The organism is Shewanella sp. MBTL60-112-B2 (assembly GCF_019655055.1).
Classification (GTDB): Bacteria; Pseudomonadota; Gammaproteobacteria; order Enterobacterales; family Shewanellaceae; genus Shewanella.
The window spans coordinates 56,887-114,557 of the sequence record NZ_BPFA01000009.1; the positions used below are offsets into that span (position 1 = coordinate 56,887).

Below are 57,671 nucleotides of genomic sequence, written 5' to 3' on the forward strand. Positions count from 1 at the left end.
CAACGCCTGCTAGTGCAGCGATGCTCTGCGCCATGTACTCGATGCCCACATAGTTAGGCACGCCATTTAAAAGACTGTCGAAATAGGGACTAGAGGCAGATATATCGGTTTGAGTTAGCAAGCTATCATGGCTGTGCTCAAGCAGTTTAGTGATTAAAATCATTGGCTCGCGATGAGGGATAAACTCAGCAACGTCGCACTCTGAAAGCTTTGTTGGGTCAAACATCTTGGGTTATCTCTTGTGGGCCATTACCTAATCGATGGCTTGTAGTGCTGAGCTTACGGCTTAAGATCAGGCAGGCATTACTGCCACCAAAGGCAAAAGAGTTACTCATCACATGGCATAAATTGGCTTGCATGCCCTTGCTCACTAGCGCGAGTGTCGGGTCGTTGGGATCTTGTTGCTTATCCCAAACCTGTGGCGGTAAATATTGCTGCTTATTGTAATCACTGAGTAGCAGATAGCAAAATGCCGCTTCAATTGCGCCAGCAGCGCCTAAAGTGTGCCCTGTTAGCGGCTTGGTTGAGCTGCATGGAGGTAAGCTACTGCTAAACACCGTATGCACCGCACGGCTTTCCATAGCGTCATTTTTTGGGGTCGCAGTCCCATGTAAGTTGAGGTAATCAATTTGCTCTGGCTGTAAGTCTGCCATCATTAGCGCAGCTTGCATGGCTGCTATCGCGCCACGACCTTCAGGGTGAGGCGCTGAAATATGATGAGCATCGCTAGACTCGCCAATACCACTTAACACAATTGCAGTGCTCTCTGTCGCTGGGGTTTCTACAGCCACTTTCTCTAACGTAAACAGTGCGCCGCCTTCACCTATGTTGATCCCATCGCGGTTTTGGCTGAAAGGTTGGCAGTGTCCGCTAGAGATAGACTCGAGTGAGTGGAAGCCGTTAAGAGTCAATTGGCACAGGGTATCGATGCCGCCGACAATGACCATATCGCAAACGTCTGCATCGATAAGCCGCTTTGCGCTGCCAAAGACCTTGGCGCTGGAAGAGCAAGCGGTAGAGACGGTGTAACATGGACCGTTTAACTTAAAGTAGCTCTGTAGAAACTCGCTGGTGTTGCCTAATTCCTGTTTAGCATAGTCGTAATCTTGGGGGAATTCCCCTGAATGTCGCTGCTCGGCAAGCGCCACCTCACCGGTAGCAATGCCTGATGTGCTGGTACCGATAACCAGGCCGATCCGCTGGTTGCCGTATTGGGTTTTGGCTCGCTCAACGGCAGCTTCGATTTGCTGTGCGATAAGCAGAGTCAGCTGATTGTTTCGAGTATCAAACTGCTTTAAGGCGGCAGGGATGGTAGGCAATGTGGCATCGACCTGACCTACCAGTACGGCACGCTCAAACAATAGATCTTCTCGCCACTGCATGCCGTGAATACTGCCTGCAATCAAATTGTCGAGCACAGCTTGAGGCGTTAGCCCTAAGGGGGTGCATAAACCTAAATGTGTTATCGCAATTGGGGTCGTTGAACTCACTTAAATATCCACTCAGTCAGGTTTATAACGGGCTAATACTCAACTTGAAGTTAGCCGCCGGAATGTTGAGATTAACATCAGCCTGCCACTTGTCTAAATTGCTTTTGTTTAAGCTGCTTTCGCTTAAGTTGCTATCATCTAAACGGTTATAGCGTATTGTTATTATCGGCTGCTCGTCAGCTGCAGAGTCAATAGTGCCATTTTTAGCATTATTGTTAGCAAAGAATAGCCCGCGACACAAAGTGGCATCGCATGGGTAGCTTTGCACTTTCGCCCCTTGTAAGTGGCGGTTTACGCTTGTGTCGGGCCAGTATATCAATTGCATAATAGCTAACAGGTATTCAGCTTTAAATTGATCCCCTAGAAGCTGGCTCTGTTCGCTGATTAAAGTGTTACCGTCATAGGTAAGGGTGAATAGAGCTTGCCCAAGTGGGGCGAGGCCTACCAAGGTCAACTGTTGGCCTGTAATTTCCAACTGACTTAACAGTTCATGCTGGTTATCTGTGGTCTCAATACTGACTTTTTGTGTCGCGCTAATAGCTTGCTTGTTGTCAGTTAAGTCTTGCTGGGAGACAGGTGCTAAGCAATAGTTAACATCAGCTGCTAGCTCGACACAGGTTTGACGCTGCAGTGTCTGGCTGCAGGCTGTGATTAATAGACATAGGCCTGCGAAGGCGAGTATTTTGCTTAACTGCGACATAGCTCTACTACCATATTTAGGCGGCGTTTAGACTCACTAACAAACGGGTTTTTCTCGTCCCAAGCATAACCCGCAAGAATAGAGCAGATCATCTGTTTGATCTTGGGATCGGGATCTTCGAAAAAGATCGCATCTTGAAAACGGCAATCGTACCAAGCTTCGACATAGGTTCTAAAGGTATCGACACCTTTCATCAAAGGGGCGGCGTAATCTTGCTGCCAATCGACACTCTCGCCATCGAGTTGCTTTATCAGGGTCTTAGTTGCCATCGACGCCGACTGCATGGCGATGGTAACTCCAGATGAAAACACCGGATCGAGAAACTCCCCCGCATTTCCCAGTAGCGCAAACTTATCGCTGGCTAAAGTTGTGACGTTGGCGGAGTAGCCTTTCAATAGGCCAGAGGCATTAATTAGCTCGGCGTTTGCCAGCAGTTTTTTAAGCCCTGGCTCTTGGTTGAGCATTGTCTTGAGTATGCTGTCTAGATCGCCGTCAATATCGCAGTCACCGCCATCATGCAAAACATCTAGTTGATGAGGTTCGCCGACAACACCTACCGAGCAGCGACCATCTCTAAAGGGAATTAGCCAGTACCAGATATCTTGGTTATCAGGGTGTACGCTAATAAGGATCTTATTACGATCAAAACTCGGATCGGTAATATTGTCTCGCACGTGGTTAAACACCGCGCTGCGGGTGGGCAGGCTAGAGGGTTTTTCTAAATCGAGCAGCCTAGGCAGCACACGGCCAAAGCCGCTGGCATCGAGCACGAACTTGGCTTTTATGCTTTGCGACTCGCCTTTATCGTTAATGACTTTAAGCCTTGGCTCGGCACTTAAATCGATCGACTCCACACTATGGCCATAGCGAATATCAACCCCTTGTTTTACCGCTTCGTCGGCTAACAGCTTATCGAACTTAGCGCGTTCAACTTGAAAAGTGGTGCCTGGTCCAGCGGTAAACTTATCGGTAAAGTCGAAGGTGGTATAGCTATCTTGATACTTAAAGGCGGCGCCATTTTTAAATTGAAATCCCGCTCGGTTTACCGCTTCTAGCATATTGGCTTCGTTAATTACCGTCATGCAGCAGGGGAGTAAACTCTCGCCGATAGAGAAACGCGGAAAGTACTGTTTCTCAAGCACTAGCACCTTCTTTCCCTGAGCGTGTAACAAGCTGGCGGCGATACTGCCTGAAGGCCCAGCTCCAATAATGGCGACATCGACACTTTCGGATGCATCCGTTTCAAACGTATTCTGAACAGCTTTATCAGTCGGCATTAACGGACTTCCTTGTAAAAATTTGAATAAAGGGCGAGAGCAAAAAGGTAAAGCTAATCCCCAGTAACAGGGTTAGGCCAAAGGCATTAATCGCTGGAGTCTGGCTAAAGGCAAGTAAGCCAAATGCTAGTAAGGTCGAAACTGCCGACATAAATACGGCCATCATCACCCCGCGAGTCTGTTGTTTCGACTCGGCAAAAAACAGGCTGTAATCGACTCCAATACCAAACACCAAGATAAGTGATAATGCATGAAATAGAGTCAGGGGATTATGCATTATGCCCAGGCAGGCTAAGGTCAGCAGGGCCGATAATGCAGGCACAGCCACGACGATAGCTGCTAGTTTGGCGCCAAACCTAAAGGTGAAAATGATCCCTGCAACCAGCAAGGCTAATGCGAGTAAGGCAAGCGTGAGCTGTCGGTAATGACCCATTACGGTAGAGATATCGCCAACCTTATCGACAAGTTGAACCTGACTATTACCTGTAAATAGCTGGGCAAGGGCGTCCAGCTGGGTAATGCCCCCCAGTAATACAATAGCCCCATAACCTTGGTCTGCACCCGATTGCGGCGATAGTTGTGGTGATAGCCACAGCGGCTTAAAGTTGGCGCCAGCTTGATGGCTTAAGAAGCTATCGGCAGTGATAAACTTGCTGTTAGCTGCGCGATACTCAGCGATGAGAGACGCCTTGATATTGGGCTCTAAACCTAGAGTGGCAATAATCTCATCTAAGTGCTCAAGATAGATCTGCCCTTGTAACTGATAGTTCCGCTCTTGAGCCTGCTGGCTGGGCAAGAAGCGGCTTAGGCTTAAATGATTGCCCAAGATCTTATCTTGCTCGGCAAGCTCTAAAATCGGTTCAACGGCCTCTAGCTGCTGTTTGAGCTGTTCTTGTGTTGCCGCGGTGACTAACAGAAACTGATTATCGGTTCCGCCACTCAATAAGGTGCGAAGCTGGTCTTCCTCAGCTTGAATATCACTTGGGGTATGTTGTAACTGGCGGATATCATCATTTGCCGTGAGTTGGCTGATGCCGATACCGATAAACCCAATACTGCAGATTACTAGTAATAATCGAGCAACAGGCTTTTTGGGTAGGGCTCGGTTTAGCATAAAGGCTTGATATTGGCTGGCTAAGTTCAGTGCCGTGTTGGCCTCTTTGAGTGGGCGCGCTGCCAACGTAGGGTAAGCCAGTAATAAAGTTAAGTAGGCGCCCACTAAACCCGATGCACAGAATACGGCGACCTGCTGCATACCCGGAAAAGGGGCGAGCCCTATTGCGCTATAGGCGATAACACTGGTGACTAGTGCCAGAGTTATCGCGGCAAAAATCTTTTTAATGACAGTTTCGCTGCTATCGCTAGGGTGGTTTAAGCGCTCACAGTAGTAGTGAAAACAGTAGTCGATCGATATGCCGATTAAGCTGGTACCAAATACGAGGGTCAGCAGGTGTAGCTCGCCAAAGAGCAGGGCGGTCGTGACAACAGCAAGCAGTAAGCTAGTGCTGACGGTGATGACGGCAATGGTCAATGGCATGAAGGAGCGAAATGCTAACCAGACTAAGCTAATAACGCCGATAAGGGATAATAGCCCTATGCTGGAGACTTCTTGCTTGGCGTTTTCCGTCGCAGCCGCGGCATGAAAAAGTGCGCCAGCTTTAATGATTTCAATGCCCGCATCTTGCTGGTTAACCGAGTGGAAAGCCGTTTGCAACGCTGTAAGTTGGCGTTGCTGTGCATTGGGATTAAACGCGCTATCACTGCCTTTTGCCATCACGATGGCGGCAAAACGTGGCTGTGGCATACTCGCCGAGGGTGCGATAGTGGCAAGCAATACCCCCTGTTTTACTGATAGCTGTTGTGACGGTGCAAGCGCTATCAAGGAGTCAGGATAAAGCAGTAGGGGATCATGGCTCAGTAGGCTGCTGTTGGCATAGCTAAAGGCGTTATACAGTTTTTCTAATGCTGTTTGAGTCAGTTGTTGCCACTGGCCTTGTTGCAGCAAGTCTTGCTGCGCTTCGGTGAGTAGCTGAAATCTATGTTTAAAGTAATAGCTATTTAATGCCTCGGCTTGCGCCATATCGGCACTACTAATATCGACAAAAGCGACGGGGGCTGAGTCTTGTCTCAGTGATTTCATTGTTAGCTTGGCGGCATCGATTGCAGCCTGCTGGTTGTCACTAACAAAGCCTAAATAGACACGGTTTGCCAACTGTTGCTCAACCTGCGCCATAGCCCTTTGAGTCATAGGACTTTCGCTGATTTTGGGAAGCATGGCGAGAATATCGCTTTGCACTTTTGCGCCGCCTTGCCACAAGCTAAAGCCCGTCATTAGCGTGATGCTAATGAGGGCGAGCCAGAGGCTAAATCGAAATTTATTACTGGCTTGGCTTAAAAAACGACTCAAAAGGGAGTTCATTGTGGCTGCTTACTCTCAGTGAGCTGAGCGTCAGCCTTTGGAGTCATGGTCGCGTCTGGTTTAAGTTGTTTTGTAGGGTTAAAACGAGCCTTATCGCTTGGGGTAAGAGGGCGTTCATCAATGGCTGAAAATGCAATTTCACTACGATCGCCGTTGGCACTGAACAGGACTAAGCTTTGTATCTTCGCATCGCCGACTAGCACTAATTTAGGTAGGGCCTTGGCGAGCATAGGATCGATTGGTTGTAATCCTAATTGCCAGTGATTAACGCCTGCCCCAGTTTGAGCTTGCACTAGGCTGAGGTTGAAATGCTGCTCTAACTGCTCAATATCACCGCTTAACAGGGCGTTTAACAGTTTTGGCATCACCTCACTCATTTGGCTGGCACCGCCTGCTTGCTCGGCATCATTGACGCTAATATTGCCTTGACTATCTATCTGTATCAGTTGCTTATCTTTTAGGATCAGCGTGCTGGCGAAGGGGCTATTTTGTTGCCAAATCACCCCAAGATCTTTAGCAAAGATAAATTCGCCCTGACTGACTAAGGGCTTTTTCAGCACTTTAAGATAACGATGCTGAGTAAACTCCCCTTTTGCCTGCAGGCTAGGAGAGAGTTGTCCACTCAAGCTGAGTAAATCGGCTTCTGTGGCTTGCTGCTCAAATAGCGCAGTGTAGCTAGAGAGAGTGTCACTAGGTTCTGCATGAGTATTGCTACTCAGTAGTAGCGGAAACAGTAATAACACTAGGCTCAATAAGTGTCTCATTAGCTTAACTCAGTTTGGCTGCTATCAGCGGCAATTAGTGCAGCAATCTTTTGCTGAAAAACGTCGGGGGTGACAAAGCACAGCTCTTGAGTCTGCATATCGACGGCAGCTTGAATGGTGTAGCCCTTAGTGATGCGCTTACCCGTTAGCGCATCGAGCACTTGATAGTTGATCTTGATGCGGTTTTCCCACTCAACTAAAGCGGCCTTAACGATAACAGTCTGCTCGAAGGTACTCGATTGCACGTACTTTATCTGCACATCAACAATCGGCCAGCTAAATCCAGAGTCTTGCATGGCGCGGTAACCGTAGCCGATTTTATCCAGCAACTTACAGCGCACCAACTCAAAATAGCGCAGGTAGTTGCCATGCCAAGTGATCCCCATCGAATCGACATCATGAAATGGAATTTCAACTTCTATCTCTGCGTGCAAAATGCCTTTCATTAGCCGCACACTTCCCAGTAACCGCTTTGGATCTTATCCACGGTGGCACGCAAGGTGTGCTCAAGCGGTCTGTCTTCGGTCAGTAGTTTAAAATCAGCTGCAACTTGTGTAAGGGTATTGGCTAGAGACGGTGTAATAGAGCTTTCAACCAGCTCCTCTTGGGCAATGCGTAGACGAATACCTTGAGACATGGCCAGTAGCGCCGCCGCAGCCACTTGCTCGGTAAGTTGTAATACACGCATACAGTCACGAGCCGAGATAGTGCCCATGCTGACTTTATCTTGGTTATGACACTCGGTAGAGCGCGAGAAAACGCTGGCTGGCATGGTATTTTTTAACGCTTCAGCCGTCCACGCCGATACACCAATCTGCACCGCTTTAAAGCCGTGGTTAATCGCCTTACGTGTGCCTTGAGCACCCGAGAGGTTAGCAGGTAAACCGTTATTGAATTTTTGATCCATCACTAGCGCCATTTGGCGGTCGATTAGATCGGCAATATTGGCTACGGCATTTTTCATCGCATCCATCGCGAACGCAATATGCCCGCCGTAGAAGTGACCGCCATGCAAAATATGCTCGCCTTCACCATCCACGATTGGGTTGTCGTTGGCGCTGTTTAGTTCAGTTTCAATAAACTGGCGCATAAACGGCAGTGCGTCTTGCAGTACGCCAATCACGTGTGGCGCACAGCGGATAGAGTATCTGTCTTGCAGTCTGTCTGAGTTACGCGGGTGGATATGATGATTTAAGTCTTCACGGATCCAAGCTGCGATCTGATTTTGCCCCGGGTGCGGTTTCGCGGCAAACAAGATGTCATCGAAGTGATTCGAGTTACCTTTTAGGGTCAGTGACGCCATGGCGGTAATACGGCTAGCAAGGCGAGCCATGTACTGGGCGCGGTCATAGGCAAGACAGGCTAGCGCTGTCATTACCGCAGTTCCGTTCATTAACGCTAGGCCTTCTTTCGGGCGTAGTTTTAGTGGCACGATATTTAGCTCTTGGTACACGTCGCTGGTTGGGCGTCGCTCACCTTGGTAAATCACATCGCGCTCACCCACAAGCACAGCCGCAAGGTAAGAAAGCGGCGTTAAGTCACCACTGGCACCTACAGATCCCTCTTCTGGGATCACAGGGGTAATATTCAGGTTAAGCAGGGTTTCTATACGCTCGAGTAGCTCAATGGTGACCCCTGATTTGCCGACAGCTAACGAGCTAAGTCGGCATGCCATCACGGCGCGAGCTTGCATCGGCGACAGGATTTCACCCATACCACAGCCATGAAAACGCGTCAGATGCAGCGGAAGCTCATGGACCAAGTCTAAGCCAACAGTCACGGTGCAAGAGTCGCCATAACCTGTCGTGACGCCGTAAACTACACCTTCTTCTTTAAGCAGGCTATCGATAAATAGCGCGCCTTTTTGAATGTAGGTACGGTATTCAGTCGTTTGATTCAGCTTGGCTGTCGCGCCTTTGGCGATAGCCACTACATCTTCAAGCGATAGGCTGTTATAGCCAAAATTAACGGTTTGCTGGCTAAGGATATCGGTATTGTCTTGGGTCATTTACTTGCTTGTCCTTTGGTATTGCTACTACAGCGTTCACTGCTGTGCGCATCTGTACGTTGGAACTCTTCGTCCTTGCGCCAGAAATCATAAAAATTAAACCATTGCAGCGGCTCGCTCAGAGCAAAGTGCTCCAAGCGACGGCTAAATTCGGATACTGCTTGCTCGAGCCTTTCTGCGCGTCCAGCTCTAGGGCCTTTGAGAGTATCGGCAAAATGCTCTAGGTGCACATGGTAGCGTCCATTTTGGCGCAGGCAGAACATGGTATAAACCGGGCAGTCCAGTAATCCAGCCAGAATAAATGGCCCCTGCGGAAATGCGGCTTGCTCGCCCAGAAAGTCTTGGTAAATAACTCGTCCAGCAGTTTGCGAAGAGGTTCTGTCTCCTGCTATTACGACCAGTTCACCCGCTTCTATCTTTTGCTGCAATAGCATAGATGTACTCGGACCAAGCTCAGTGACTTGAATAAGATTTAATGCGCTATCGGGGTTGAGCTGCTTGAGTACATTGTTAAAGTTCTCGGCGTTTTGCGTTAGCACCATGACGTTAACTTTGACTTGGCGCTGGTGGATAGATATGGCTCGACATAGCTCTAGATTTCCTAGATGCGAGACCAATAACACGGCGCCATTACCAGCGAGTAATTGGTTAGCTAGCATCTCACGATTAGGAAAATCGACCTGTTCGAGCTTGATGCGATCGCACCAAGCATCGATTCTATCTAACGCGGCATTTCCGAACGCGAAAAAGTGCTTGAGGCTGTCACGCCAGCTCAGTGGCTCACCTAGCTGTGGATGATCAGGTTGCTTGGCTTTTACATGGCTTAGAAACTGCTTTGATGCACAGCGTGCGGTAGTACCGGTTAGGAAGAAATACACAATCACCGGGTACATAATGGCACGGCACAACCAATGACCGCCAAGGCGGTAGCTTTCGGCTATCAGTTTAATGCCCCAATAACTGCCGCGCTCGGTCATGCTTGACCAATGTTTATTTTGGTTAGAGCCAGTGAGCGACTGCTTTAGCTTTTGCAACAGCTTTTTAGGTTGGCGCAGCAACATGCCAAAGAACAGTTTGCTGTGCATCAAAGAGATGCGCACATTATCTTTGAGGCCTTGAAAATGGCTCACCCCGTCTTCGGGGTAGATCACCCGAGTCGGCAGGTGGATAACCTTGACGCCTTGCCAGTACAGGCGCACTAAAACTTCAATATCAAAGTCCATGCGCTCGCCCAAAGCGTGGCTTAGAAATAGTTTCTCTGTTGCGGCTAATGGGTAGACGCGAAAGCCACACATGGAGTCTTGGATATCGAAACTTAAGGTTTCTATCCACACCCAGAAGTGGGTGATGTAGCGGCCGTAGAGGCGGCCTTTTGGCACTGAATCGTCGTACTGCGGAAGGCCTGAAATTAACGCTTCTGGCGCTAATTCTGCACGCTCTATCATTGCCGGAATATCGTCTAAGTCATGTTGACCATCGGCATCGACCTGCAGTGCATGAGTAAAGCCATCGGCATAAGCGGTGCGTAGCCCGGTCATCACTGCCGCGCCTTTACCACGGTTGAAAGGGTGGTGTAGCAAGGTCACCCAATCGTACTTTTCAGCCAGCTCTATCAGTAGAAAACGGGTTTCATCGTCGCTGCCGTCGTTAATTAGGTAGCAGGGGAGATTGAAGGCGGCTAGGTGCTCAAGTGTCTGCTCAATGGCACCAGTATGGTTATAGTTGGGGATAACGAGAGCAAGACGCATTAGTGACTATCCGTGCTATTGATAACTTGAGTTGTTTCGCTATTGAGTGCGATGCGCCCCGATGCGAAGCGCTTGTCGCCTTCACTATAGGCAAACACGAGCTTAGCTTTAGCAGCGTTGTGGCTAATGCTTAAATCAACTTGGGTATTGGGTAGCATTAATTGCTGAAACTTGAGTACTTCAAGGGTGGCAACATTAACCGGATAGCCGAAATGCTCACAACCTAGCTTTATCGCCCAGTCGAGTTGAGTGACACCGGGCAGTACTGGCTGCTCAGGAAAGTGCCCCGAGAAAAACTCAAGGTCGGCGGCTATTTCTAGTGTCCAAGTTACTGAATCTTGGTCAGCTTTACAGCTGATGATAGGGGGCAATTTAGATCTAATCATTTGCTCTTAAACTTATCGATATCGAACAGGGCTAACATGTCAGCCTGCACTCGTTTACCTTGTGGGTTTACTGGTAACTGTTCGGTGTAGCGCCAGCGCCTAGGTAGGGTCACACGCTCAAACTGCGACAACAGGTGACTCTTTAATTGATTATTGAGTGCCAGCTTGCCGTTTGCTTCGAGTTGCTGCAATCCTGTCGCTGAAAGCTCAATGGCAGCGCCAAGTTGTACTCTAGGCTGCTCTAGCATCACTAAAGCGGCTTTTGCCACATATGGATGGCTCTCTAGGAGTGACTCCATCTGTACCAATGACAGACGCTTCTCTTCAACTTTAATAATTCGGTCTAAGCGGCCCTGTAGGGTAAATGTGCCATCGTCTTGCAAGGCAATTTTATCATCACACTTAAGCCAGTCGCTGTCTGACAGGTAAGGGGATTTTAGCAACAGTGCGCCGTCTGCCTCATCTTGCTGTATCTCAATCGGTGCAAAGCTTTGCCAGCTTGAATTGAGAGTCTGTTGGCGGCGATAAGCGATACCGCCGGTTTCGGTGCTACCAAATACTTCAATCGGCGCTTGGCCGTAACAACCGGCAACGGCTTTAGATGCCTCATAACTTAGCGGGCCACCAGAGCTAAACACTAAGCTTGGTGCGCGCAGCTGGCGCTCATGATCGAGTGCATCTGGCAGTCTTGAGAGTTGAGCAGGGCTGCTGACCAAGCATAAATTAGGGAACAAGTTGGCGTAGTAGCTAAGGGTTTCAGGGTATTCAACCAGATCGCTTAAAAAGGGACGACTTGCGGCTAAAGGCCAAAGGATTTTAAACAGTAGTCCATAAATATGCTGGTGGGATACGGTCGATATTACGCTGCAATGGGGCAGGTGCTGAGCAAAGGTATGCTCAAGTACACTCACCTCGGCGTCGAGTTGTTCAATGGTCTTAACCACTCGCTTAGGCTTACCGCTGCTACCCGAAGTAAAGAGGACTAGCTCTCCCCACTCTAGTGATTGTGGCCAATTACTGCTTGGTGGATTGTGTTCTTTATCTAAGCGCAGGAAGGCTTTGCCTTCGCAAATAGGCATATTGGAGAGCACGCCGTCAAACTCATGGGTGAGTTCGCTTAAGGTGCCAGCCTGAGCGTTAGCAGGTAAAATAATCTGCTTACCCGCGAGCAAGCCTGCACATAGGCCGACGGCAAACAGATCACTGCTGTCGCAATTTAGTAGCCAGCGCTTTGCATCCGACTCGATGAGCTGTTGCCTTAGCTGGGAAACCTGGGCGGTAAAGACAGAACCCGTCACAATATCGTGGTGATTGAAGCTAATTAGTTGCTGAGCTGTAGGTCCTAGGCGTAGCCAAGATTTCAGTAGATTCGTCATGATTTTTTCAACCAGAATGTTCTGTATAACCATTCGCCACCCAGTAGCGACCCGATAAGCAAGTAGGCAATTAGCCCGTTATAAAGTGTCCATGTTTCGATACTGGTGTAAAGCGCGGTATAAAGCGCCATAGCACCATTAAAGATGAATAACCCACACCAGATTAAGGTGACGCGATTGAGGTAACCGATAGCTACATCGGGTAGTTCGGGCTCTTTTAGTCTTGCAAGCCTTTCAATCATGCTGGGGCCACGTTTTAGTGAGTAGCCAAAAAGGCCCAGCATGGTGAGGTTAATCACCACAGGGTAGAAGAGTAACCAATTATTCTCTTTTGCGATAAAGCTTCCGGCGGTGAGAGCTATTCCTACGAGAATAGGCAGCATTAACGCCTTCACTTTTTGTTGCTGCAGCAATAGCCGTATGACTAAAATGGCGCACAAGGCGAGCGCGATACTGCCAGCAGGCAAATAGTGCAGACCAAAATACACTGCCAGTGGATAGCCTATCATCACTAGAGTCGTCACTATTTGCAGAAAGAGTCGCATTACTCTTTAACTAAGCCTTCGATAGCCGACACTACGTCATCTACTGTTCTAACGGCTTTAAACTCTTCAGGCTTAATTTTCTTGCCTGTCATCTGCTGTAACTTGATCACCAAGTCAACGGCGTCGATGCTGTCTAAATCGAGCTCTTCGTATAAAGAGGCCTCTAGGGTGATGTCTTCGGCATCAACCTCGAACTCATCGACTAAGATTTGAGTCAACATCTCTAGGATCTGTTCACGACTTTGCATAATGCCCCCTAGGCTCGTTGTGACTCAATAAAGCTGACTAGGCTAGCAACGCTATAGAAGTGTTGTTTTGTGGAGTCAGAATTCGCTTCAATCTTCACATCAAATTGCTTTTTAATCGCTAAGCCAAGTTCCAACGCATCAATTGAGTCAAGGCCTAGACCCTCACCGAATAGTGCGGCTTCTGAGTCGATATCATCAATACTGACGTCTTCTAAATCCAGACAGTCGATGATTAGTTGTTTAATTTCGTTATCTAAGCTCATAAGTATCTATCTAATTGTTGTTTATAATAGTTTTCGAGGTCGCGAGTCATCTTGCGTGCCATTTTTGCATCACCACCCGCGCCAGCATCATAGCGTAAATAAGGCAATGTTTCGCCAATTTCGATATCGATGCCAATGGTTCGCCTAGGTAGCTGATACCACTTTTGTTGCTTGCTGAAACCAACGGTATTCGTTTTTAGAAAAACAGGCAATAGGTCGCTACGAGTCCGCAGGGTGATATTGGCTGCGCCGCGGGCAAATGGATTAATTTTCTCGCCAATAACGGTGCGGGTCCCCTCAGGAAAGATGATTAAGTTGGTGCCACGTTCGAGCACAGTTTTGCAGTCTTCTAACAAAAGTTCGGCGCCGCGGTTGGGGATGTAGCCTGCACAGGAGACCACGCCACGTAAAAACGGGTTACGCCAAAGACTCTGCTTTACGATGCAGCCTGCATTGGGTATTAAGCTGATTAATACGACCACATCAATTAAGGTAGGGTGATTCGCCGTGACTATCATGCCTTTGGCATTGCTAAGACGGCTTAAATCCTCGTGGGTGACTTTGATAAGCCCTACCCAAGTCATCATCCGTACAAAACCTTTAAACATGATGTGCACTGCGCGCTGCACACGTTCGATACGTTGCTGAGGCGTGCCAGGCCAAAACCTGAGTATGGGTAATATCGTCAATGAGCTGAGTAGGCCGCCGAGTCCAAATACCATATAGCAGGTTGTGCCGCCTAACCAACGTGGGACATAAGCCAAGCCTGATAGCCTCGGTGCGATAGCTTGTTTGTGTACTGCTGGACTAGTCACAGTTGAGCTCCCAATGCCAGCCGGATAATACCCCGCTTATATTCTGCTTAGCCGCCAAACTCGATAACAGTAAGCCAATGCTGAGCTCATTGCCGACTTGTTTATTGCTTGGAGTTAAAGTCAGTGTTGCTAACGCAACTTGTGAGTCGTCAGCGGGAGCAAGCATAAATGCGGTGGCGATAGCCCACTCAGGGCTTGATGAGAACTGTTGATAAACCTGAGGCACTTGCTCATCGGCATAGACTAATAATAACGGCTCAGGATCCGCGTGTAGCTGACCAAAGGCCTCAATAAACCCTTGGCTCAATGTGTTTTTACCCGCAGCGATAGAAGTCGATGCTGCGCGGTTACCGCTTAAAATACTGTAGATACCACTAGCGGTATTGTGCACCGATTGACTAAAGCCTGTAGGTGATAATGCTGACTTATCGACAATATCGTTTAGTAAGCCGATAGTGCGATTAATCTCACCATGTTGTGAGGCAAAAATGCTACGACATTGCTTCTCTGGCGCACATTGGTGAATCGCTTCGAGGATGATTTTGGTGAGCTTACTGAGTCTTCTGCGCTGCATAGCTGGCACATGAGCCAATTTAGGCACGGCAATTTGCTGAGTAGAATAATCAATCGTGGCATTAGGCCAAGTTAACCATTCATTGGCTTGTTGGTAATGTGGCGACCATGCGCCCCATGAAAGAATGCTGAACTTCAAATGCATTGCCCCAGATACGAATATCCTTTCGTATTGCCCTGACTAGTAGAAAGAAATGTTTGACCCTATTAAGCCCATTGTGGCCAATAGAGCAAATACAACGTCGTATTAGCTGGTCATTCTACAACATAAATGAGGAGTACAATACGCCTTTTGCGATACAAGTGTCGCTAAAAAGTGAGCCTGGAGTAAGAAATGTTGAATCAAAATGCGAGCCCTGTTAATTCAGGGCTCTTTGATGGGCAGGGCGTTAGTTAAGCTGTTTTTGCAGACGGCGTAGTGCTGACTTCACCTTACGTGAGTTTTCAGGCCCCATACGGATCATTAACTTCTGCGCATTAGGTAGCGCTTCTAGCTTAGGGTCGACAAACTGATAGTTAACGCTGACACCATCAAGCTCAATTGGCTGCTCGATAATTGGTGCATCCAGCATGACTTCGATAGCTTGATGCATGCGGTCGTTGAATGAAGTATTGCTGTAGCCTAACTCTGAAAATGCTTCACCGAGTAACGGGGTCATTTCCTTGTATGTCTTGGCGAGCTCTTCATCATTTAAGCTTGCTAGAAAGTCGGCGTATAAGTCATATCTGTGGTAACTGTCAGGATTGATATAAGTCTTATTAGCAATTTCAGATACGGTGAAACTATTGTTTGGCGCCTTTAACGGAGTCATTTTGCGTGCCAACTCGCCCTGGGCTAAGTTATCAACAAACACTACAAATTGACGGATTACATTGTCTTCAATCAATAGTGGTTCAATCGCCATACCATCAGCAACCGCAGTCACTTTTTGATGCACATAAGGGTCACTATCGGCTAGGGCGGGTAGTGGCTCTACTTCAGGAACAGGATCCACTTCTGGTAGCTGCGCAGGTTCAGCTTCTACGATAACTTCTGGCTCCGGAACCGCTTCAGTTTCAAGTGGCTGTTCTGGAATAGGATCGGGGATCACCACTGGCGCGATGATTTGTGGTTCTTCGATTTTTTCGTTACCACTGAGGTAATAGTAGCCGCCAGCAGATAGCGCTACAAGGGCAACAATAGCCAAAATTGCCAGACCATTTGTGCCAGAACTTTTTTCCTGTGGGGAAATTCTATCTTCTTGACTGAGTTGCATTTTAACTCCTCTGCGACAGCGCAGTGATACGACTAATAATAAAAGTATAGCTTCAATCCATTTTGCAAAATTTAAGCAGATTGTCTATAGGCTGAAGCTCTATGAAGGATATTTAATTTTTAAAATGGACTAAATCAGCACTTTACGCTTGTACAAACTGCTCTCTATCGCCTAACCAGCGCTCAATAATGGCATCAACACTATTTGGAGCTTGCAGCATAACGTGGGCAGCGAGTTTCTGTACATGGGGAATAAGCGCCTGATCGCGCATCAAATCGGCAATTTTCATATCGGCAATACCGGTTTGTTTGGTACCAAGTACTTCACCTGGGCCACGGATCTCCAAATCTTGCTGGGCAATTACGAATCCGTCGTTACTTTGCCTCAGTACCCCAAGTCGTTTAGTGGCGGTTGCCGATAGCGGCGCCTTGTATAACAACACGCAGTGGCTGGCTATTGCACCACGCCCCACACGTCCACGCAGCTGATGCAGCTGGGCGAGGCCTAAACGCTCAGGGTTTTCAATAATCATCAAGCTGGCATTAGGCACGTCTACCCCAACCTCAATCACGGTCGTGGCAACCAGTAAGTTAAGCTCTCCAGCTTTAAAATCAGCCATTATCTGCTGTTTCTCTGCGGGTTTCATTCGCCCGTGCACTAAGCCTACTTTTAACTCGGGCAGGGCACGTTTTAGCTCCTCTGCGGTATCTTCGGCTGCTTGGCATTCGAGGACTTCTGATTCCTCAATTAAGGTACAAACCCAATACGCTTGGCGCTTGTCATTGATAGCAGCCTGACGAACACGCTCGAGAACCTCTTCGCGGCGTTGTTCGGAAATAGCGACTGTGGTGACCGGTGTTCTCCCCGGCGGTAGCTCATCGATAATCGAGGTGTCGAGGTCGGCATAGGCTGTCATTGCTAAAGTTCGCGGAATGGGCGTTGCCGTCATAATCAATTGATGTGGGTGAAAGCCTTGGCTAATGCCTTTTTCACGCAGACCTAAACGTTGATGTACGCCAAATCTATGTTGCTCATCGATGATAATCAGCGCTAATTTATTAAACTTAACCTGCTCTTGGAAAATAGCATGGGTGCCAATCACAATATGGGCATCGCCAGATTCGATATCGGCTAATGACTGGGCTCTGGCTTTGCCTTTTAGTTTTCCGGCAAGCCAGCCGACCTTTAATCCTAAAGGTTCAAACCAGGTCTTAAAATTAATGGCGTGTTGCTCTGCTAACAATTCGGTTGGCGCCATCATGGCCACTTGATAGCCACTCTCAATGGCTTGCAGTGCCGCTAGGGCGGCGACTAAGGTTTTACCCGAGCCTACATCGCCTTGTACCAGACGCATCATTGGCTCGTGTTTAGCCAAGTCTTGGGTAATATCGGCAACCACTCGTTGCTGCGCACCTGTAGGCTTGAAAGGCAGTGAAGCTAGAAACGGGTTCAGTAGCTGACCGGTGGCATTCATGCTTACTGCACTATCACGGTTACTGCGCTGACGCAGACGTAACATGCTTAGGTTGTGAGCCAGCAACTCTTCTTGAATAAGACGTTGCTGCGCCGGATGCGTACCTTGCTCCAATTCAAACTGCGAAACCTGATTATTGGGTCTATGTAACAGCTGTAACGCCTGCTTTAAATCTAAATTATTGGGCTGCAAGTTAGCAGGGAGCAGCTCTTGTAGACCGCCATTTTCTAACATAGTGAGTGCTTGCTCGGTGAGCTTAATCCAGCTCGCCTGCTTAAGCCCTTCTGTTGTTGGATAAACAGGCGTAAGTGTGTCGCTTAGCTGCAGATCTTCACCCGGTGCAATCAATTTGTATTCAGGATGAATAATTTCAACACCGTGGTTACTGCGACGAATTTCACCGTAGGCACGAATAGTCATGCCTATCTCTAAGCCGTTACGCTGGGCAACTGAGAAGTTAAAAAACCTGAGAGTTAAGCTGCCGCTATCATCGCGCACGGTGCAGGTGAGCATGCGCTTGCGCCCCTGAATAATTTGGCTCGACAGAATAACGGCTTCGATAGTGCCGTAGCTGCCGGGATAAAGCGAGGCAATGGGATAAACTTGAGTGCGATCTTCATAGCGCAGCGGCAAATGAAACAACAGATCTTGCACTGTTGTTATGCTCAACTTAGCTAGTCTCTCGGCCATCTTCTTAGCGACGCCTTTGAGATCTGTGATAGGAACAAGATCGAGTCTTTGCAAACTGTTAGCACTCAAACACTGTAAATTTATACATATATTATCAGAGTTATCGGTTTACGCAAATTTGACGCTTATCGGTTGGGGAGTCAAGCTGCAGTTTATAGCAATAGCTATTGTTGTCGGTGGGAGGTAATGGCGTTAACTCAAGCATATTAGAAACAAAAAAGACCTAAACTGCGACTGCAATTTAGGCCTTTTTATTGACTGAACTTAGCGCTTAAACTTGAGCCACTAGGTAGCCAATGTAGACTAGATAGCTTAATACCAGTATTGCGGCTTCACGACGACCAATACGTAGACCTGTGTAAGCAAACGGCAGTAAGATAACCGCAAAGGCAATCATCGCACTCCAGTCTAGAGTGGTAATTTCGCTGCCAACAATTGGGTGGATAAGTGCAGTCACACCTAAAATACCCAAAATATTGAATAGGTTTGAGCCAACAACGTTACCAATCGCGATATCGCTCTGGCCTTTAAGTGCTGCCACGATTGAAGTTACAAGCTCTGGCATACTGGTACCGATAGCAACAATTGTTAGGCCGATAATCACTTCGCTAATACCAAATGACTGCGCTAGAGCGACTGCGCCATCAACAAACAAGATACCGCCGCCAACTAGCATACTGATGCCGATAACGATAAATAGCACAGATAGCATAGGGTTTTGCTTAGTATCTTCAACATCATCGTCAGTTTGCTTTTCTGCAGTGAAATAGCTGAAAGTTAAGTAAGCCACTAGCAATGCGAATAAAATTGCGCCATCCCAGAAGCTTAAACCACCATCAAGCAGTAGGCTCCAGAACAGTAGCGATGCACCAATCATGATTGGAATATCACGGCGTACCATTTGTGATTCGATCTTAATTGGGCGAATAAGTGCGGTGATACCTAAAATTAGGCCGATGTTGGCAATGTTAGAACCAATCACGTTACCTAAAGCAATGCCGCTATTGCCTGCAATCGCAGATTTTACGCTAACTGCAAGTTCAGGTGCACTGGTACCAAAGGCAACGATAGTTAAGCCGATGATAAGAGGCGTAAGCCCCAGTCTAAGTGCTATTTGGCTTGCTCCTCTTACTAAGGCTTCTGCGCCTACAGTAAGAATTAAAAAGCCGCCGAGTATCGACAATAAAATAAACATGGTTAACTCTATAATTTGGATGTTTCTGAAAGGATGGCAAGAATAGTTTCTTTCAAAAATTGCGCAATCAAAAACTGTCCATTCATCATTAAATTTAGTTAATTGGCTAAATTTGCATCTAATACAAAGCGGCACACCTTGAAGTGTGCCGCTATAATGCTCGGTAGTGCTAATTAATGCTTAGATTTCGTCTTCCCAACAGATTTTTCCACCACGTATGCCATCAACCTTTTCACTAAACTTCTTCTCAAGCACATGACGCTTAATCTTCAGCGTTGGAGTGAGTACGTCATTGTCAACGTCCCAAGCTTCATTCACGATAACGATAGCATCGACGGTTTCATGAGATTCTAAGTGTGGGTTAACAGAATCTATGGTGCTCTTTAAAGAGGTTCGCACTTCTTCCCTTGGTTGCAACGCCGCACCTTCTGATAGTTGTACTAAGGCAATTGGGTGTGGTAAGCCAGAGCCAATAACACAAAGCATTTCTATATGAGGGTCTTGTGCCAGCTTACGCTCAATTGGCACGGGGGCAACGTACTTACCTTTAGAGGTTTTAAAGTTGTCCTTAACTCGACCTGTGATGCTAACGTTGCCTTCATCGTCGATAGAGCAGAGGTCACCAGTATGGAAGAAGCCATCGTCATCGAAGCACTTAGCTGTCTCTTCTTCTTGCTTGTAATAACCTTGCATTAGTCCAGGGCTCTTAACTAAGAGCTCACCGACATCAGATTGCTTGGCTTCACATCCTTCGACCGCACGGCCGACTGAACCAATTTTACGGGGATCAAATGGATGGTTAATAATTGAGTAAGCACAGTTTTCAGTCATGCCCCAGGCTTCAGAAATATCGAGACCAATCTTGTGATACCACTCAACCAGTGATGGCGGGATCGGTGCCGAGCCTGAACCCAGCAGGTGACAATGCTCTAAACCTAATCCTTGATGGATTTTTCGTTTAACTATACCGCTAATGAACGGTACTTTAAGTAAGAAGTTAAGTTTGCTGTAACCAATTTTGTCGATGATATTTTTCTGGAATAAGCTCCATAGGCGTGGCACAGAGAAGAATACTGTGGGTCTTGCACGCTGCACATCGGTAACGAAGCTGTCTAGGCTTTCAACAAATGCAACACTGCTGCCAGAGTAGAAAGAAGAGCCCTGAATCGCGACACGCTCGGTGATATGCGCCAGTGGCAAGTAGGACAACAGTCTGTCTTCAACGTCTGTTTTAAGATCGCGCACTACCGCGGTACAGGTCCAGGCGTAGCTGGCAAAGTTCTGAATCGCCCCTTTTGGCTTACCTGTTGAGCCTGAGGTATAGATGATGGTCATCACCTGCTCAGGTGTTGGTAGCGGGGCATCGATTAATGGCTGCCCCATATTGAGCATTTTATCCCAGTGATACTGAGATGGCATGGTGTCGTAAGGCATGGCAATACGCAGAATATCACCGCCTACGCCTGCTTCTTGATCGGCCCAGTAATCGAGTTTACCGATAAAAATGGCTTTGGCTTCACTGTGTTCTAGGGTGTAGCGAATGGTATCGGCATTGGCTGTTGGGTAGATGGGAACACTGATATAACCGCCGTGCATTAGGGCTAAGTCAGTAATAAACCATTCGGCACAGTTTTTAGAAAGAACGGCAACCTTATCACCGGGATTGAGGCCTAAATGTCTCAATGCGCCTGCAACCTGTTGCATCTTGGTTTGTACTTCACGCCAAGTAAAGGTCTTGTATTGGCCGTCAATAGGCTGCTTTAGGTAAACTTGATCACCTTGTTTTTCAACCCAATACTCGAGCATTTCAATCGGGGTTTTCATAGAAGATTCCATCGCATTTCCATATTGATTATTGTTGGTTCCAATTCAGCCTATATCTGTTTTATTGTTTTAATCGTTCGTTTAATAAGCTGATGCTGCTATCTTGAGTATGGCGAAAAATGTGATCTAAGACAAACTTTTTCAAACGAGTGTTACAATTTTGTTGAATTGATTTTCAGCGGAATACTTAGAATGGGTAGCAGCAGGGACGAATATAAAAATACCAGCATGATGCTGGTATTGATGATTATTTTGAACCGACTTAAAAGATTGCTTCTGAGCAATCACTCAGAAGGCGCACGCATCTTCTGCCACCAATCTTCATCCGCTACTATCTGACCATCTTCATCTATAGCAGGATAAGGCAGCTTCTTGCGGCGACAAGCTTTGGCATAAATAGGGTGACCTTCTTCAAATAGCTTAATTTGGCAATAAGCGTCATCCAGTTTACGAGTGCCATACATACCTGCTTCGGTGCGTTGACGCTGAGCTTCATACATAATTAGCGCCGCTGCAACCGATACGTTCAGTGATTGCACCATGCCTATCATTGGTATGATGATATGTTGGTCCGCCGCAGCTATGCCTTCAGGGCTGACGCCGTCGCGCTCGTTACCCATAATAATCACAGTTGGCTTGGTGTAATCAATCTCACGAAAATCGACGGCAGTATCTGAAAAGGTCGTTGCTAGAATTTGCATTTCTTGCTCGCGAAACGCTTCAACAGCTTGCGCCATACTCTGGTGCACACGAGTTTTAACCCATTGTTGACTGCCTGACGCCGTGTTGCCCGACACGCGCATTTCTAGCTCAGACCAAACCGCATGGACTTCATGTATGCCGGCAGCATCAGCAGTGCGCAGTACTGCAGCAATGTTATTACCTTTGTGCACAGTATCTAAGCATACGGTTAGATCGGGTTGGCGGTTATCAAGCATTTGGTTGATGCGAGCGAAACGTTCAGGACTCATGATTGGCTTCTATTTTGTACTTTGGATTAGGTGTTGTTGCTCTGGGAGCGTAACGTGGTAAACGTTAAATAGCTAACGTTAAACAAAAAAATGGGCGCCGTAGCGCCCATATGGTTGGCTGGTGAAGATTAAATCTCCATCACTCCATCCATCTCAACAAGTGAATCTTTCGGTAGTTGTTTAACACCGATAGCGGCACGCGCTGGATAAGGCTGTTCAAAGTAACGACCCATTACTTCATTGACTGTGGCGAAGTTACTTAGGTCAGTCATAAAGATATTCAGCTTTACGATATCGCTTAATGAGCCACCTGCTGCTTCACAAACGGCAGTTAGGTTGTCAAATACTTGCACAACTTGGGCTTCAAACTCATTGCTAACCATTTCCATGGTTTCTGGAACAAGTGGGATCTGGCCTGATAAATAAACTGTGCTACCCACTTTAACCGCTTGAGAATAAGTGCCAATTGCTTGTGGCGCTTTAGCGGTCGCGATGATTATTTTCTCTGCCATGATCTTTCCTTGTCTTGGTTAAATACAGTATTGAGTCTGTTATCGATTCCGAGATGTACGTAATACTTCAGGTAATACTCTTATCCGACGCATCACGTTAGCTAAATGGATTCGATCTCGCACTGAAATACGTAGGTTGATGAGGAAAACTCGCCCATCACGTTCTTCAGTGGTTAAGTTATGAATATTGGAGCCTGCAGACGCTACAATCGAAGTGATTTTGGCTAACGCACCCTGGTGGTTAACAATCTCAACTCTAAGGTTAGCTTGGTATTCGACACCTTCAGCACTGTCCCATTGAACTGGAATGTACTTGTCTGGCTCACCTTGGTAGCCACGAATATTGGCACAGCTTTCCATGTGTACCACTAGGCCTTTGCCTGGGCTTACATGAGCAATTACCGCGTCCCCTGGAATTGGACGACAGCAATTAGCGAAGGTCACTAACATGCCTTCAGCACCACGAATAGACATGGTAGGCACATCATTCTGCTCTTCAGTATGAACCTGATCGCCAAGCAGTCGCTGCGCGATAACAATGCTCATGGCATTGCCTAGGCCAATATCTGCAAGCAGAGAATTAAGTGAGTCATGCTTGGTATCACGAACGACTTTATCGATCTGCTCTGGTGATAAAGTGTCTAGCTTGGTTTCACCAAGTGCATGATTAAGCAGACGCTTACCCAGTAATACGGCATCATCTTCTTTTAAGCTTTTCAGTAGCTGACGGATTTTAGCGCGTGCCTTGCCTGTCACTACAAAGTTGAGCCAAGCCGCATTTGGACGTGCGCCATTTGCGGTAATTATCTCTACGGTTTGACCGGAGATCAGTGGCTGACTGAGCGGATAAGCTTGGCGGTTAACCTTAGCGCCAACGCAGGTGTTACCCACATCGGTGTGCACTTCATAGGCAAAGTCGACCGGAGTGGCACCCACAGGTAGCTCTAAAATACGGCCTTCAGGCGTGAACACATAGATCTCTTCAGGGAAAAGTTCTGTCTTAAAGTTTTCAACAAATTCGAAAGAGGTGCTAGCGCTTTGCTGAAGTTCCAGCAAGCTTTGCATCCATTTACGGGCACGAACTTGAGTTGTCGTGCCTTGCTCTGCTGAGCTGCCTTTCTTGTACAGCCAGTGAGCCGCGACCCCTTTATCTGCCATCTGATCCATATCTTCGGTACGAATTTGGATCTCAACTGGCACACCGTGAGGACCAAAAAGTGAAGTATGCAGTGACTGATAGCCGTTAGCTTTAGGGATAGCGATATAATCTTTGAAGCGGCCAGGATGCGGCTTATAAAGGCCATGCATGGCACCCATGACGCGATAGCAAGTATCGATAGAGTCAACGATGACTCTAAAGGCATAGATATCCATCACTTCCTGGAACTGCAGTTCTTTATTGCGCATCTTGTTATAGATGGAATAAAGGTTCTTCTCGCGTCCCTTTACTGTGCCCTCTAGGCCAGTATCTTCAAGGCGAGTATTGATCGCGCCTTCAATGCTTTGGATAAGCTCTTTACGATTACCTCGAGCGGCTTTGACCACCTCTCTAAGTACGCGATATCGCATTGGGTAATAGGCTTGGAAACCTAATTCCTCTAACTCACTCTTAATATTATGAATACCAAGACGGTTGGCGATCGGAGCGTAAATTTCGAGGGTTTCTCGGGCGATGCGACGGCGCTTATCGGGCCGAAGAGCGCCTAAGGTGCGCATATTGTGGGTTCTATCGGCAAGCTTGATTAAGATGACTCGAATATCTTGGGTCATCGCCATCATCATTTTGCGGAAGTTTTCAGCTTGTGCTTCTTTCTTATCGCGAAATTTGAGTTTATCGAGCTTGGAGACGCCTTCAACCAATTCAGCAATTGACTCGCTGAAAATTTCAGCCAGCTCTTCTTTGGTTACTGGGGTGTCTTCGATAGTGTCGTGCAAGAGAGCGGCCATAAGCGTCTCATGATCGAGACGCATATCGGCCAGGATGCGGGCAACCGCAACCGGGTGGGTAATATAAGGTTCGCCACTCGTGCGCATCTGACCTTCATGGGCATCACGCGCCACCTGATAGGCCTGCTTGAGTAATTCTACCTGCTCAGGTTCTAAATAACCTGAAGCAGACTCCTTGAGACCTTCAAACAGATACAAGTGACTCTACTCCTTATATGACGTTGTTGCGGCCTTCAGCGATGGCAGCAACAGCAGCAATTTCAGCTGCTTCACGTTCACGAACTGTTTGGCGCTCATCGGCATCCAAAGTATCAGCTGTGACTAAACCTAGCTCGATTTCGCGCAGGGCGATAACCGTTGGCTTGTCGTTCTCTTCTTCAACCATAGGGTCTTTACCCTGAACAGCGATTTGGCGAGCACGACGCGCTGCAACCAGAATCATATCAAAACGGTTGCCGATTTGGTTTACGGCATCTTCTACAGTTACGCGAGCCATGTTTGGAAACTCCAGTGTTTTATCGATTGAAAAAATGACGCAAAATTGTACATGAAGACAGTTAGCCTGCCAACAGATCTTTAATCATACCATTTTGCGTATGAATTTGGCTAGCAGAGGTTAATCTTTGACTGCGAATGATCGCTAAAAGATCGGCCAATGCCTTGTCGAAATCATCGTTCACTAAAACGAAGTCATATTCATTGTAGTGTGACATCTCTGAAACAGCTTGTGCCATGCGGCCTGCAATCACTTCTTCGCTGTCTTGTCCGCGGCCTGTTAGGCGGCGCTCTAGTTCAGTTTTAGACGGCGGTAGAATAAAAATACCAATCGATTCAGGCATCAGCTCTTTAACTTGCTGAGCACCTTGCCAGTCGATATCTAAAAATACGTCAATACCTTGCGCGAGTGTTTGCTCAATCGTGACACGAGAGGTGCCATAATAGTTACCAAATACTTCCGCCCATTCAAAAAAAGCGCCATCGGCGATTAAGCTCTTGAACTCTTCTTGATTAACGAAGTGATAGTGCTGACCATTCTCTTCACCTGGGCGCGGCTGCCTTGTGGTGTGCGAAACTGAAACTTGCTTATCAACAGGTTGATCCCTTAATAGGGCTGAAATAAGCGATGATTTACCTGCGCCACTTGGCGCCGAGACGATAAATAGGTTTCCGCGAGCGGTCATTAGCTGCATATCCGATGTTTGTACCAATAAGAGCTAGCTACCAGCTCAAAATCGGGCGATAAAAGGTTAAGCGAGCCATTATACAGCCTAGGGTGATATTTGCGCTAGTCGCAGTTAGGGGAAATCATCGTCTTGAGTCAGATTTTTTATTGAGTCTCTTCAGTTCTGTATCATTTATCTTTAATGATAAAATTGCCCGAAAACACTGACATTGAGAGGCAAATTCGGTAGGCTACATCTTTGCTTTTTATGCTTTCGCCTGGGCATAAAATTTGGGTGTGCTGTGACTGCTGATACAGGGTACATAGCCGAGTCGTGGGTCATGGTTAAGGTCGTAATTATATGCAGTTAAAGTCATTAGTATGTGTTAATGGTATCGATAATGGGCAGCGTTTTGCTGTTATTAGTGGGTTGATTTATTTCATCTTATTGTTATCTGTAGTGCTGTTCAGTCCTTCGGCGCCCCTGTATCTTGTCGCCATTTTACTCACGCCTATATTGGCTTTGAGCAGCCTACGTCGTCTGCGTGATAGTGCAAAATCGCCTAAGTTAATCTTGTTAACCATACTGCCATTTTGGTTGGTATTGATAACCCTAGTGCATATTCACAGCATGATGCTGTTGTTGACACTTTTGCTGCTTGCAGGCCTAGCGATTGGTTATTTAGCTTTGTTACCCGGGGCAACCGGTACCAATTATGTGCAGGGCTATGCTGGTCCTGTCGATATGAGTTCAAGCAAAGTCACCACAGATAAAGCTAGTCAACGGGTTCGAGTGGAGCCGACTTTAGGCGGTGATGAGAATGCGGCGACCAGTTTTGCGGCAGACAGCAGCGCCGAATTTGTGCAAGCTGATGAGCTAGCTCAGCAAGACCATAACCATGACTCTGGCAGGGATGAACAGCCTTTACACAGAAGAAGAGCTCAGCCTGCTGGGTTTAATATGGCTCAACTGCAGCAGGCGCTGCAGGTTAATAAGAAGTGGTTATTCGGCATAACGGGGGCGTTAGTTGCTGTCATGCTGATTGGCAGTGTCTGGTCGCTAATTCCTGACTCTGAAGCTGAGGTCGAAACTGCTGCGCTGTCTGAAAGTGCTATTGAAAGTGCGCCTCAAACTGAGCGCATTTCAACGGCAATGCCTGATGGCTTTAGCTTAGTGCTTGAGGATGATGTACTCATCATGCGCTGGCTGGGTGAATCAGGCTCGCCGAGTAACCTATGGTCTTTGGCCACCGCTAAAGGCGATAAAACCTGCTCGCGGATGCGCTTTAATGACGGCACAGAATACCGCCCGCTAGTGGTAGATTTACTGGCCGATACAGGCACTGAGGCCAGGTTTTCTCCTCTCGATACCGAGGCGATTATTGTTGATATGGCAAGACGTGGTAACGTCAGCCTTTGCGGTTACAACTTCAGTTTAAAGGGGAGCCAAGCCGCATTGGGTAAGGTCGCCGCTTTCCGCACTTATTTATAAGCTTACTGTTATAAGCATAGAACTGCATGATTTTTTAAGGCTAATAGCGCTGGATATTAGCCTATAGACTCATTAAACTGCTTCGCCTTGTCGTGGTGCGGCACTTTAATCGCTTGAGAGAGCGCCATTGTTTGAGAGAAAGTCATGAGTAACAACAAACAGGATTTAACCTTAGTGATCCTAGCTGCAGGTTTAGGTAGCCGATTTGGCGGCGATAAGCAGTTGGCACAGCTGGGACCAAATGGTGAAACCATGTTGGAACTATCGTTAAAGAGTGCCTACAAAGCAGGATTCAGTCGTGCAGTGTTGGTGATCCGCCCTGAGCTGACTCAAATGCTAGACGAGGCGTTAGCGGGCAAGCTAGCCGATGACTTTAGCTGCGATTATTGCATTCAGTCACTCGATGATTTACCCAATTCTGCCGCCGAATTTGCCGATGTCGCGCAACGCCAAAAGCCTTGGGGCACAGCCCATGCGCTTTGGAGTGCGAGAAATCATGTTGTTGGGCCTATGGCCGTGATCAATGCCGACGATTTTTATGGTGATAGCGCCTTTAGCTTACTCGCTGAAGGTTTATCGCCAATGGATAACGACTGGATGATGGTTGCCTATCCAATCGGTTTGACCCTGTCTGAAAATGGCGGCGTGAATCGAGGTTTATGCCAGGTTGAGGCGGGCAAGCTAGTTGATGTCGCCGAATGGCTAGATATTCGCTGTGAACCACAGGGTTTAACTGGTACGTTAGATGGGCAGCATTTAGCTATTGCCGATGATGCAGTCGTATCTATGACCTGCTGGGGCTTTAAGCCAGATATTTTTGAAGTGATTGAGCATCAGTTTAGTCACTTCCTTGAGCACAATGGTCAGCATCCAAAGGCCGAGTGTTACTTGCCAACGGTTGTACAGGCCAGACTCGATGAGCAGTCGACTTCGCAGCCAAGCAAGGTGGTTAATGTCAGCGTTGCCAAGGAGTCTTGGTACGGCGTGACCTATCCACAAGATGTGAATTGGGTAAGAGAAAAATTGCAGCAAACCCTTATCAGAGATTAATAGCGGTAAGCTAATTTATATTTAACAATGAGCTGCAAGGAAGGTCTGGATAAACAAGCCCAGATAGCAGAGATAAAGAGATAACTGGAGTGTTGGGTGATTGATTTTATAAGACAAAATGTTTTGTCGCATTTTGGTGTTGATGCAGATAGCGCCAAAGTGTCTCCATTAGGGAATGGTCATATTAACCATACTTTTTTGGTACGCGGTATCGATAGCGAATTTGTGCTGCAAAAGATTAATACTGAAGTATTTAAAACACCGGTAGCCTTGGTTAACAATGCCCACAAAGTTAGCCAGCATCTACAAAAACAAGCCACGGCCGATGAATATCGCTTACAGGTGGTTTCTCCCGAGCTTACTGTTGACGGTGCACTGTTTGTTGACTTAGGTGAGCAAGGGTTCTGGCGTGCGATTAATTATCTGCCCCATAGCCATAGTATCGATGTAGTAGGCTGCGAAGCCGACGCTGAGATGGCGGCTAAGGCTTTCGGGCACTTCTCTTGCGCATTAACAGGGCTGGATGCCGAGCAACTCGAAGACGTTATCCCAAATTTTCACCATCTTCCAGGACGCATTGAGTTATTAGCTCAGGCTGCAGCGAGCAATCCTCAAGGTCGATTAGCTGAATGTCAGCAGTGGCTTGAGTTTGTTATGTCGCAGACGGAGTTACTCGAAGAGTTGGCTGAGCTCGAAGCCAAGCTGCCACGTCGTATTTGCCATAACGACACCAAAATCAACAATATGTTGTTTGATAAGCGTGATATGAGCAGCCTTGCCATTATCGACTTAGATACCTGCATGAAAGGCTACTTGATGTATGACTTTGGCGACATGGTGCGCACATTCTGCAGCCCTGAAGAGGAAGACTCGACCGCGCTAGACAAAGTGCAGGTAAGAGAGTCTATCTTTGGTGCTATCTGTAAAGGATATTTGAGTGAGCTAGGTGATGTGCTTTCAGATGATGAACGCAAGAGTCTATGGTTAGGTGCTAGAGTGATGTGCTTGATGATAGGTGTGAGGTTCTTAACCGATCATCTCAATGGTGATGTGTATTTCCAAATTCATCATCCGGGCCACAACTTAGAGCGCGCAGCAAACCAGTTCACTATGTACCAAAGTTTACTGAACCAGCAAGACACATTGAGCGCTTACCTAAACTAGGCTTTGTATTAAATACACCCTAGACAAAATAATCGTTAGGAATAAGCCGAGCAGTTTGACCAATAGGTTGGAACTGGCTCGGCTTATTTATTTGCTGCACCGTAAAGTCATGCCTAAGGGCAGGTTTTAGCAAGTCATCAAACATATCTACCTGCTGGTTAGCGGGATTTAACCAGGCATCAAGCACTTCTTCATTTTGCGGTAAAATCATCGGGCTAGCTTTACTGTGATACGGCAGTAAGTCAGGGTGTGGCGGATTGGTAATAATAGAGCACGATGTGGTGGTTTCACCGGTTTTAGGATGTTGCCACTCGCGAAACAAGCCACCAAATGCCATCGCCGAATTCTCGGTAATAAAGTCATGATAGTAAGTCTCTTTGCCTCTTTTCTCTGTTTCACCAAAACCGCTAGCGACAATCACACAGCGACTCTCTCTAAATGCTTTAAAGCCTGCGCTATTGGGCGTGTTTAGTTTATCAAAGCGGGTATTAAACGAAGTGTAACGGCTGGGTTTAAAGCCTTCATAAGCTGTTTCAAGCAGTAACCACCAAGTGGCGGTCTGTAAGCGGCGCTCGCCATCAATTTCACGCACGATGCTAATGTCGTTGGTGGGCATTTTAAAGCGCCCAAACAGCATTTCCTCAGCGTTCTTTACTCGCAAGTCTTGCATCAGCGCTTGTACAAACATGTCATCAATAATATTGAGTCGGCCGCACATAAATAATTACCGTAAATAAATCACATCATTGAGTATATGAATGATTGTGAGTTGAGTATAGCGAGAGCTAAAAGTGGGGCGTGAACTGTTGCTATTCACGGTTCATTGCTGTGTCACTAAATGGCCATTTAATTGCGCGTTCTGTTGCTAATATTTGCTCATTAGCTAGATGAATCCATTTAAATGTAGCAATGCAATCGAGGAATTAACCATGAAAAAACTCATTATCAACGCCAATGTTTTTAACGGTACAGACAACCAACTATTAGAGAACGTTGCTGTGCTTGTTGAAGATAATTTGATCAGCAAAATTACCCACCAAGGTGGCATCGACTTATCTGTTGCGGATGAGGTGATCGACGCCAAGGGAGGCACTGTGATGCCGGGTCTAATGGATGCACACGTTCATATTACCTTGTCAGCCCCATTCAATGTGATTGACACCATGACCCGTGAAGAAGTGGCGATACGTTCTGCGCGTATTTCTGAAGAGATGTTAATGCGCGGCTTTACTACCGTTCGTGATGTAGCGGGTAATACGCTAGGCCTTAAAAACAGTATTGATAACGGCTATGCCAAAGGGCCACGCATTCTGCCATCAATGGCAGCGGTTTCTCAAACCTGTGGGCACTCTGACTATCGTCAAAATCAGGCGCAGGAGAGAATAGGCCAACATGAAGACTCGCCTATGATGAAGCAAGGCTCAATGAAGGTCGCCGATGGCCGCTCTGAGGTGCTAAAAGCGGTGCGTGAGCAACTGTTTATGGGGGCATCGCAAATCAAAATTATGGCCGGTGGCGGCGCGTCATCAACCTTTGACCCACTCGATACCCTGCAGTTTACCCTTGATGAGATGAAGGCGGCTGTTGAGGCAGCAACCGATTACGGTACTTATGTGGCAGCACATATCCATACCGCAGACGCCATGCGTCGAGCTGCAGAGGCTGGGGTGATGTCGTTTGAGCACGCGACCATTATGGATGACGACATTGCCAAAACCATTAAAGACAAAGGCATTTGGGTGATCCCGTCTTATTTTACCTCGTCACTTATCGCAGAGCGTAAGATCCCGTTACCGAATGAAGAGACTTATCGCAAAACTGAGCGAGTAGGTAAGGCGATGCTCAAATCTGCGGAACTGATTAAGAAATATCAGATCGACAATATCGCCTTTGGTACCGACTGCGTCGGCGAAGCCAGCGTACACGCTACTCAGCTTAATGAGCTTGGCGCTATTGAGCAGACTTTCGACACGATAACCGCCCTACGTATGGTGACTTCAAACTGTGGACGCTTATTTGAAATGTCGACCTATCAGCATCCGTATCAGGAGGGCCGTTTAGGTCAAGTGGTTGAAGGTGCCTATGCCGATCTGCTCATTATCGATGGTAATCCACTTGAGGGAGTCGCCTGCGTCGCTGACACCAGCAAACAAAAAGTGATTATGAAAGACGGCATCATCTACAAAAACACGCTGTAATCGCGACTCAAATAACGATTTAACGGCAAATAACGGCGCTTAGTTGATATAACTAGGCGCCGTTTTGCTATCTGTGACATATCACTTTACCGCCAGGTAGAGCTTTTGTTTTGACTGTCATCAAATGGCCATTTTATAAAAATATCGCTGGTATATTAGACTCAAATTCCTACTTGAAGAGTACTAACTATGTCACATCATTTTAAAGATTACCGCGGTTCACTAGAGCGTTCTTTAGATCACGCAGTCTCGTATCTTGAGTCGCTAGATGAACGCCCTGTCGCTCAAGAGATCACATCGCAGCAGCTACGGGAGTTAATTGCGGGTGAAATGCCACTGCAAGGGACAGCACCAGAACAGGTTATCGATGAAATGGCATATGCGCTCGATGCAGGTCTTGTTGCATCAGGTGGGCCACGATTCTTTGGCTATGCCATCGGTGGTACTTTTCCAGCGGCATTAGCTGCAGACTGGTTAGTGAGTGCATGGGATCAAAATGTGCCGTATTTCGTGTCTAGCCCTGCAATGGCGGTTGCCGAAGAAACGGCAGCTGAATGGATGGTAGAGCTGCTTGGCTTAACCAAAGGCTCTGCGGTTGGTTTTACCTCAGGCGCTCAAGAAGCCATTTATACCTCGTTAATCACCGCGCGTAATTCACTGTTGGAAAATGCAGGCTGGGATGTGGCCACTAAAGGTTTATATGGCGCGCCTCAGGTGAATGTGGTCGTGAGTGACCAAATTCACTCAACCATTAAGCGCGCACTTTCAATGATAGGCTTGGGTATTGAAACCATAGTGAAAGTGCCAACAGACGATAATCTTCGCCTTATCCCCGAGGAGCTTGCGCGTGTGTTAGCCGATATAAACGGTCCAACACTAGTTTGTGCCCAAGCGGGTTGTATTGACTCGGGTGCATTCGATCCTTTCGACGAGATAGCTGACGCGGTTGCTAAGCATGGTAACGCTTGGTTGCATGTGGATGGCGCAATCGGGCTTTGGGCTGCGGCCAGCGATAAACAAAAACACTTATTAAAAGGCATTGAGCGAGCAGACTCCATAGATACCGATGGCCATAAGTGGTTCAACATGCCATATGACTGCGGCATGGTGATAGTGAAAGACCCAGCCAAAATCACTTCGGCAATGGGCGGTGGCAATATGGGCGACTACCTAAATGATGCCATGGATAAGCCAGACCGTAACGCAATTAACTACGGTATAGCCGCATCGAGGCGTGCCCGTGGTCTGCCTGTATACGCCGCGTTCAAGTCGCTTGGCAAGCAAGGCATCGTTAACCATTTAGATAACTGCTGCGCCTTGGCCAAGCGCATGGCTGATACTTTGAGAGAAGTGGACGGCATAACCATTCTTAATGATGTGGTGTCGAATCGATTCTCAGCGCAATTTGGCACTGGTGATGTGGAATATCGCAATGAGCTCACCGCTCGCGTGGTACATAGACTGCAGCAGGATGGATATCTTTATCCATCAACATCAGGCTACAAAGGCTTAAAGACCATGCTGTTTTCAGTGCTGAATTATCACACCTCGATAGAGGATATTGATATTTCAGCAAACAAGATCATTGAAGCGTTTAACATCGAAAAAGCGTTATTGCCTAAGTCGGCTTAACGATATGAACTCAACGAGCAAAGAGAGTGGAGGAAGTATGACTCAGCAACGATTTGTAGGGGCTAGCCTAGCCATATTGGTTTATTTAACAGTGCTCAATTTCTTTAATGAGTATTGGCACTGGGTTTCTATCGAGTCCTTCAGCGTTTCACTTGTTGCTGCATTACTTTTGCTGACGCTACTAAAGCTGTCGATTAAAACAGAGCATATGGTGGCCGCCTTTTTTAAGGCTAAACCCGGCAGGGCGGCAAAAGTATATCGAGGCATTAGCACCTACATTATCTTGGTGGGCAGCAAGTTTATGATCCTTGAAGCGATAAATGTGATGTTTGACGAAAAGGTCTCATTTAGCGGCCCCTTCAATGGTGTCGTCGCTTTCTTTGCCGTTGTGTTTACTATTCTCATTGCCGAGTTTGCAGTAGGTAAAATATATACAGGCTTGAATGACACCAATAAGCTGCAAGCGGCATAGGGAGGATTTAACACGAGTAATTACACCGCTATTAGAGGCGGCTTTTTATAGATGAATGAGTTGCCTCTAAAGCTTACCTGTCTCAGTTATTTGTTGCCGTTATAAGTAAATTATGAAGTTAGTTAATCATAAATACCAGTGACCCTAGCACCCCCACTAAGCTCTCTCCGGCGATACAGCCAGCTGCAATAGCTATAAGAAAGCGTTTTGACCAGCGGGGGGCTAGTTGCCGAACTAGCTTTGATAATAGTGCGCCAATGCAGAGCATAAGACTAATATGTGCAGGTAGCACGAATGCTAACCCTACAGCTGACATACTTGGCAGATAAGAGTGCCACTTTGAGGGAACTATAAGTAGTAGCAACTCATTTAGCATTGCAGCGATCATACCAATGAACATTGCATACCTAGCTGATTGAGGGATTGCCTCTAAACCTTGTGTTAATGCCAAGGCAATGGCTGACCATGCAGCCACACCTGGGGCAGGCCATTCCGTTGTCATCAATTGCTCTGCAGGGTTAGGGAATAAAGCTAAGAATACGGCAGCGCTGGTTAGGCAGCCAGCTAGAATACCAAAGGCCTGCGCAAACATTTGATGACGTGGATTAGTGCCTAGCAGATGGCCAGCTTTAAAGTCATTTAGTAGGTCTGTTGCTTGGCCCGCAGCGCCACTGGCAACATTGGCGGTCATTAAGTTTGTGGTTATGCTGCCAGGACTTATCATTGAGAAACTAAGTTGCGACAACTTACCTAATGCGCCTATCGGTGGGATCCCGGTTTCGCCTACAACCTGCGCTGCGACCACTGCAAATATAAAGGCTAAGGGGATGGCGACTATTGCTGCAAACCAGCTGATATCGAATAGATAAACTTGTAAGCCGATAATTATTGGGGCCAGTAACGTTAGGAGTAAGCATTCTTGCCAGCCCCACATTAATGATATCGATGATCTTTTCTTTGATTTTATCAAAGATATTAAGGTTGTTGTCACAGCCGAAGCTAGCATCATGGCCACTCCTGGCCAGACTAGCCAATCAATGAGATTGCTAAACCAGTAACTGTCTGTAGGACCCGGCTGTTCCCAGCCCTGCTCTAAGATAAATGGCGCCACACCTAACCAGGCTATTAACGAGCCTGCAAGTAAACTGAGAGCTGATTTTGTGCCAATTATTGCGCCAAATGCCAGTAGCATATAAGAAGGGTCGATAACAAAACCTAAGTTTTTAGCGCTTATACTGGTTCCCGCTAGTGTTCCGTGTCCAGGAATAGAAAAGCCTAGAGGAAGTTTATAGCTCATAGGGATAAAAATTCGGTGCCCCATAGTGAATGTCATCGCTGAAATGAGAGCAATGGTTTTGTGTCTTGCAACCCGTGCATTGCTGAACATATCGCTGATGACTTCAGCTGTTGCTATACCAGCAGGAAAACGTAAACGGGGATTTTGTAGCATAGCGGGCCTTATTGCTGAGGCGACACAGATCCCCAGCAAACTGATGCAGATCATCCAAAATACCATCGGCCAATAATCTAATTGGCTATCACTGACGATCATGTAGGCGGGGATGGCAGATGCTAATCCTGCCGATAAGGTTCCGGCCGCTGCAGAGGCAGTGGTTTGTTGTATGTTGGCTTCTTTAGGGTCCCATTCTTGGCAGCTAATGCCTTTGCTAATCGCCTTCCAAACAATAAATCCGAGTAATGAAGATAGCACCGACATATTGATAGACCAGCCAATACGCAGCCCCATATAGAGATTACATATCACTAAAAGACAACCTAAGCTCATACCTGTGATAATGGCGCGTATAGATATTGACTGTGTTTTAATAGCTGGTTTTTTCTCTGTCATGTTGCGAGTAGGCTCGTTAAATACTTTTTTTGGTATGAGTAAAAATATTTTTGAATTGTTTTATGCTGATATCACGCAGCGAATATAGTTGAATCTTTCACTGAGGTCTTAGGACAAGCTCTCATTTGAGCATTAAGTGGATTGCTTTCTTAACTATTTGTGAATATTGATGATCACTGTCACTTTTTGTGGACTTATAGCAGCTTGATAGGGTCTCTTTTGGTAAATTAGTAAAACTGAAATTTTAAGGATTAGACAGTAAATGATAAGGCAGGCTAGAGAGGTAAAACTACTTGATATTGCAAGAGAGCTGATTCTAGAGCAGGGCATGGTATCGTTTAAGTTCACCGATATAACTAAACGAGCAGAAGTGTCTCGAGCCACACTGTACAAGTATTTTTCAGGCAAAGAAGATGTGCTGGTGAGTCTGTTTGTTCATGATGCGGGTATTACTAAGCAGATGTTATTAAACATTCAAGCTGATACTACGCTAAATCATCGAGAGAAGATTTTGCTGAGCTTACTCGCTCCTGTTGCAAGTTCGATGGAAACATTAAATCGCTCTGGCACTTTATTGTTAAGTGCTAACCCGGGTATTTTTATGTATGCAAGCGATACGCAAAAAGCTCGGCTTGAGCAAATCGTCTCTGAAATAAGGCAAGTCACCCTCGAGTTTTGGCTAGCACCTTTTAAACAAGGTTATATGGGCGTTACCCAAGAGCAACTAGAAGAGGTGATGGCATTAACCTTTCCTTATCAAAGAGGTTGTATTGTGATCCCTCAAAGTGTGATGACGGTAGGCAAGCACATTCATTACCCTTTAAGAAAGGTATTTGAGAACCTGTTGAAGTCGACAGAGGCATTAAGTTGGTGTGAAGAGCACGCAAATGTTGATTATGAAAAAGTCTTGATCGGCATTGGGCGGCATAAAAAAGAGGGCATGATTGCCTGTTAGAGCTTGCTCTGACAGGGCGGTTTGTTTTGCTTCAATTACACAGAGCCGCTCTAGTTGGCCCTGTGTTGTCATATCATGCTGGTACTTTTATTTTCGGGAACGGATTCAATCAGTGGCTGCAGTAAGGGACAGTTTGCTTTAGCCTGCTTAACAACATAAACCACGATATTTTGCACATCATTTCTTTCACTCGTTAACGTGCATATTGCGCTGGCCATACAGACATGAATAAAAGGTTCTGTCTCGATATCGGCACTGTTGTAGGCCTCTTCGATATAATCTCGTGCTGAAGAGGCGATGTAATTACTCACAGTTCCTATTGATACTTGAGCAAAAATCCTGGGGTGAATCTCAAGAGAAGCGCTTATGTAGTCCTCTATCCTACTGGCGACCTTGGCGATTTTATATTGTAGCTTTATCGAGCCGATTACCCCCATAGCGCAGGCTCTTGTACTATGACATCATTAGACTCGACTAACACATCTAGGTAGTCTCTCAGCAATAATCCCCAGCCTAAATAGAAGTCCGTTTTTGAATGCTCAATTGTTAGCTCTGCAACCCGATATGCCCATGGCGCAAGGTGTTCAGCTATGATGGTTTTCAGCTCCAAGACCTTGTTTTGTTTAATGGTATATTCCACAAGTTGCAGCACCAGTGATAAGTGGTCGATAGGTTGGTTATCACCATCAATGGTATTGACCGTTATACCTAAAGCGTCGATGCGATCTTGTAGCTTTTGCGTGCTGGGCCCACATAGTAGGTTATCTTCACTAAGGTAATACGAGCCCCATAGTGGCACTTTCATCTTACCAGGACCGATAAAAAGCTGATTAAAATCGAGTCGTAGTTCAGGTAACTGCTCACAGCTATATTGCTTTATGTAGTTGCTTATAAGCGCAACACCTTCGCTACGGGTTTTACTTTCAGTCAGTAATGGATAGCACAGGTTGAAGTCATTTTCTTGATACATCTCCAGCATTTTATCGCTAGGGTCATGATACATATTGGCCGCTAAGATTGGGGTTATTTCAGCTAATGCGTTATTCATATTTACTCCAGTATAAAAGGCGGCCAAGTGGCCGCCTTGAAGAGATATCTACTTATCTAAGCTAGGCTCGTATTGGTAGAACTCAAGACCAGAAGTAGGGCCCACGTTACACCAAGTTGATGTACCAAAGTACAGCTTGTCGTCGATATCGACTACGTTACGAACGCCATTAGAGCACTGGTTACCGAAACCGTTAGTGGTTAGCTTACGTGCTTTACCGTCAGCTTCGATGATTGCTAGATCGCCACCTGGAATAAACTCATCGGCTAGACCATTCACTTCCATTTCCGTTTTAGTGTACTCGTACATCCACATGGCTGGATTGTTAGCCATTTGGTTTTTCCATTCACTGTTCTGGAATACGATACCGTCGAATAACATGTACTCACCAGCGTATGCATCGAACAGAAGGTCATGTAGGCCTGAGAATGCATCGAAGAAGCCCCAGAACAACTTGCCGTCTTTGGCAATCGAGGTCCAAGAATAAACATTACCAGGGTTGCCCATACCGGCTTCGCCATGAGTAGGCTTCTTGCCTAGCTTGTTTGGTATAGCCTTCCAGCCGTTACCATCATTAACTTGCATGGTCTCGTAGCCGTATAGCAGCTCCACCTTAGAGGTATCGCCTTCGCTTACTGCATCGATATTGTTAAGGTCAATACGGAAGATTGAAGTAGCGCGCCACTCGTTAATCATAAATTCTTTGTGATTAACTTCTTTATTGGCATCAATAACGGAGTAATCGTGTGGATCAAGGCCTGTTAACTCGGTGAATAGCTCAGGATCGGCTTTAGCGAAGTGCTTATAAGCGGCATCAGTGCCTTGATGGTAAGTACCGAAATACATGAAACCATCGTTAATTGCACTGGTGCCCCATTTTGCTCCCCAGCGACCTTTAGTATCAGGATCGTACTGATCCATACCAAATACTTCACGGAACGTAAGCTGGTTATCAACAGTGTAACCAGCAGCAGGGATAGGGTCAGAGATCAGAATAACTGACTCTTTGAACTTGTTATTTCGTTCACCATCTTTATACACGAACGGATGGGCAGAAGCTGACATGATTAAACGCTCAGTGTCGTCAGTATGAGTGAATTGGCGCCAGTCACCAACCATACCGTACTGCACTCCATCTGGAGCAGTGTCATTATCTAGTTGAGTCGATACTACATCCCAACCTACAGTTGTAAGTGGGTCTAAATCATTACCGCGACCCAAATCAACGTTACCACCGGCAAATGGATCATCTTGGGTACCTACCCAGCGCAGTAGCTGAGTTGGACCATCCCCCGCTTGGGTCATCCCAGTTTCTGCACCCACAAGAGTGTAGAAGCCTGTCGTACCATCAGGGTGCTCTAAGGTGCGGAAGCGACGAGTCGTGTCACCAACAATATCGCGGTAGCCGATGAATGAGCGCTCCTTAGCGTTGAATACGAATAGGCGTAGACGTCCTTGATTTTCAGTAGTCTTCCAATGTCCGGCAACGAATACTAGATCACCAACAGTACCTGCAGCACGGAAGCCATAAGTGTTGTTAATAGGCTTGAATGCTTCTGTGAACTCAGGGCCGCCAGATGTCAGCATGCTTTCATGAATCACTTCTTTTTCGCCAGTGCGGAAGTTGTAGATGAAGATCTGTGATGGTGTACCAGTGGTTCCCGGTACTGAACAGCCTGTTGTTTCACTCTCAAAAGTGGTCAACTGAATAGGCATGCCGATATTTTGGTATGGCCAGACACACCAACCGTTAGAAATGGTACCCATCCATAGCTCTTCACCATTTTCAGCGCTGTCATAGACGGTAGTGCCCCATGGGTAAGAAGCGTTACGCATCTCTTTGTATCCTGCAGGCATGGTATTTTCCCAATCTCGCAGAGGGTCGTATTCATTAGCAGGGCTGGTTGCGCTGTAAAATGCACCGTCTACAATAGTACGGCCAGCATGTACAAATGGGCCATCTATAGCTGGTGGATCAACAGGGTCAGTTGGATCGCCCGGCTCTGTTACTGGGCATTCATCAGGGCTTGAAACCTCTGATCCATTTTCGCAGACATATATTGTTTCTGAGTCGTCATCAGAACAGCCAGTAACCATAGCACCTGCAAGCAGGATAGCGACAAGAGAAAGTTTAGTATTCATGTTATACCTCGTTTGGATTTACTACAGAACCGGCACCTGAACTTACAGGTTGGCCGTCTGGATGAACTCTAAGAATTAGGTTGGGTTTGGTAATGCTTGCTGCCGGTAGCGGGGCAATTTCAGCCGTTTCACCGTATTTGGCACGCAACTCATCGATAGGGCCAAAGTCCAATGCACGATGAATGCAGCTATCAACACACATCGGCTGTTTACCTGCATTAAGGCGGTCGATACAGCCGTCACACTTGGTCATTTTGCCCCGTGCCTCATCAAGTTGCGGCGCGTCATAGGGGCAGGCCTGAGCGCAAGATGAACAGCCGATACAGATGTCGTCATGCACTAACACTAAGCCGTCTTCGATGCGCTTATGCATAGCACCCGTCGGGCAAGCTTTGGTGCAAGCTGGGGTATCACAGTGGTTACACGAGATTGACGTGTAGTAGGCAAAGACAGATTGGCTGAATACGCCATTACCATTGTCGGTGCAGCTTCCGCCTGCATATTCATATACGCGGCGAAAGTTACGTCCTACATTCAGGTCATTCTTATCTTTACAGGACACCATACAGGCCTTGCAGCCTGAGCAGATTGCTGTATCAACATAGAATCCTAATTGCATGTTTTGCTCCTATGCCGAGTAGACTTTGACTCGGTTAGTATTAGATCGGAATGACTTAGCAACCGGGCTCGGCTTACTATCGGTTAAGGTATTTGCGCAGCCACCCACATCGATATCACCCTTCATTCGGCGCCACTGGCCTTGCGGCATAGCGACTACGCCGGGAACAATTCGTGGCGTTACACGGACGGTAATTTCAAGCTTGCCTCTGCGGCTTTCAACGATGACCTTTTGACCGTTAATAACGCCAATAGCGCCTGCGTCTATAGGGTTGAGCCATAGGTGATGCTCTAATACTTCATTGAGCCAAGGTGTGCTGGCATGAATACTGTGGGCACTATGTTTACCGTGATAGTTAATGCACTGAAATGGATACTCAGAAGCGGTTGCGTCTTCGTATGACTCATCACAGGCAAAATACACAGGTAGTGGATTGATCTCGTCGGTGCCTTCGGCTTGGGTTTGTTTACTCTCAAAATATTGCGAGTAGATCTCGACCTTGCCGCTAGGTGTGCCTAGTGGGTTGCTCACAGGGTCGGTGATAAAGTCACGAATTTTGCCTACGTTTGGATGTTCAGGGGCTTGCTGACGTTGTGGGCCGAAACTGACGAATTCTTCAAAGGTGTCACCTTGGATCCAAGGATTACTTTTCTTAAATTCAGAGTAGACTTTGCGCACTTGATCTAAGTAGGTCATGCCACCATTGGTGAACTTGCTAGCGATACCAAGCTTATCGGCGATCATGTGGCAGATATCGTAGGCAGGCTTGCATTCAAACATAGGATCGATAGAAGGCGTGATGCCGTAGGCGTACATTAAAGAGCCACAATCCATTTTGTTGTAGCTTTGAATGACATCGTACATCTCAAGCCAGCTCACTTCAGGCAAGATGATGTCTGCGTATTTAGCCGATGCAGTCATATGTTGTTCAACCACAACCACGTAATCAACAAGGCGTTCGTCGTTAAGCAGACGGTCAGCTCGGTTAATATCGCCGTTCTGGTTTGCCAACATATTTGATGATGCTAGCCATAAAAAACGCACGTTGGTATCTAGTGGCTTATCATCAGCCATTAACTCAGGATCTGAATAGCGAACGTCATGAGTGCTCGGCTTCATTTCTTTGCCAAACTCGATGGCATCAAGGTGTGAAGCTGCAGGAATCGTCACGTCCATGATTTTCATGTTTATTAGATCCATCAACGTATCAGCCGGCATCATGGCGTAATGAGACAAGCCACCATTGCCTGGCGTACCGCCGTGATTCATGCCATCACCTGAGATTTTGCCGACCAGCAGTGGCAACATCATTACTGCGCGAGCATTGTTCTCACCGTTACCTTGACGTTGAGGACCAAAACCTTGGGTTACGAATGGTGCAGATGCGGTACCAATCGCCTCTGCAATTTCACGGATCTTCTCTGCAGGAATGCCGCAAATAGTTTCGGCACGTTCAGGAGTCTTAGCAACCCCGTCGGTAACACCTGTGATGTAGTCTAGATACTTATCATGGCCATAGGTGTACTGCTCAAGGAAGGGAATATCTGCGTATCCATCTTCAATGAGTACATTGGCGATTGCCTCACATAAGGCTGCATCGGTACCAGGACGAATCGGCACCCACTCGTCAGTAGCGGTTACTGCTGTATCGGTGAATCTTGGATCGATATAGTAGGTCTTGAAGTTATTTTTCTTCTTAACATTCAAATACTCATAACCAGAACCTGCGCCGCCAAGGCGAGCTTCCATTGGGTTATAGCCGAAGCAAACCATCAAATCGCTGTTTTCTAGGCTACGCAGGCTAGAACCCGTATTCCAAAAACCGACCGTATCGCCAGCGTTAGAGGCAAGGTAACCATACATGCCAGCAGAACCTTCTCGGTACTGTGATGCTGAATAGTCGTTATGGAAGAATAAGCATCCTCCCGCCATATTTAGTAGACGTACACTGGATTGAGTCACACCTGTATTTAGGTCGTGAGAGCCACCGCCTAAAGGCATGAAGATGGCATTTTTACCGTATTGTGCGTAAGTCTTCTGTAGCGCCTCGGCAACACTGGTTACAGCCTCTTCCCAGCTGATACGAACAAACTCATCAGAACCACGACGCCCAACACGCTTCATTGGATATTTGAGACGGTCGTGGTTGTAGACTTTCTGACGCATAGAGCGGCCGCGAGGACAAGGGCGGATCTCATGATCGAAATGGTCCCAGTTATCAGTCCTTTTACCTTCGGTTTCGATGCGGGTGATCACGCCATCTTTACTGTGCACCTTTAAAGGGCATGCTTGCCAGCAGTTGGTGGCGCATGTTCCCCATGTTGTACCTTCTCCTACTGGAGGCAGTACGGGATCACTCGGCGTTGGAAGAGGGTCGTTGGCACTGCTGCTTTCACAACCGGTAACAGTGGCTACCGCTGTTGCAGCTGCGGTGAACTTAAGAAACGTACGACGTTCCATAATTTTTACCTCAAAGCTTTATTGTGAAAAATGCACCGATCTTGTGGTCGGTGTAATTCTGATTGAGGTCAGCAATAGAGTTGATGGCTTCAATCGGTTGGTTGGCGTAGTTCGTGTCGTAGTGGCGCTCGTAGGTGTAAGCCAAACGAGTCGAGAAACGCGCATTGATGCGGTAATCCATATGGACTTCAGCAAGGTGTTGATACTGGTAGTAGTCACCCATTTCGGAGCTATCGACCGAGGTGTCACTGCCAGAGAACGAGAAGGTGTAGGAGCTGCCGACTGAGATATCGTCGTTAATTTGGTACTGCTCTAGACCAAAGCCAAAGTAGCTAAACTCATCACTGATACTGGTGTTGTGCAGCTCTAAGCTGTCGATAGTCTGGGTACCGGCATAGGCGCTCAGGACTAATTGCTCACTGAAGCGGTAGAAGCCGTCGAAGTTAACGAGCACTTCATCAGATTCTTGCAGTGCTGAGCTGTTGCTGTAGTCATCGCTGGCTAAAATAACTTTGAGGTTAGCGCCATAGTTGTTGCGGCTATAACCTAGACCAAGCTCTGTGCTGAGGCGGTCTCTATCGGCAAGGTAGTACTTTTCAAAAATATCGTCGCCAATGCGGTAGTCAGAACCAGTGCGTGCACCGCTGGTGAGCTTAACGTGCGAGTTGAGTGCGCCTAAGCGGTAATCTACACGTGCAAACAGCTCACTCTCTTGGGTCTCTTCACGGTCGCTGTCTGAGCGAGTACGGTCATTTTGCTCAAACCCGGCACTGAAATTAGTGCTGCCCAAACGGTAACTGGCGTCGACGCCATAGCGTGTCTTGCTGGTGTCGATAGGCGTGTTAATCACAGGAGGATTATTACCATCGAAGAACTCATATGAGCCACTGACATTGTCGCGGTCACTGTAGCGGTAAAAAGCGTTGAGCTTAATGCCGATAAAGCGTGAGCTGATACGAGCGTTATAGTCGAGGGTTTCCACTTCACCATCGAAGTTGGAGATAGGCACCAGCGAGTTATCTTGCTCAATCGCCTCGTCCTGGATCATCTTGCCAGAGGCAGCGCTCATGCTCAGACGAGTAGTGCCGAAATTAAGGCCACCTTTTACGCTAGCTTGTTGGGCACTATTGTTGGGGTCAATGTCGGCATTATCAGTAAATTCAGAGTTAAAGGCGGCAACGCCAACATTCCAAAAATCACCGTGCAGTTGCACGCCAGCGTTCATCACCTGAGTAGTGTGGTCGATGGTCTCGATATAGTTAGTAGGCTTAGGGTCAACTACAGAGCTAATGCGCTGACCTTGCTTATCTTCCGAGCTTGCTTTAACAAAAGCGCTAACCAGCTGAGTTTGATACTTAGCTGCAGCTGATAACTGCTTACGTTCGGCGCCGATATCATTATCATCGAGATTCCAAAGGTCAACATAAGCCAGTTCTAGAGTAACATCGCCGTATTTAGCCGCCGCTTTTAGGTAGCCATTATCAGCACCCGCATTGTTAGCATCAATACTGTAATGTTCGCTTTGAATATCAGCACTCGCACCATACTGGTTATCTAAGTGGGTGCTTTGCTCTGTCATCACACCAACACTGTTGTTGTGCTCAGGTGCTACACAACGTTTACAGGCATAGTCAGTTTCAATATTTTGCGGTATAGAAAAGTTTGCTGCAGTGGCGTTGGCTGAGAGAACAGCGAGTGCTACTAAAGTCAGTTTTGCGTTCATCATCGACTCCTATTTCTCAAACAAGTGGCCAGCGGGGTGGTTCGAACCATGAATTTTGCTGTGGCAATTCATGCACGATTGACCCTGAGTGAAACCATCTAGGTTGTTATGCACATCACCAGGATGGCCAGCTTGGTTATGACAGCTTTGGCATAGCTGCGGTGCACGGCTGTTAAGTAGGTTGTCGTTTACAGAACCGTGTGGGTTATGGCAGGTGGTGCAGTCCTCAACAACAGGAGCGTGTTCCCATAAGGCGGGTCCGCGCTTCTCGGCATGACAGCTGTAACAGGTATCATTAACTGCTAGTGGCGCTTCTTCATGCGGGTTGTGGCAATCGCTACACGCTAAGTTTTCTAAGTGAGTAGAGCGTTTAAATTTGGCCGACTCTTGCTGCATATGACAGCTAGAGCACTGAGTTTGAGGTTGTTTGACAGCTAACTCTGCTTGGTGAATGTTGTGGCAATCACTACAGGCTTGGTCATGGAAGGGGGTGTGCTCTTGGCTGTGGCAAGACTCACAAACACTGTTACGGCCTTCGACGGATAGCTCATCACCAAAGGTGAGCATGGGTTCGTTCTTACCTTTGTGCTTACCTTGTGGTCCGTGGCAGGCTTCACACTGAAGACCAGCCATAGGGCCTTGGTTGGTATCACCGTGTGGCGTATTAAAAATCGCCATAACAGCTTGAGACTTCTTGTGACACATAAGACAGGTGTCAGCACCTTTTTTAGAGTAGTTAGCCTCGGTGAATTTATTAACCAGTTGCTGCTCTAAAGGAGTAGCGACTTGGTCGGCTTGAGCGCTGGGCGCAGTAAAGAGTGTGGTAGCACAGAAGGCCATTAACACTCCGATTTTTAGTAAGATTCTCATCATCTATCCCATACTTATTATTTCGAAAATAAATGGTTTTTTATGTCTTAGTACCTAGTTCGAGGTAATTGTAGAGACAGGTGTTTACTTTTGTAGTGATGAATGTCACATCAAGGTAGGCAGGTGTGTACCTCTATGTGTTATATTTGCAGTTGGTCAAAAAATAACGCATTAGTGTGATCTGTTTCGATATGGTATTTACTTGGTTTTTAGTGGTTCCTGGGTTTGGGTGTGATGTCCGTCTTGTTTTTTGCGGTATTTGAGTCGTGGCTCGCAGATGCTAGCCTTGGTTCTATAGTGGATTGACAGTTGTAAACTTTGTTCCATATTATTTACTACGATTTGCAATCAGACCTGCATACACCTTGCCAATGAGGTGGTTGGAACCATGAGGGGAGTTAAGCGAGATTTTGGCATTTACGTTAAATGCTCTCATGGTTCATTTTTATTTTGATGATGAATCAACAGGATTTAGATGAGGCAAATGATGAGTAGCGACGTGCTTGTTTAGCGGGAGGTGTGAAGGAAGTTTGAGATGACTTAGCTGTTGTCCCGAGTCGCTCTCAGAAAAAATAGACATAAAAAATGCCAGTAAGCTTAACTTACTGGCATTGTTGTTTAGCGGGTAAACTAGTGGATACTAGATAGCGCGCTACTCATTTACGCGGGACTAATTCACACGGTATTTGGCAACCAAGTCTTCGTCTAGCTCGATACCTAAACCAGGTTTGTCGCATACAGCTACATAGCCGTTGTCGAACTGCAGTTGGTTTTTCACTAAGCTAGTGAACAGTGGGCTGCTGCTCTGAGAGAACTCCATTAGCGTGCCTTGCTCGCAAGCTGCTAAGAAGTGCACTGAAGCATGCAATAAAATGCCGGTGCTGAAACCATGTGGGATCAGCTGAGTACCATTCATCTGCGCGATGTCGTAGATCTTCTTCATTTCAGTGATACCACCACAACGGGTGATATCTGGCTGAACGATATCGGCATTAGACTTAGTGATGAACTCTTGGAACTCGTAACGCGTAGTTAAAGATTCACCGCCAGCAATCTTTTGTGACACTTGACGTGATAGCTTTTCATAGCTGATCAAGCTGTCAGCCAATACCGGCTCTTCAATCCAGTTGAGGTTAAACTCTTCTAGACGTTTTGCCATCATGGCTGAATGACCACAAGTGTGCCATTTAGACGCTAAGTCGATTTGCACTTCCATCTCTGGACCTGCAGCTTCACGTACTGCTTTAACAATGGCGTAGTCGGTGTCAGGGTCATCGCCCATCACACCGCCGCCAAACTTAATGCTGCTGAAGCCTTGGTCTTTCAAGCCCTGCACAATCGCTACGTTGTCTTCAGGCTTATCAGCCGGAATGAAGGTACCGTAACAACGGATCTTGTCACGGTACTTACCACCTAGCAGCGTGTGTACTGGCACACCGTAGAACTGACCGGCGATATCCCACAGAGCGATGTCGATAGCGCTAATAGCATGAATGCCTGCACCGCGACGACCCATGTAGTTAGAACCCCAGTACATCTTGTTCCACAGGCGCTCAATTTCCAGCGCGTTTTCACCAATCAACAGACGTTTAAGGCCGTTGCAGTAGAAGTTAGTTTGTGGCGCTTCGATACAAGCTTGAACCACTAGCGGGCTAGAGTCAGCTTCGCCAACACCTACAATACCTTTATCAGTGTGCACCTTAACGATGACGGCGTCTTCACCCCATTCACAATCGGCATCCATTGCTGGGACGCGTAGGTGGATCACTTCAATATCGGTAATTTTCAACATGATTTATTTCTCTGTAACGTCATCAAACTTGTGGTTTGACAGGAATTTCTTTAAGCCGTACATACATAGCATGAGTACGATGACAAATGGTGCCGCTGTCAGTGTTACCGCAGTTTTCAATGTGTCTAGTGAAGCATTGATATACAGCATTGCTAGCGGCAATAGACTTAGCATAATGCACCAGAACACACGTAGTTCACGGCTTGGATCTTGACCTTGCTTTAGGTTCTTAGTACTTACAGCAGCTACGGTGAACGCAGTTGCATCTAAGTGAGAAGCTAGGAATAGCATCATTAGTACAAAGTAGAATACTGACAAGATGGTACCAAATGGCAGGTTAGCAATTAGCTGAGCTACTGCAATGTCGCCACTCGCGCTGTTTAGTAATGCTGGAGCATTCACTACACCGTCAACCATAGCGTCAACCGAGTAACCTGTTAGTGCACCGAAGAAGAACCAACAACCGGCACAACCACCTGCAATCAGACCTAATACCACCTGACGGATAGTACGGCCCTTAGAGATACGGGTTACGAAAATTGCTACCGCTGGGGTGTAAGTGAACCAGTACAACCAGTAGAACACAGTCCAGTCTTTGTTGAAGGTGCCGCCATTCGTTGCGTCAGTGAACAAGCTCATCTCAACGAAGTTAGTTAAGGTTAGACCTAGCGAGTTAACAAAGAAGTCAACGATAAAACCAGTGTCGCCAAGGACTAATACAATCACAGCAAACACAAAGCACATACCACATGCAGCGTGAGCGATTTTCTGTAGACCTTCAGCAATACCAATGTAAGAGCTTAGAGTAAATGTCAGAGTAATAAGGGCTAGCAGGATGGTCTTCATCGCGAAGGTATTTTCCATACCAAACAGCTCTGCAAAACCAGTTGATACTGTGTTTACCGTAACTGTAGTGGTTAGGATCAAGCCACCAAACGTTGCGAATAGGAAGATAAGATCTAGCGTGCGACCCATGATGCGGCTAGCCGTGCTGTCTTCTTTCATGCCAAGGATAGATACCATTAGCGATGATAGGTTTAGACCTTTAGCGCGGTTAACGTGGAAGTGGTACGCCATAGCGATAGACGCTAGACCGTAGATAGCCCAAGGAGTAATACCCCAGTGGAACATCACGTAAGACAAGCTAGTGCGCAGCGCTTCGTTGCTCTGGCCTTCAATGTTCAGACCAATACCGTTGTAGTAGTAAGCCCATTCCATGAACGCCCAGTACATGGTCGCCGAACCTAAACCAGCACAGATAAACATGAATAACCAGCTCATGTTGGTGTATTCAGGTGCGCCATCACCTAGCTTGATGGTGCCGTAGCGGCTGGTTGCGATGTACAGCATGGTGCACACTGATGCAAAGGCAAATAGCTGGATGAAAGAACCAAAAGTATTGGTTAATGCTGCGAACGCAGTTTTACCGGCAGCTTGTACTTGATCTGGGTTAAAGATAAGCATCATAACTACAGCAAATACAACCGCCAAGCTTACTGAGATCAGCAGTTTGTCGTTTTGCACTTTATCATTTTGCACTTTATCGTTTTGAGCTGGGGATTGCTGGGTAACAGTTTTGTCTGTTACCGGTGCCGCTGTTATATCAGTCACGACTACATCCTTACAAAAGTGGTCGTGCGATTTACATCTTGGGGTAAACCGCACTGGGAATTTTATTCGGGCGGATTTTGAGTGAGATGAGCCTTGAGTGACAACAATAAAAGCTTATTCAGCTATTACCAAACGTAATAGTAAGAGGTGAGTCACATAGACACTTTTGCTACTGTGATGGCTTAAACATTAAACGTTCTGTAGTGATTTCTGAGTCTAGGTTGAGCGACTGCTGTAGCTGTTAATAGCTTGTTTTGCTTACTAACCAGTTGTGTGGCCTACATCGCGGTTTTAAAGCCGGAAAGCACTATTGCCAGGGATGCTACGCTGCAAACAAAGTCGCCTGGGTTGTTGCATTAGCTGCTGTTATTAGCAAAACAGATAGCACTCAAAATGGATGCTGCATCACATTTCATATAAACCAAGCCTATTTGAGCACGCAAGATGGCTATTTTTGGATTGAAAAAAAGCAAAAAACAATTAAATTGTAGGATTGTCTGACAATCTGGCGCTAGTGAAAATGAAAAAAGCCATTCAGCTCGACCCAAACGACAACGTAGCCACGCTACTTGTTGATGCCATTAAAGGCGATGAGATAGCCGTTATCTCGACTAATAACCAAGTCATTGATGTGGTGACCTGCCTACAAGGCATTACTTTTGGTAATAAAGTCGCGTTAACTGATATCGCCGACCAGCAACTTATTACTAAAGCGGGTTATCCAGTAGGCGTGGCGATTATGGCCATCCCTCGCGGGGAATTAGCCCACGTGCAAAATGTGCGTAGCCAACGATTAGATATTCCCGACAACATCATTGAAGAAATTATTAAACAGATGCGGATTGAACAAGCATGATGAATAGCTTTATTGGTTTTGGCCGTACAGATGGCAGCGTGGGTATTCGTAATCATGTATTGATTATGGCTGTAGATGAATGCTGTGACGGCATTGCGCGCGCCATCGCAGACAGTATCGATGACGGTATCGTGGTCACCAACTACAACACTTGTATGTACGGTGGCAACGAAGAGATGATCAACACCATGGTACATACGGGCAATAACCCGAATGTGGCTGGTGTGCTGGTGCTCGCTATGGGCTGTGGCAGTATCGATCCTGAAATCGTAGCTGCGCCTATTCGTGAAACTGGCCGCCCTGCGTTTTCATTAGTGTGCATGAAACAGCAAGGCACCCGCGCTACCATTAGCCAAGGTAAAGCATTAGCACAAGAGCTACAGCAAGCAGCGAATGCTGCGCCTCGAGTTGAAACGCCAATTTCTAAGTTAGTTATTGGGGTTAAATGTGGCGGTTCAGATACTAGCTCAGGTATTGCTTCAAACCCGAGTGTTGGTCGCGCAGTCGATACCTTAGTGGATTTAGGCGCAACCGCCATTGCCGGAGAACTGATTGAGCTTGTTGGCTGTGAAACCATTTTACGTCAGCGTGCGGTAACACCTGAGGTGGCCGACAAACTAGAGCGCCTTATTCATGAAGAAGAAGCACGCTGGCACGTAGATGGCGCCGAAGTGGAAACCATGAGTATTGGTAACAGTGTCGGTGGCCTTACTACATTAGAAGAGAAGTCTTTTGGCGCACTGAGTAAAACTGGTACTCGTGCAATTCAAGGTGTATTGCAGATTAACCATCTAGTCCATGAAAAACCAACTACGCCGGGTTTCTACCTGTCGGAAGCGACTCACTTATGTGGTAGCGCAGGTATGCACTTTGCGGCTCTGGGCGCACATTTGATTTTATGGACTACCGGCGGCGCAGGCTTTAATAACCCGATCGTGCCAGTGATCCGTGTGAGCGGTAACCAATATTTGTTAAATGAAGATATAGATATTGACGCATCTGGTATCATGCGCGCCGAAGAAGGTGTAGAAAGTGTAGCTGAGCGCATTGTGGCCAAAGTTGGCTGTGTTGCTCAAGGTCAACAGACCAACATTGAAGAGATTGGTTATAGCTACTGTAGCTTGTATCAAAAAGACCAACGCTTAGAAACGGTATTACGTTTTAAGCCAGGCTGTTAAGATTTTTCAACGTCTAGCCGCTAAGCGCTAGTAGCTAGTTAAGCATCGCCCTTATACTTATATAGGTTTAAGGGCTTACCATCGCAGGATGTTATGAATACTACTCAAGTTAGTTCAAGTGCCCGCTTACCGCAGTTATCTTGGTTTATGGCATTCAAAGCGGTGGCAGACAAACAAAGCTTTACCGAAGCTAGCCGGGAACTGTGTCTGACCCAGTCAGCCATTAGCCAGCAAGTCGCTAAGCTTGAAGCCGTGCTACGCACCAAGCTGTTTTACCGTGGTGGCAGGCAAATTCAATTAACTGAAGATGGTCGCAGATTGCTGTTACAGATCAATCAACCTATTCAAGAGTTAATGGGGGTGGTTGACGGTTTCCATCATGATGCCGAGCATTACACGCTGCACATTGAGATGGAGCCTGTTTTTAGCCGCCAGGTGATCAGCAAACTATTACCCAAGTTTCTAGCCCAATACCCTAAGTTGTTAGTCGGGCAGATGCTGACCACCAATCACTTTGACTTTTTACCGCAAACCGAGCTGGCTATTAAGTGGGGTGACGGTGAATGGGAAGGCTTTGATTCACAGTTTTTATGTAGCCTAGATTACGTACCTGTTTGCTCACCAGAATACCTAAAGCGTAAACCGTTAACCGTGCCGGCAGACTTAGCCAATGCGAGTATCATCCACGATAGAGATAACTTCGACTGGCGCTATTGGCTAAACTATTACCCAGTGGCAAAATTAGAGTTGCAAAAGTGCCATTACGCCAGTGAAAGCCAAGTGGTGATGTCGTTAGCCATGAGTGGTTTAGGTATTGCTGTGTGTGCATACCAGCAGATCCAAGAGGAGCTAGCGGATGGACGTTTGGTGATGCCATTTCCAGAGTTGAAAGTGCGCCATCAACGGGCTTATTATATTTTAACCCGTAAAAACAAACCGCTATCGCCACAAGCTCATAGCTTTATCCAGTTTGTTCACCAAGCCATGTTGAGCTAATTAATAGTCGAGCCATCAGTAACCGATATGAAAATCACCAAAGAAAGTTTAGAGTCTCAAGCCATACGTTATTTGCGCACGCATATATTAGAAGGCCATATCAAGTTAGGTGAAAAGCTGGTGGAAAGCGCGTTAGCTAAGCAGCTAGAGCTGTCGCGTAGCACAATGCGTATGGCGCTAAACTCGTTAGTGAATGAAGGCTTAGTGATCCAAAAGCCCTATTCTGGCTGGCAAGTGGTTGAGATAAACCAGCAAGACTTATGGGAGCTGTATCATTTACGTGTCGCGCTAGAAGGCGAAGCCGCAGCGATGGCTGCCAAGTGGGCAAGTAGTGATGATAAGCGCCGTTTAGCCGACTTTTTTCAAGAGTACCAATTGCTGTGTTTGCAGCACAGTGACGACACCCGCAGTATCAGCGAAATGGACTGGCAATTACACCTACTGATCATCGAGATCTGCGGCAGTGAGCGAATGCTCAATCAATACAAGCAGATCTTATACCCACTGCAGGCGTATATTGCCATCACCCACCAAGATTATGACCTGTCTGACAGCGCCTCAAGTCATCAGGCATTGGTACAAGCCATCTGCGCAGGCGACGCCGAAACCGCAGCCGAGCAAGCCAGATCTAATATCACGCCAATGTTCCGTGATGTTGATGTGCTCGAAACAAAATAGTCAGATAAGTTACTGTCCTTACTTGTTTAGTGGACAAGGTATAGAGTGGTAATACTTATTAACTTAGGATAATGGTATAAAAGTTTAAAATGGCGTAGAGGGCTTAGCATGAAACCGGGTAGAAACGATCCTTGCCCCTGCGGTAGCGAGAAAAAATACAAGGGTTGCTGTATGGACAGTGCTTCAAAACGGCATGCAGAAGTGTTTGATGACATTGCACAAACCGCAGCAATGAACCTGAACCTTACCCTTGATGAACTTAACTTAGTTACGCAGCAGCGCATGCATGAGCGTAATAATCGCTCCGAAACTGATTTTTTTGGCCTTACACCTAACCAAATGTCTAACTGGTTATATGCCCCTTTTAATGAGTTAGCAGGGGTAACATTTAGTACGCCTGATAGCATATCAAGCAGCCCGATAATGCGCTATTTGGCATTAATTCTAGATGAAGCCATGCAGAATAACGGTTCGTTTAAAGCGACCAGTAAGGGCAACCTACCAACAAAGATAGTCAAACAAGCCTGTGAGCTGCTGCCTGAGTTTGCAGTCTCTCAACATCAAACACATATCAGTATCAGTGAATTTGCTGGTAGCAATGAAGATAAATTTAACGCCTTGCACTACGCCCGTATTTTGGCAGAACTAGCAGGCATTATTTACCTTAGAAGTGGTCGATTTCATGTAAAGAAGTCATCGCAGAAGTTGTATCAGACTCAAGGTATTAATACGTTCTTTCTACCCATGCTCGAAGCCGCAATCTACCAATATAATTGGGGCTACCTAGATAGTTGGGAGCTAGATATAGATCTACGAACTATCTGGTTGTTTATGCTTTGGCGTCTGCAAGAGCATGGCAGCATTAACCAGCTGGTTGATGAGGTTGAAACAGCATTTCCAGATATCCTGCTTCAGTTACAATCGGAAGAGCATTTCTCGCCAATAAAGTTACTTAGCATGTTGATTGAATCACGCTTTATTAATCGATTTTTACAATTTTGGGGATTTGTGACGTTTGAGCCTAAGCTGGTTTCTATCAGCGAGTTAACGTCTAGGAAAGTTGATATTCAACCGCTGCTGATGCAAACCTTTCAATTCAGTATTAACAACCCATAAAGGTTTATAAGCTCTGGTAAACATCATCATCTACCAACCTTATGTTATGCCTGCGGCATAGATAGGGTCCTAAAAATTAGCTTTGAATCGATTGATGATTTAAGTAGGAAATACAGAAAAGTGAAACTAAGGTTTCACTTATTACGCTTTTATGCTTCTTTAGTTTCACATCTATGTGTTGTTAGAATCCCTTCGATGGAATCAGACTTTAAATACGGCTCTTTACTTTAGCTTTGGTGTGAAACTATAATTTCACTAATTAAGGTTAAGTGAAAGGGTATTTTCATTTTGATTAATATAAATGCTCCAGTTAAACGTGGGGCGGTCATCTTCCCCAAAAATCAGAAGATCCTAAATGCACTGGGTGAGAATATCACGCTGGCTATGAAGCGCCGCGGAATAACTCAAGACATGATGCATAAGCGAACAGGGATATCTAAGCCTACTCTGAGAAGGATAGTGAAAGGAGACTCATCTGTGTCTATTGGCCACTACGTAAATGTTTTGGCTGTTTTAGGCTTGCTGGGGGACCTTGCTAAAGTAGCACTTGATGATGAACTTGGCAGAAAGCTTCAAGATATAGAGCTATTGAAGAAAAACCGTTAAGGGGGCCTCAATTGGAAATCTACGTTTATGCTGATTGGACTGACTTAGGTAAACCTGTGTTAGTCGGTAAGTTGAGATCATCAGAAATCAGAGCTAAAGAGCACTTTAGTTTTAATTACGATGAAGATTGGTTAGCTTCTAAGTACGTAAGACAAATAGATCCTGCTCTACAGTTATATGTCGGTGAACAGCATGCCGAAGATGATAGAAATTTCAAAGTCTTCCTTGATTCATGCCCAGATCGCTGGGGAAGGTTATTGATGCAGCGTAGAGAAGCTGTGATTGCTCGCCAAGAAAAGCGTCGAGCACGTAGATTATTTGAAACTGATTATCTACTCGGTGTACATGACTCCTTTCGTATGGGCGCTCTACGTTTTAGTATTTCTGAAAAGGGGCCTTTTCTTGATAATAATGAGGATTTGGCAGCACCAGCGATAACGTCACTAGCTGAGTTGCAGCAAGCAACACTAGGTATTGAGGATAAACCCGACTTTGATAACCCTGACTACCTAAAATGGTTAAATATGCTTATCTCTCCTGGATCTTCACTAGGAGGTGCTCGCCCTAAAGCATCAGTAAGAGAGATAGATAAAACGTTGTGGCTAGCAAAATTCCCCAGCCGTTATGATGATTATGATATAGGGCTATGGGAGTTTATTACTTACCAGATGGCGCTTGAAGCTGGTATCAATATGGCTGAATCAAAGGTCGAACTCATAGGGGAACATCATATATTCCTTACTAAAAGGTTTGATCGTGATGTGGGAGGGAGAAGACTCCACTTCACTTCGGCCATGACGCAGTTGGAGTACTTTGATGGCCGCGATGATGGTGCAAGTTATCTAGAGTTAGCAGAGTTTTTAATTCAGAATGGCTCAAACACACAAGATGACCTAGAGCAGCTCTGGACACGTATATTATTCAATGTAATGGTGTCCAACAGTGATGACCATTTAAGAAATCACGGTTTTATTCTTGATGCAACAGGGTGGCGTCTATCACCTGCGTATGACATCAACCCTACGCCCAATGCTACCGGACTTCATCTGAATATTGATGATATAAGCAATGCTCTTGATGTTGAACTTGTATTTGAAGTAACAGAATACTTTCATGTAGATGCTAAGAAAGCTAAAGACATTTATGAAAGAATGGTCGTAGTGGTATCAGGATGGGAAGAGTTAGCAAAAAAAGCAGGCATATCCAAAGGGGAAAGGGACTTACTTAGGGATTGTTTTTTTGTTGCAGCAGAATAAAAACAGGCCCATATGGCGTTATGCCATATGGGCCTGTTTGCTAACTAGCAGCTAACAATGAGCCGATTAAACAAAGCTCATAAACAAACCGGCAATCGTTGCAGCCATTAGGTTAGACAAGATACCAGCAAACAATGCTTTTAAGCCTAGTGATGCGATTTCAGAGCGGCGCTCAGGTACCAAGCCACCAATACCGGCAATCGCAATCGCTACCGTGCCTAAGTTAGCAAAGCCACACAGTGCAAACGATAGAATCACTTGGGTGCGCTCAGACATCGGCATACCCGTTGCTTCAACAATCGCATCACCGCTTAGGTATGGTGCAAGGTTGATATAAGCAAAGAACTCGTTGATGACAATCTTCTGGCCGATGAACGAACCTGCTAATAACGCTTCGTCCCAAGCCACACCCATCAACCAAGCGATAGGGGCAAACACATAACCTAAAATTAGCTGCAAGGTTAGGCCGTCAAAACCAAACCAATTACCAATGCCACCTAACATGCCATTCATAAGTGCCACTAAGCTGACAAAGGCAAATAGCATAGCGCCCACAGCCATAGCTAACGACAGGCCATTCATGGTGCCCGTTGTCGCCGCATCAATAATGTTGGCTGGTGGATTCTCTTCTACAACGGTTAGGTCTTGATCGTTTACTTTCTCAGTTTGCGGGATTAATAACTTAGCAAACAGTAAGCCACCCGGCGCCGCCATAAATGAGGCCGCTAACAGGTATTCCATCTTAATGCCTAGCTGGGCATAACCCGCTAGCATGGTGCCTGCAATCGACGCCAAACCACCACACATTACCGCAAACAATTCTGCACGGCTCATCTTAGGAATATAAGGCTTAATCAGCAGCGGCGCCTCGGTCACACCTAAGAAGATGTTAGCGCTAGCAGACATAGATTCTGCCTTGCTGGTATTAAGGATTTTTTGCAGTGCGCCACCCACAATGCGAACCACCCACTGCATGATGCCTAGGTAATATAGCACCGCCGAAATTGCCGAGAAAAACACGATAATCGGTAGCACTTTAAAGGCGATAACGAAGCCGCCTGGGCCAAACAGTTCATACATCTTATCGCTAACAAGGCCGCCAAACATAAACGACATGCCTTCACTGCTGTAACCAATCACGGTTGAAACCGCTTCTGCCATATTAAAAATCACCGCCTGACCGAACGATGAGTAGATAACAAACGCACCCATGATTAACTGCAGTAAAAACGCCAAACCAACCGTGCGGTAGTTAATGGCTTTACGGTTTTCAGAGGCCAAAAAAGCCACTGCAAGTAGGGTGATGATGCCAACAATACTGATTAAAATTTGCATTTGTTTTGTCTATTACTATCTAAGTTGATGTAAAGGGGAGGCTAATGTTCTCCCCGATGTTTAGATCAATCTTTAAAGCATTCTTTAAAGCAATGAAGCGTTAAATTAGCGTTTTTAAAGCGAGCGAAAGCGGGCGGGAATACCATTGTTATTCCCGTCACTCATCTTGTTGATTAGATGCTTTTTTTAAACTGGCTTTAAAAGGTCTTAATTAATGCCTTGATGACATCAAGCACATAAACCTGACAATCAATCGCCGTTTGCGGCTCAAAGTCTTGCTTATGTTGGTCGGTATTAGACAGCACGCGAATACTCACAAAAGGCAGTTTGTAAGCTTCGGCAACTTGCGCAGCCGCAGAGGTTTCCATCTCTTCAACTGAGGTGCCCATGGTTTCGTGGAACCAGTTAATACGGTCAACTTCACGGTTCCATTCGTCACAGCTACCAATTCTACCCACAACAACTTTGCCTTGGGTGTAGCTGCTTGCTTGCGACAGGGCGATTTCAACAAGCTTTGGGTCGGCTTTAAAGTGATTGTGCTCAACCACCACGCCGTTTTCACGCAAATACATTGGCATATCGAAGTTCTGCCAAGTGGTAGGGTGTATGCCTTGGCCTTTTTCCACGAACTCGATTTTGTAAGCGCCCATGTTAAAGCTGGTTTCACCAATGACGATATCAGAGCGAAATAGCTTTGGATCGTGGCCACCTGAGGTGCCCTGATTGATGATAGCTCTTGGCTGAAAGTGCTCAATACCAAGGGTGGTTGATGCGGCGGCGTTAGCCAAACCAATCTCGGTACGTGACACAACAACTGGGTAGCCATCTAATAGGCCTTGCCAGAACGTCCACGCACCAAATGTTTGTTGTTTTACATCACTAAGGGCGGCAACAAGCGTTTCGACTTCAACGTCCATCGCGCCTTGAACT

At 46.6% G+C, this 57,671-nt stretch carries 52 protein-coding genes (2 of these 52 only partly in view); 14 read left to right on the forward strand and 38 right to left on the reverse strand.

Features of this window, described 5'->3' with window-relative positions; translation table 11 throughout:
- The 25 genes from K5Q73_RS07635 to gmk form a co-directional block, all read right to left on the reverse strand.
- Nucleotides 1–226 carry the start of a thioester dehydrase gene (locus K5Q73_RS07635; RefSeq protein WP_220760842.1) on the reverse strand. It extends 251 nt beyond the left edge of the window, so only the first 226 of its 477 coding nucleotides appear in the window; it begins with the start codon at nt 224–226; the stop codon falls past the left edge of the window.
- On the reverse strand, nt 219–1,490 hold the full coding sequence (locus K5Q73_RS07640) for a beta-ketoacyl-[acyl-carrier-protein] synthase family protein (protein WP_220760844.1): 1,272 nt from the start codon (nt 1,488–1,490) through the stop codon (nt 219–221). Before K5Q73_RS07640 ends, K5Q73_RS07635 begins: the two co-directional genes overlap by 8 nt.
- A 22-nt stretch (nt 1,491–1,512) precedes the next feature.
- Entirely contained in the window at nt 1,513–2,190 is a 678-nt protein-coding gene (locus K5Q73_RS07645) for a DUF3261 domain-containing protein (RefSeq protein ID WP_220760846.1), read from the reverse strand.
- A complete protein-coding gene (locus tag K5Q73_RS07650) occupies nt 2,178–3,467 on the reverse strand; it encodes an NAD(P)/FAD-dependent oxidoreductase (protein WP_220760848.1) in 1,290 nt (429 codons plus the stop codon). Before K5Q73_RS07650 ends, K5Q73_RS07645 begins: the two co-directional genes overlap by 13 nt.
- On the reverse strand, nt 3,457–5,886 hold the full coding sequence (locus tag K5Q73_RS07655; protein ID WP_220760850.1) for an MMPL family transporter: 2,430 nt from the start codon (nt 5,884–5,886) through the stop codon (nt 3,457–3,459). The genes K5Q73_RS07650 and K5Q73_RS07655 overlap by 11 nt, the downstream gene beginning before the upstream one ends.
- Nucleotides 5,883–6,650 carry an outer membrane lipoprotein carrier protein LolA gene (locus K5Q73_RS07660; protein WP_220760852.1) on the reverse strand — a complete coding sequence of 256 codons (768 nt, stop codon included), beginning with the start codon at nt 6,648–6,650 and terminating at the stop codon, nt 5,883–5,885. Before K5Q73_RS07660 ends, K5Q73_RS07655 begins: the two co-directional genes overlap by 4 nt.
- Nucleotides 6,650–7,096: a thioesterase family protein gene (locus K5Q73_RS07665; RefSeq protein ID WP_220760853.1), complete on the reverse strand. Its 447-nt coding sequence runs from the start codon at nt 7,094–7,096 to the stop codon at nt 6,650–6,652. Before K5Q73_RS07665 ends, K5Q73_RS07660 begins: the two co-directional genes overlap by 1 nt.
- Nucleotides 7,096–8,658, reverse strand: a complete 1,563-nt coding sequence (gene hutH, locus K5Q73_RS07670; protein ID WP_220760854.1) for a histidine ammonia-lyase — start codon at nt 8,656–8,658, stop codon at nt 7,096–7,098. The genes K5Q73_RS07665 and hutH overlap by 1 nt, the downstream gene beginning before the upstream one ends.
- Nucleotides 8,655–10,406, reverse strand: a complete 1,752-nt coding sequence (locus tag K5Q73_RS07675) for a glycosyltransferase (RefSeq protein WP_220760855.1) — start codon at nt 10,404–10,406, stop codon at nt 8,655–8,657. Before K5Q73_RS07675 ends, hutH begins: the two co-directional genes overlap by 4 nt.
- Nucleotides 10,406–10,792, reverse strand: coding sequence for a thioester dehydrase (locus K5Q73_RS07680; protein ID WP_220760856.1), 387 nt, complete (start codon nt 10,790–10,792; stop codon nt 10,406–10,408). The genes K5Q73_RS07675 and K5Q73_RS07680 overlap by 1 nt, the downstream gene beginning before the upstream one ends.
- Nucleotides 10,789–12,168 (reverse strand): AMP-binding protein, encoded by a 1,380-nt coding sequence (locus tag K5Q73_RS07685; RefSeq protein ID WP_220761009.1) that lies wholly within the window; start codon nt 12,166–12,168, stop codon nt 10,789–10,791. Before K5Q73_RS07685 ends, K5Q73_RS07680 begins: the two co-directional genes overlap by 4 nt.
- Nucleotides 12,165–12,713: a hypothetical protein gene (locus tag K5Q73_RS07690; RefSeq protein ID WP_220760858.1), complete on the reverse strand. Its 549-nt coding sequence runs from the start codon at nt 12,711–12,713 to the stop codon at nt 12,165–12,167. The genes K5Q73_RS07685 and K5Q73_RS07690 overlap by 4 nt, the downstream gene beginning before the upstream one ends.
- The gene (locus tag K5Q73_RS07695; RefSeq protein ID WP_012157080.1) at nt 12,713–12,961 is read right to left on the reverse strand and encodes an acyl carrier protein; all 249 of its coding nucleotides are present in this window, start codon (nt 12,959–12,961) and stop codon (nt 12,713–12,715) included. Before K5Q73_RS07695 ends, K5Q73_RS07690 begins: the two co-directional genes overlap by 1 nt.
- Before the next feature lie 8 nt (nt 12,962–12,969).
- Nucleotides 12,970–13,224 carry a phosphopantetheine-binding protein gene (locus tag K5Q73_RS07700; RefSeq protein WP_220760860.1) on the reverse strand — a complete coding sequence of 85 codons (255 nt, stop codon included), beginning with the start codon at nt 13,222–13,224 and terminating at the stop codon, nt 12,970–12,972.
- Nucleotides 13,221–14,039, reverse strand: coding sequence for a 1-acyl-sn-glycerol-3-phosphate acyltransferase (locus K5Q73_RS07705; protein WP_220760862.1), 819 nt, complete (start codon nt 14,037–14,039; stop codon nt 13,221–13,223). The genes K5Q73_RS07700 and K5Q73_RS07705 overlap by 4 nt, the downstream gene beginning before the upstream one ends.
- Nucleotides 14,032–14,757, reverse strand: coding sequence for a beta-ketoacyl synthase chain length factor (locus K5Q73_RS07710; protein ID WP_220760864.1), 726 nt, complete (start codon nt 14,755–14,757; stop codon nt 14,032–14,034). The genes K5Q73_RS07705 and K5Q73_RS07710 overlap by 8 nt, the downstream gene beginning before the upstream one ends.
- Before the next feature lie 244 nt (nt 14,758–15,001).
- On the reverse strand, nt 15,002–15,868 hold the full coding sequence (locus tag K5Q73_RS07715) for a DUF3014 domain-containing protein (protein ID WP_220760865.1): 867 nt from the start codon (nt 15,866–15,868) through the stop codon (nt 15,002–15,004).
- Between the two features lie 142 nt (nt 15,869–16,010).
- The gene (recG, locus tag K5Q73_RS07720; RefSeq protein WP_220760867.1) at nt 16,011–18,086 is read right to left on the reverse strand and encodes an ATP-dependent DNA helicase RecG; all 2,076 of its coding nucleotides are present in this window, start codon (nt 18,084–18,086) and stop codon (nt 16,011–16,013) included.
- Nucleotides 18,087–18,303: 217 nt separating this feature from the next.
- The gene (locus K5Q73_RS07725) at nt 18,304–19,227 is read right to left on the reverse strand and encodes a calcium/sodium antiporter (protein WP_220760869.1); all 924 of its coding nucleotides are present in this window, start codon (nt 19,225–19,227) and stop codon (nt 18,304–18,306) included.
- Between the two features lie 180 nt (nt 19,228–19,407).
- A complete protein-coding gene (locus tag K5Q73_RS07730; RefSeq protein ID WP_220760871.1) occupies nt 19,408–21,063 on the reverse strand; it encodes an AMP-binding protein in 1,656 nt (551 codons plus the stop codon).
- Nucleotides 21,064–21,335: 272 nt separating this feature from the next.
- The gene (gene trmH, locus K5Q73_RS07735) at nt 21,336–22,022 is read right to left on the reverse strand and encodes a tRNA (guanosine(18)-2'-O)-methyltransferase TrmH (RefSeq protein WP_220760872.1); all 687 of its coding nucleotides are present in this window, start codon (nt 22,020–22,022) and stop codon (nt 21,336–21,338) included.
- 128 nt (nt 22,023–22,150) lie between these two features.
- Nucleotides 22,151–22,534: a RidA family protein gene (locus K5Q73_RS07740; protein WP_220760874.1), complete on the reverse strand. Its 384-nt coding sequence runs from the start codon at nt 22,532–22,534 to the stop codon at nt 22,151–22,153.
- Nucleotides 22,535–22,573: 39 nt separating this feature from the next.
- Nucleotides 22,574–24,679, reverse strand: a complete 2,106-nt coding sequence (gene spoT, locus K5Q73_RS07745; RefSeq protein ID WP_220760876.1) for a bifunctional GTP diphosphokinase/guanosine-3',5'-bis pyrophosphate 3'-pyrophosphohydrolase — start codon at nt 24,677–24,679, stop codon at nt 22,574–22,576.
- 13 nt (nt 24,680–24,692) lie between these two features.
- The gene (rpoZ, locus tag K5Q73_RS07750; protein WP_012004474.1) at nt 24,693–24,977 is read right to left on the reverse strand and encodes a DNA-directed RNA polymerase subunit omega; all 285 of its coding nucleotides are present in this window, start codon (nt 24,975–24,977) and stop codon (nt 24,693–24,695) included.
- Nucleotides 24,978–25,038: 61 nt separating this feature from the next.
- Complete coding sequence (gene gmk, locus K5Q73_RS07755; RefSeq protein ID WP_220760877.1) at nt 25,039–25,662, reverse strand: guanylate kinase; 624 nt, start codon at nt 25,660–25,662, stop codon at nt 25,039–25,041.
- 342 nt (nt 25,663–26,004) lie between these two features.
- Here gmk and K5Q73_RS07760 point away from each other — a divergent pair, with 342 nt between their 5' ends.
- The 3 genes from K5Q73_RS07760 to K5Q73_RS07770 all read left to right on the forward strand — a co-directional run bounded on the left by K5Q73_RS07760 (nt 26,005) and on the right by K5Q73_RS07770 (nt 29,349).
- A complete protein-coding gene (locus K5Q73_RS07760; protein WP_220760879.1) occupies nt 26,005–27,135 on the forward strand; it encodes a DUF805 domain-containing protein in 1,131 nt (376 codons plus the stop codon).
- Nucleotides 27,136–27,279: 144 nt separating this feature from the next.
- Entirely contained in the window at nt 27,280–28,185 is a 906-nt protein-coding gene (locus K5Q73_RS07765) for an NTP transferase domain-containing protein (protein WP_220760881.1), read from the forward strand.
- Between the two features lie 96 nt (nt 28,186–28,281).
- Entirely contained in the window at nt 28,282–29,349 is a 1,068-nt protein-coding gene (locus K5Q73_RS07770; RefSeq protein ID WP_220760883.1) for a phosphotransferase enzyme family protein, read from the forward strand.
- A gap of 19 nt (nt 29,350–29,368) precedes the next feature.
- Here the strand turns inward: K5Q73_RS07770 and K5Q73_RS07775 are convergent, their stop codons facing one another.
- Nucleotides 29,369–30,067, reverse strand: a complete 699-nt coding sequence (locus K5Q73_RS07775; protein WP_220760885.1) for an SOS response-associated peptidase family protein — start codon at nt 30,065–30,067, stop codon at nt 29,369–29,371.
- A 211-nt stretch (nt 30,068–30,278) separates the two neighbouring features.
- Here K5Q73_RS07775 and K5Q73_RS07780 point away from each other — a divergent pair, with 211 nt between their 5' ends.
- The 3 genes from K5Q73_RS07780 to K5Q73_RS07790 all read left to right on the forward strand — a co-directional run bounded on the left by K5Q73_RS07780 (nt 30,279) and on the right by K5Q73_RS07790 (nt 33,651).
- Nucleotides 30,279–31,547 carry an amidohydrolase family protein gene (locus K5Q73_RS07780; protein WP_220760887.1) on the forward strand — a complete coding sequence of 423 codons (1,269 nt, stop codon included), beginning with the start codon at nt 30,279–30,281 and terminating at the stop codon, nt 31,545–31,547.
- Between the two features lie 189 nt (nt 31,548–31,736).
- Nucleotides 31,737–33,179 (forward strand): pyridoxal-dependent decarboxylase, encoded by a 1,443-nt coding sequence (locus K5Q73_RS07785; protein WP_220760888.1) that lies wholly within the window; start codon nt 31,737–31,739, stop codon nt 33,177–33,179.
- Between the two features lie 37 nt (nt 33,180–33,216).
- Nucleotides 33,217–33,651: a hypothetical protein gene (locus K5Q73_RS07790; protein ID WP_220760890.1), complete on the forward strand. Its 435-nt coding sequence runs from the start codon at nt 33,217–33,219 to the stop codon at nt 33,649–33,651.
- 118 nt (nt 33,652–33,769) lie between these two features.
- On the opposite strand, the gene K5Q73_RS07795 is transcribed toward K5Q73_RS07790, so the two are convergent.
- Nucleotides 33,770–35,500 carry an OPT family oligopeptide transporter gene (locus tag K5Q73_RS07795; protein ID WP_220760892.1) on the reverse strand — a complete coding sequence of 577 codons (1,731 nt, stop codon included), beginning with the start codon at nt 35,498–35,500 and terminating at the stop codon, nt 33,770–33,772.
- A 262-nt stretch (nt 35,501–35,762) separates the two neighbouring features.
- Here K5Q73_RS07795 and K5Q73_RS07800 point away from each other — a divergent pair, with 262 nt between their 5' ends.
- On the forward strand, nt 35,763–36,455 hold the full coding sequence (locus K5Q73_RS07800; protein WP_220760894.1) for a TetR/AcrR family transcriptional regulator: 693 nt from the start codon (nt 35,763–35,765) through the stop codon (nt 36,453–36,455).
- Between the two features lie 68 nt (nt 36,456–36,523).
- On the opposite strand, the gene K5Q73_RS07805 is transcribed toward K5Q73_RS07800, so the two are convergent.
- The 9 genes from K5Q73_RS07805 to K5Q73_RS07845 form a co-directional block, all read right to left on the reverse strand.
- On the reverse strand, nt 36,524–36,766 hold the full coding sequence (locus tag K5Q73_RS07805; protein ID WP_259650741.1) for a hypothetical protein: 243 nt from the start codon (nt 36,764–36,766) through the stop codon (nt 36,524–36,526).
- Nucleotides 36,767–36,882: 116 nt separating this feature from the next.
- Nucleotides 36,883–37,503, reverse strand: coding sequence for a molecular chaperone (locus K5Q73_RS07810; protein WP_220760898.1), 621 nt, complete (start codon nt 37,501–37,503; stop codon nt 36,883–36,885).
- A gap of 48 nt (nt 37,504–37,551) precedes the next feature.
- Nucleotides 37,552–39,645 (reverse strand): hypothetical protein, encoded by a 2,094-nt coding sequence (locus K5Q73_RS07815; protein WP_220760900.1) that lies wholly within the window; start codon nt 39,643–39,645, stop codon nt 37,552–37,554.
- Nucleotide 39,646: 1 nt separating this feature from the next.
- Nucleotides 39,647–40,264, reverse strand: a complete 618-nt coding sequence (locus K5Q73_RS07820) for a DMSO/selenate family reductase complex B subunit (RefSeq protein WP_220760902.1) — start codon at nt 40,262–40,264, stop codon at nt 39,647–39,649.
- Between the two features lie 9 nt (nt 40,265–40,273).
- Nucleotides 40,274–42,724, reverse strand: coding sequence for a molybdopterin-dependent oxidoreductase (locus K5Q73_RS07825; RefSeq protein WP_220760904.1), 2,451 nt, complete (start codon nt 42,722–42,724; stop codon nt 40,274–40,276).
- 10 nt (nt 42,725–42,734) lie between these two features.
- On the reverse strand, nt 42,735–44,447 hold the full coding sequence (locus K5Q73_RS07830) for an MtrB/PioB family outer membrane beta-barrel protein (RefSeq protein WP_220760906.1): 1,713 nt from the start codon (nt 44,445–44,447) through the stop codon (nt 42,735–42,737).
- Nucleotides 44,448–44,456: 9 nt separating this feature from the next.
- Entirely contained in the window at nt 44,457–45,317 is an 861-nt protein-coding gene (locus K5Q73_RS07835) for a DmsE family decaheme c-type cytochrome (RefSeq protein ID WP_259650742.1), read from the reverse strand.
- A gap of 670 nt (nt 45,318–45,987) precedes the next feature.
- The gene (locus tag K5Q73_RS07840; RefSeq protein WP_220760910.1) at nt 45,988–47,109 is read right to left on the reverse strand and encodes a mandelate racemase/muconate lactonizing enzyme family protein; all 1,122 of its coding nucleotides are present in this window, start codon (nt 47,107–47,109) and stop codon (nt 45,988–45,990) included.
- Nucleotides 47,110–47,112: 3 nt separating this feature from the next.
- Complete coding sequence (locus K5Q73_RS07845) at nt 47,113–48,720, reverse strand: BCCT family transporter (protein ID WP_220760912.1); 1,608 nt, start codon at nt 48,718–48,720, stop codon at nt 47,113–47,115.
- A gap of 520 nt (nt 48,721–49,240) precedes the next feature.
- On the opposite strand from K5Q73_RS07845, the gene K5Q73_RS07850 reads away from it, so the two are divergent.
- The 7 genes from K5Q73_RS07850 to K5Q73_RS07880 all read left to right on the forward strand — a co-directional run bounded on the left by K5Q73_RS07850 (nt 49,241) and on the right by K5Q73_RS07880 (nt 55,406).
- A complete protein-coding gene (locus K5Q73_RS07850; protein WP_220760914.1) occupies nt 49,241–49,576 on the forward strand; it encodes an SAF domain-containing protein in 336 nt (111 codons plus the stop codon).
- Nucleotides 49,573–50,754, forward strand: coding sequence for a UxaA family hydrolase (locus K5Q73_RS07855; RefSeq protein ID WP_220760916.1), 1,182 nt, complete (start codon nt 49,573–49,575; stop codon nt 50,752–50,754). The genes K5Q73_RS07850 and K5Q73_RS07855 overlap by 4 nt, the downstream gene beginning before the upstream one ends.
- Nucleotides 50,755–50,847: 93 nt before the next feature.
- Entirely contained in the window at nt 50,848–51,750 is a 903-nt protein-coding gene (locus K5Q73_RS07860; protein ID WP_220760918.1) for a LysR substrate-binding domain-containing protein, read from the forward strand.
- Between the two features lie 27 nt (nt 51,751–51,777).
- Nucleotides 51,778–52,428 (forward strand): GntR family transcriptional regulator, encoded by a 651-nt coding sequence (locus K5Q73_RS07865; RefSeq protein WP_220760920.1) that lies wholly within the window; start codon nt 51,778–51,780, stop codon nt 52,426–52,428.
- 108 nt (nt 52,429–52,536) lie between these two features.
- A complete protein-coding gene (locus K5Q73_RS07870; RefSeq protein WP_220760922.1) occupies nt 52,537–53,544 on the forward strand; it encodes a YecA family protein in 1,008 nt (335 codons plus the stop codon).
- Nucleotides 53,545–53,892: 348 nt separating this feature from the next.
- Nucleotides 53,893–54,150, forward strand: coding sequence for a helix-turn-helix domain-containing protein (locus tag K5Q73_RS07875; RefSeq protein ID WP_220761011.1), 258 nt, complete (start codon nt 53,893–53,895; stop codon nt 54,148–54,150).
- Nucleotides 54,151–54,161: 11 nt separating this feature from the next.
- A complete protein-coding gene (locus K5Q73_RS07880) occupies nt 54,162–55,406 on the forward strand; it encodes a type II toxin-antitoxin system HipA family toxin (RefSeq protein WP_220760924.1) in 1,245 nt (414 codons plus the stop codon).
- Between the two features lie 66 nt (nt 55,407–55,472).
- Here K5Q73_RS07880 and K5Q73_RS07885 read toward each other — a convergent pair whose 3' ends face one another.
- The gene (locus K5Q73_RS07885; protein ID WP_220760925.1) at nt 55,473–56,741 is read right to left on the reverse strand and encodes a NupC/NupG family nucleoside CNT transporter; all 1,269 of its coding nucleotides are present in this window, start codon (nt 56,739–56,741) and stop codon (nt 55,473–55,475) included.
- 197 nt (nt 56,742–56,938) lie between these two features.
- On the reverse strand, nt 56,939–57,671 hold the 3' portion of the coding sequence (locus K5Q73_RS07890) for a 5'-methylthioadenosine/S-adenosylhomocysteine nucleosidase (RefSeq protein WP_220760927.1). It continues 107 nt past the right edge of the window; the window shows 733 of its 840 coding nt (coding positions 108–840); the start codon falls outside the window, past its right edge; it ends in the stop codon at nt 56,939–56,941.

Bases quoted from the DNA above. Each gene is read 5' to 3' on its own strand.
- K5Q73_RS07645 (WP_220760846.1), bottom strand. From the start codon at position 2,190: ATGTCGCAGTTAAGCAAAATACTCGCCTTCGCAGGCCTATGTCTATTA.
- K5Q73_RS07650 (WP_220760848.1), bottom strand. From the start codon at position 3,467: ATGCCGACTGATAAAGCTGTTCAGAATACGTTTGAAACGGATGCATCC.
- K5Q73_RS07655 (WP_220760850.1), bottom strand. From the start codon at position 5,886: ATGAACTCCCTTTTGAGTCGTTTTTTAAGCCAAGCCAGTAATAAATTT.
- K5Q73_RS07660 (WP_220760852.1), bottom strand. From the start codon at position 6,650: ATGAGACACTTATTGAGCCTAGTGTTATTACTGTTTCCGCTACTACTG.
- K5Q73_RS07665 (WP_220760853.1), bottom strand. From the start codon at position 7,096: ATGAAAGGCATTTTGCACGCAGAGATAGAAGTTGAAATTCCATTTCAT.
- hutH (WP_220760854.1), bottom strand. From the start codon at position 8,658: ATGACCCAAGACAATACCGATATCCTTAGCCAGCAAACCGTTAATTTT.
- K5Q73_RS07675 (WP_220760855.1), bottom strand. From the start codon at position 10,406: ATGCGTCTTGCTCTCGTTATCCCCAACTATAACCATACTGGTGCCATT.
- K5Q73_RS07680 (WP_220760856.1), bottom strand. From the start codon at position 10,792: ATGATTAGATCTAAATTGCCCCCTATCATCAGCTGTAAAGCTGACCAA.
- K5Q73_RS07685 (WP_220761009.1), bottom strand. From the start codon at position 12,168: ATGACGAATCTACTGAAATCTTGGCTACGCCTAGGACCTACAGCTCAG.
- K5Q73_RS07690 (WP_220760858.1), bottom strand. From the start codon at position 12,713: ATGCGACTCTTTCTGCAAATAGTGACGACTCTAGTGATGATAGGCTAT.
- K5Q73_RS07695 (WP_012157080.1), bottom strand. From the start codon at position 12,961: ATGCAAAGTCGTGAACAGATCCTAGAGATGTTGACTCAAATCTTAGTC.
- K5Q73_RS07700 (WP_220760860.1), bottom strand. From the start codon at position 13,224: ATGAGCTTAGATAACGAAATTAAACAACTAATCATCGACTGTCTGGAT.
- K5Q73_RS07710 (WP_220760864.1), bottom strand. From the start codon at position 14,757: ATGCATTTGAAGTTCAGCATTCTTTCATGGGGCGCATGGTCGCCACAT.
- K5Q73_RS07715 (WP_220760865.1), bottom strand. From the start codon at position 15,868: ATGCAACTCAGTCAAGAAGATAGAATTTCCCCACAGGAAAAAAGTTCT.
- K5Q73_RS07725 (WP_220760869.1), bottom strand. From the start codon at position 19,227: ATGTTTATTTTATTGTCGATACTCGGCGGCTTTTTAATTCTTACTGTA.
- K5Q73_RS07730 (WP_220760871.1), bottom strand. From the start codon at position 21,063: ATGGAATCTTCTATGAAAACCCCGATTGAAATGCTCGAGTATTGGGTT.
- trmH (WP_220760872.1), bottom strand. From the start codon at position 22,022: ATGAGTCCTGAACGTTTCGCTCGCATCAACCAAATGCTTGATAACCGC.
- K5Q73_RS07740 (WP_220760874.1), bottom strand. From the start codon at position 22,534: ATGGCAGAGAAAATAATCATCGCGACCGCTAAAGCGCCACAAGCAATT.
- rpoZ (WP_012004474.1), bottom strand. From the start codon at position 24,977: ATGGCTCGCGTAACTGTAGAAGATGCCGTAAACCAAATCGGCAACCGT.
- gmk (WP_220760877.1), bottom strand. From the start codon at position 25,662: ATGACCGCTCGCGGAAACCTATTTATCGTCTCGGCGCCAAGTGGCGCA.
- K5Q73_RS07760 (WP_220760879.1), top strand. From the start codon at position 26,005: ATGCAGTTAAAGTCATTAGTATGTGTTAATGGTATCGATAATGGGCAG.
- K5Q73_RS07765 (WP_220760881.1), top strand. From the start codon at position 27,280: ATGAGTAACAACAAACAGGATTTAACCTTAGTGATCCTAGCTGCAGGT.
- K5Q73_RS07775 (WP_220760885.1), bottom strand. From the start codon at position 30,067: ATGTGCGGCCGACTCAATATTATTGATGACATGTTTGTACAAGCGCTG.
- K5Q73_RS07780 (WP_220760887.1), top strand. From the start codon at position 30,279: ATGAAAAAACTCATTATCAACGCCAATGTTTTTAACGGTACAGACAAC.
- K5Q73_RS07785 (WP_220760888.1), top strand. From the start codon at position 31,737: ATGTCACATCATTTTAAAGATTACCGCGGTTCACTAGAGCGTTCTTTA.
- K5Q73_RS07790 (WP_220760890.1), top strand. From the start codon at position 33,217: ATGACTCAGCAACGATTTGTAGGGGCTAGCCTAGCCATATTGGTTTAT.
- K5Q73_RS07795 (WP_220760892.1), bottom strand. From the start codon at position 35,500: ATGACAGAGAAAAAACCAGCTATTAAAACACAGTCAATATCTATACGC.
- K5Q73_RS07800 (WP_220760894.1), top strand. From the start codon at position 35,763: ATGATAAGGCAGGCTAGAGAGGTAAAACTACTTGATATTGCAAGAGAG.
- K5Q73_RS07810 (WP_220760898.1), bottom strand. From the start codon at position 37,503: ATGAATAACGCATTAGCTGAAATAACCCCAATCTTAGCGGCCAATATG.
- K5Q73_RS07815 (WP_220760900.1), bottom strand. From the start codon at position 39,645: ATGAATACTAAACTTTCTCTTGTCGCTATCCTGCTTGCAGGTGCTATG.
- K5Q73_RS07820 (WP_220760902.1), bottom strand. From the start codon at position 40,264: ATGCAATTAGGATTCTATGTTGATACAGCAATCTGCTCAGGCTGCAAG.
- K5Q73_RS07825 (WP_220760904.1), bottom strand. From the start codon at position 42,724: ATGGAACGTCGTACGTTTCTTAAGTTCACCGCAGCTGCAACAGCGGTA.
- K5Q73_RS07830 (WP_220760906.1), bottom strand. From the start codon at position 44,447: ATGAACGCAAAACTGACTTTAGTAGCACTCGCTGTTCTCTCAGCCAAC.
- K5Q73_RS07835 (WP_259650742.1), bottom strand. From the start codon at position 45,317: ATGAGAATCTTACTAAAAATCGGAGTGTTAATGGCCTTCTGTGCTACC.
- K5Q73_RS07840 (WP_220760910.1), bottom strand. From the start codon at position 47,109: ATGTTGAAAATTACCGATATTGAAGTGATCCACCTACGCGTCCCAGCA.
- K5Q73_RS07850 (WP_220760914.1), top strand. From the start codon at position 49,241: ATGAAAAAAGCCATTCAGCTCGACCCAAACGACAACGTAGCCACGCTA.
- K5Q73_RS07855 (WP_220760916.1), top strand. From the start codon at position 49,573: ATGATGAATAGCTTTATTGGTTTTGGCCGTACAGATGGCAGCGTGGGT.
- K5Q73_RS07860 (WP_220760918.1), top strand. From the start codon at position 50,848: ATGAATACTACTCAAGTTAGTTCAAGTGCCCGCTTACCGCAGTTATCT.
- K5Q73_RS07865 (WP_220760920.1), top strand. From the start codon at position 51,778: ATGAAAATCACCAAAGAAAGTTTAGAGTCTCAAGCCATACGTTATTTG.
- K5Q73_RS07870 (WP_220760922.1), top strand. From the start codon at position 52,537: ATGAAACCGGGTAGAAACGATCCTTGCCCCTGCGGTAGCGAGAAAAAA.
- K5Q73_RS07885 (WP_220760925.1), bottom strand. From the start codon at position 56,741: ATGCAAATTTTAATCAGTATTGTTGGCATCATCACCCTACTTGCAGTG.